Annotated in this window: 56 protein-coding genes and 2 other annotated features (2 of these 58 cut by a window edge); of the genes, 14 read left to right on the plus strand and 42 right to left on the minus strand. The window is 45.2% G+C overall.

Annotated elements, in window-relative coordinates; genetic code table 11:
• On the minus strand, nt 1-1,215 hold the 5' portion of the coding sequence (locus tag K8U60_RS08300; RefSeq protein ID WP_223636961.1) for a heavy metal translocating P-type ATPase. Its footprint begins 855 nt before the window's first position; the window shows 1,215 of its 2,070 coding nt (coding positions 1-1,215); the start codon lies at nt 1,213-1,215; its stop codon lies off the left edge, out of view.
• The gene (locus tag K8U60_RS08305; RefSeq protein WP_223636963.1) at nt 1,208-1,564 is read right to left on the minus strand and encodes an ArsR/SmtB family transcription factor; all 357 of its coding nucleotides are present in this window, start codon (nt 1,562-1,564) and stop codon (nt 1,208-1,210) included. The genes K8U60_RS08300 and K8U60_RS08305 overlap by 8 nt, the downstream gene beginning before the upstream one ends.
• Before the next feature lie 247 nt (nt 1,565-1,811).
• Here K8U60_RS08305 and K8U60_RS08310 point away from each other — a divergent pair, with 247 nt between their 5' ends.
• Together K8U60_RS08310 and K8U60_RS08315 are read left to right on the plus strand one after the other, a co-directional pair.
• Nucleotides 1,812-3,278, plus strand: a complete 1,467-nt coding sequence (locus tag K8U60_RS08310) for a SulP family inorganic anion transporter (protein ID WP_223636966.1) — start codon at nt 1,812-1,814, stop codon at nt 3,276-3,278.
• Nucleotides 3,279-3,289: 11 nt separating this feature from the next.
• Nucleotides 3,290-3,709 (plus strand): universal stress protein, encoded by a 420-nt coding sequence (locus K8U60_RS08315; RefSeq protein ID WP_223636969.1) that lies wholly within the window; start codon nt 3,290-3,292, stop codon nt 3,707-3,709.
• Between the two features lie 210 nt (nt 3,710-3,919).
• Here K8U60_RS08315 and K8U60_RS08320 read toward each other — a convergent pair whose 3' ends face one another.
• The 4 genes from K8U60_RS08320 to K8U60_RS08335 form a co-directional block, all read right to left on the minus strand.
• Nucleotides 3,920-4,252, minus strand: coding sequence for a fluoride efflux transporter FluC (locus tag K8U60_RS08320; protein ID WP_223636972.1), 333 nt, complete (start codon nt 4,250-4,252; stop codon nt 3,920-3,922).
• The gene (locus K8U60_RS08325; RefSeq protein WP_223636975.1) at nt 4,249-4,602 is read right to left on the minus strand and encodes a fluoride efflux transporter FluC; all 354 of its coding nucleotides are present in this window, start codon (nt 4,600-4,602) and stop codon (nt 4,249-4,251) included. The genes K8U60_RS08320 and K8U60_RS08325 overlap by 4 nt, the downstream gene beginning before the upstream one ends.
• Before the next feature lie 62 nt (nt 4,603-4,664).
• Nucleotides 4,665-5,558 (minus strand): alpha/beta hydrolase, encoded by an 894-nt coding sequence (locus K8U60_RS08330; protein ID WP_223636978.1) that lies wholly within the window; start codon nt 5,556-5,558, stop codon nt 4,665-4,667.
• Nucleotides 5,559-6,107: 549 nt separating this feature from the next.
• Nucleotides 6,108-6,626 (minus strand): helix-turn-helix domain-containing protein, encoded by a 519-nt coding sequence (locus tag K8U60_RS08335; RefSeq protein ID WP_223636981.1) that lies wholly within the window; start codon nt 6,624-6,626, stop codon nt 6,108-6,110.
• 215 nt (nt 6,627-6,841) lie between these two features.
• Between K8U60_RS08335 and K8U60_RS08340 the strand changes: the two genes are divergently transcribed.
• From K8U60_RS08340 to K8U60_RS08360, 5 genes are read left to right on the plus strand one after another with little or no spacing between them, the layout of a single operon-like run.
• Nucleotides 6,842-7,093, plus strand: a complete 252-nt coding sequence (locus tag K8U60_RS08340) for a PLDc N-terminal domain-containing protein (protein ID WP_203340134.1) — start codon at nt 6,842-6,844, stop codon at nt 7,091-7,093.
• Nucleotides 7,068-7,958: an ABC transporter ATP-binding protein gene (locus K8U60_RS08345; RefSeq protein WP_223636984.1), complete on the plus strand. Its 891-nt coding sequence runs from the start codon at nt 7,068-7,070 to the stop codon at nt 7,956-7,958. The genes K8U60_RS08340 and K8U60_RS08345 overlap by 26 nt, the downstream gene beginning before the upstream one ends.
• Nucleotides 7,955-8,722 (plus strand): ABC transporter permease, encoded by a 768-nt coding sequence (locus tag K8U60_RS08350; RefSeq protein ID WP_223636986.1) that lies wholly within the window; start codon nt 7,955-7,957, stop codon nt 8,720-8,722. The genes K8U60_RS08345 and K8U60_RS08350 overlap by 4 nt, the downstream gene beginning before the upstream one ends.
• Nucleotides 8,723-8,741: 19 nt before the next feature.
• Nucleotides 8,742-9,455: an ABC transporter ATP-binding protein gene (locus tag K8U60_RS08355; RefSeq protein ID WP_223636989.1), complete on the plus strand. Its 714-nt coding sequence runs from the start codon at nt 8,742-8,744 to the stop codon at nt 9,453-9,455.
• Complete coding sequence (locus K8U60_RS08360) at nt 9,448-11,001, plus strand: hypothetical protein (RefSeq protein WP_223636991.1); 1,554 nt, start codon at nt 9,448-9,450, stop codon at nt 10,999-11,001. The genes K8U60_RS08355 and K8U60_RS08360 overlap by 8 nt, the downstream gene beginning before the upstream one ends.
• 338 nt (nt 11,002-11,339) lie before the next feature.
• Here the strand turns inward: K8U60_RS08360 and K8U60_RS08365 are convergent, their stop codons facing one another.
• On the minus strand, nt 11,340-12,548 hold the full coding sequence (locus tag K8U60_RS08365) for an MFS transporter (protein ID WP_223636993.1): 1,209 nt from the start codon (nt 12,546-12,548) through the stop codon (nt 11,340-11,342).
• A gap of 401 nt (nt 12,549-12,949) precedes the next feature.
• Between K8U60_RS08365 and K8U60_RS08370 the strand changes: the two genes are divergently transcribed.
• A complete protein-coding gene (locus K8U60_RS08370) occupies nt 12,950-14,194 on the plus strand; it encodes an MFS transporter (RefSeq protein ID WP_223636995.1) in 1,245 nt (414 codons plus the stop codon).
• On the opposite strand, the gene K8U60_RS08375 is transcribed toward K8U60_RS08370, so the two are convergent.
• A complete protein-coding gene (locus K8U60_RS08375) occupies nt 14,135-15,082 on the minus strand; it encodes a helix-turn-helix transcriptional regulator (RefSeq protein WP_223636997.1) in 948 nt (315 codons plus the stop codon). The genes K8U60_RS08370 and K8U60_RS08375 overlap by 60 nt on opposite strands.
• On the opposite strand from K8U60_RS08375, the gene K8U60_RS08380 reads away from it, so the two are divergent.
• Nucleotides 15,072-15,578 (plus strand): Rossmann-fold NAD(P)-binding domain-containing protein, encoded by a 507-nt coding sequence (locus tag K8U60_RS08380; protein WP_263298617.1) that lies wholly within the window; start codon nt 15,072-15,074, stop codon nt 15,576-15,578. The genes K8U60_RS08375 and K8U60_RS08380 overlap by 11 nt on opposite strands.
• 362 nt (nt 15,579-15,940) lie before the next feature.
• Here K8U60_RS08380 and K8U60_RS08385 read toward each other — a convergent pair whose 3' ends face one another.
• Nucleotides 15,941-16,711 carry an alpha/beta hydrolase gene (locus K8U60_RS08385; protein ID WP_223637001.1) on the minus strand — a complete coding sequence of 257 codons (771 nt, stop codon included), beginning with the start codon at nt 16,709-16,711 and terminating at the stop codon, nt 15,941-15,943.
• A gap of 665 nt (nt 16,712-17,376) precedes the next feature.
• On the opposite strand from K8U60_RS08385, the gene K8U60_RS08390 reads away from it, so the two are divergent.
• The gene (locus K8U60_RS08390; RefSeq protein WP_223637672.1) at nt 17,377-17,832 is read left to right on the plus strand and encodes a GNAT family N-acetyltransferase; all 456 of its coding nucleotides are present in this window, start codon (nt 17,377-17,379) and stop codon (nt 17,830-17,832) included.
• A 188-nt stretch (nt 17,833-18,020) separates the two neighbouring features.
• Here the strand turns inward: K8U60_RS08390 and K8U60_RS08395 are convergent, their stop codons facing one another.
• From K8U60_RS08395 to murB, 4 genes are all read right to left on the minus strand, one after another.
• Nucleotides 18,021-18,593, minus strand: coding sequence for a nucleotidyltransferase family protein (locus K8U60_RS08395; RefSeq protein WP_223637003.1), 573 nt, complete (start codon nt 18,591-18,593; stop codon nt 18,021-18,023).
• Between the two features lie 102 nt (nt 18,594-18,695).
• Complete coding sequence (locus tag K8U60_RS08400) at nt 18,696-19,919, minus strand: MFS transporter (RefSeq protein WP_223637005.1); 1,224 nt, start codon at nt 19,917-19,919, stop codon at nt 18,696-18,698.
• Nucleotides 19,920-19,979: 60 nt separating this feature from the next.
• Nucleotides 19,980-20,238, minus strand: a binding site (T-box leader).
• 284 nt (nt 20,239-20,522) lie between these two features.
• A complete protein-coding gene (locus K8U60_RS08405; RefSeq protein WP_223637007.1) occupies nt 20,523-22,889 on the minus strand; it encodes a penicillin acylase family protein in 2,367 nt (788 codons plus the stop codon).
• 134 nt (nt 22,890-23,023) lie between these two features.
• Entirely contained in the window at nt 23,024-23,941 is a 918-nt protein-coding gene (murB, locus tag K8U60_RS08410; protein ID WP_223637009.1) for a UDP-N-acetylmuramate dehydrogenase, read from the minus strand.
• Between the two features lie 202 nt (nt 23,942-24,143).
• Between murB and K8U60_RS08415 the strand changes: the two genes are divergently transcribed.
• Nucleotides 24,144-24,665, plus strand: a complete 522-nt coding sequence (locus K8U60_RS08415) for a YceI family protein (protein WP_223637012.1) — start codon at nt 24,144-24,146, stop codon at nt 24,663-24,665.
• A 744-nt stretch (nt 24,666-25,409) separates the two neighbouring features.
• Here K8U60_RS08415 and K8U60_RS08420 read toward each other — a convergent pair.
• The 4 genes from K8U60_RS08420 to K8U60_RS08435 all read right to left on the minus strand — a co-directional run bounded on the left by K8U60_RS08420 (nt 25,410) and on the right by K8U60_RS08435 (nt 30,121).
• Entirely contained in the window at nt 25,410-26,963 is a 1,554-nt protein-coding gene (locus tag K8U60_RS08420; protein ID WP_263298618.1) for an FAD-dependent oxidoreductase, read from the minus strand.
• A 252-nt stretch (nt 26,964-27,215) separates the two neighbouring features.
• The gene (locus K8U60_RS08425) at nt 27,216-27,854 is read right to left on the minus strand and encodes an FMN-dependent NADH-azoreductase (RefSeq protein ID WP_223637015.1); all 639 of its coding nucleotides are present in this window, start codon (nt 27,852-27,854) and stop codon (nt 27,216-27,218) included.
• Between the two features lie 108 nt (nt 27,855-27,962).
• Complete coding sequence (locus K8U60_RS08430; protein ID WP_223637018.1) at nt 27,963-28,673, minus strand: DsbA family oxidoreductase; 711 nt, start codon at nt 28,671-28,673, stop codon at nt 27,963-27,965.
• Nucleotides 28,674-29,194: 521 nt separating this feature from the next.
• Nucleotides 29,195-30,121 (minus strand): manganese-dependent inorganic pyrophosphatase, encoded by a 927-nt coding sequence (locus tag K8U60_RS08435; RefSeq protein WP_223637021.1) that lies wholly within the window; start codon nt 30,119-30,121, stop codon nt 29,195-29,197.
• A gap of 209 nt (nt 30,122-30,330) precedes the next feature.
• Here K8U60_RS08435 and K8U60_RS08440 point away from each other — a divergent pair, with 209 nt between their 5' ends.
• Nucleotides 30,331-31,140 carry a GNAT family N-acetyltransferase gene (locus K8U60_RS08440; protein WP_223637025.1) on the plus strand — a complete coding sequence of 270 codons (810 nt, stop codon included), beginning with the start codon at nt 30,331-30,333 and terminating at the stop codon, nt 31,138-31,140.
• Between the two features lie 73 nt (nt 31,141-31,213).
• Here the strand turns inward: K8U60_RS08440 and K8U60_RS08445 are convergent, their stop codons facing one another.
• The 21 genes from K8U60_RS08445 to K8U60_RS08550 form a co-directional block, all read right to left on the minus strand.
• Nucleotides 31,214-32,509 carry an arsenic transporter gene (locus K8U60_RS08445; RefSeq protein WP_223637028.1) on the minus strand — a complete coding sequence of 432 codons (1,296 nt, stop codon included), beginning with the start codon at nt 32,507-32,509 and terminating at the stop codon, nt 31,214-31,216.
• Nucleotides 32,510-32,534: 25 nt separating this feature from the next.
• Entirely contained in the window at nt 32,535-32,852 is a 318-nt protein-coding gene (locus K8U60_RS08450) for an ArsR/SmtB family transcription factor (RefSeq protein WP_223637032.1), read from the minus strand.
• 164 nt (nt 32,853-33,016) lie between these two features.
• A complete protein-coding gene (locus K8U60_RS08455; RefSeq protein ID WP_298832580.1) occupies nt 33,017-33,538 on the minus strand; it encodes a type 1 glutamine amidotransferase domain-containing protein in 522 nt (173 codons plus the stop codon).
• Nucleotides 33,539-33,607: 69 nt separating this feature from the next.
• A complete protein-coding gene (locus tag K8U60_RS08460; protein WP_223637035.1) occupies nt 33,608-34,198 on the minus strand; it encodes a DNA-3-methyladenine glycosylase in 591 nt (196 codons plus the stop codon).
• A 20-nt stretch (nt 34,199-34,218) separates the two neighbouring features.
• Nucleotides 34,219-34,989 (minus strand): tryptophan synthase subunit alpha, encoded by a 771-nt coding sequence (gene trpA / locus K8U60_RS08465; protein ID WP_223637037.1) that lies wholly within the window; start codon nt 34,987-34,989, stop codon nt 34,219-34,221.
• Nucleotides 34,986-36,782 carry a tryptophan synthase subunit beta gene (gene trpB, locus K8U60_RS08470; RefSeq protein WP_317851919.1) on the minus strand — a complete coding sequence of 599 codons (1,797 nt, stop codon included), beginning with the start codon at nt 36,780-36,782 and terminating at the stop codon, nt 34,986-34,988. The genes trpA and trpB overlap by 4 nt, the downstream gene beginning before the upstream one ends.
• Nucleotides 36,779-37,552: an indole-3-glycerol phosphate synthase TrpC gene (trpC, locus tag K8U60_RS08480; RefSeq protein ID WP_223637039.1), complete on the minus strand. Its 774-nt coding sequence runs from the start codon at nt 37,550-37,552 to the stop codon at nt 36,779-36,781. Before trpC ends, trpB begins: the two co-directional genes overlap by 4 nt.
• Nucleotides 37,549-38,541 (minus strand): anthranilate phosphoribosyltransferase, encoded by a 993-nt coding sequence (trpD, locus tag K8U60_RS08485; protein ID WP_223637041.1) that lies wholly within the window; start codon nt 38,539-38,541, stop codon nt 37,549-37,551. Before trpD ends, trpC begins: the two co-directional genes overlap by 4 nt.
• Nucleotides 38,542-38,603: 62 nt before the next feature.
• Nucleotides 38,604-38,839: a binding site (T-box leader), on the minus strand.
• A gap of 529 nt (nt 38,840-39,368) precedes the next feature.
• On the minus strand, nt 39,369-40,985 hold the full coding sequence (locus tag K8U60_RS08490) for a long-chain fatty acid--CoA ligase (protein ID WP_223637043.1): 1,617 nt from the start codon (nt 40,983-40,985) through the stop codon (nt 39,369-39,371).
• Nucleotides 40,982-41,965, minus strand: coding sequence for a CaiB/BaiF CoA transferase family protein (locus tag K8U60_RS08495; RefSeq protein WP_223637045.1), 984 nt, complete (start codon nt 41,963-41,965; stop codon nt 40,982-40,984). Before K8U60_RS08495 ends, K8U60_RS08490 begins: the two co-directional genes overlap by 4 nt.
• Nucleotides 41,966-43,114, minus strand: a complete 1,149-nt coding sequence (locus tag K8U60_RS08500; protein WP_223637047.1) for an acyl-CoA dehydrogenase family protein — start codon at nt 43,112-43,114, stop codon at nt 41,966-41,968.
• Nucleotides 43,115-43,128: 14 nt separating this feature from the next.
• Nucleotides 43,129-43,899 carry a 3-hydroxyacyl-CoA dehydrogenase gene (locus tag K8U60_RS08505; protein WP_223637050.1) on the minus strand — a complete coding sequence of 257 codons (771 nt, stop codon included), beginning with the start codon at nt 43,897-43,899 and terminating at the stop codon, nt 43,129-43,131.
• Nucleotides 43,900-43,926: 27 nt separating this feature from the next.
• Nucleotides 43,927-45,075, minus strand: coding sequence for a thiolase family protein (locus tag K8U60_RS08510; protein WP_223637053.1), 1,149 nt, complete (start codon nt 45,073-45,075; stop codon nt 43,927-43,929).
• A gap of 353 nt (nt 45,076-45,428) precedes the next feature.
• Nucleotides 45,429-46,331, minus strand: coding sequence for a glycine betaine ABC transporter substrate-binding protein (locus K8U60_RS08515; RefSeq protein WP_223637056.1), 903 nt, complete (start codon nt 46,329-46,331; stop codon nt 45,429-45,431).
• 12 nt (nt 46,332-46,343) lie between these two features.
• Entirely contained in the window at nt 46,344-46,982 is a 639-nt protein-coding gene (locus K8U60_RS08520) for an ABC transporter permease (RefSeq protein ID WP_223637059.1), read from the minus strand.
• Nucleotides 46,979-47,947, minus strand: a complete 969-nt coding sequence (locus K8U60_RS08525; RefSeq protein WP_223637062.1) for an ABC transporter ATP-binding protein — start codon at nt 47,945-47,947, stop codon at nt 46,979-46,981. The genes K8U60_RS08520 and K8U60_RS08525 overlap by 4 nt, the downstream gene beginning before the upstream one ends.
• Before the next feature lie 87 nt (nt 47,948-48,034).
• The gene (locus K8U60_RS08530) at nt 48,035-48,883 is read right to left on the minus strand and encodes a GNAT family N-acetyltransferase (RefSeq protein WP_223637065.1); all 849 of its coding nucleotides are present in this window, start codon (nt 48,881-48,883) and stop codon (nt 48,035-48,037) included.
• Between the two features lie 143 nt (nt 48,884-49,026).
• Nucleotides 49,027-50,244, minus strand: coding sequence for an MFS transporter (locus K8U60_RS08535; RefSeq protein WP_223637068.1), 1,218 nt, complete (start codon nt 50,242-50,244; stop codon nt 49,027-49,029).
• A gap of 149 nt (nt 50,245-50,393) precedes the next feature.
• Nucleotides 50,394-51,341 (minus strand): DUF4003 family protein, encoded by a 948-nt coding sequence (locus K8U60_RS08540; protein ID WP_223637071.1) that lies wholly within the window; start codon nt 51,339-51,341, stop codon nt 50,394-50,396.
• A 53-nt stretch (nt 51,342-51,394) separates the two neighbouring features.
• Complete coding sequence (gene zupT / locus K8U60_RS08545) at nt 51,395-52,204, minus strand: zinc transporter ZupT (protein WP_223637074.1); 810 nt, start codon at nt 52,202-52,204, stop codon at nt 51,395-51,397.
• 100 nt (nt 52,205-52,304) lie between these two features.
• Complete coding sequence (locus tag K8U60_RS08550) at nt 52,305-52,949, minus strand: uracil-DNA glycosylase (RefSeq protein WP_223637077.1); 645 nt, start codon at nt 52,947-52,949, stop codon at nt 52,305-52,307.
• 121 nt (nt 52,950-53,070) lie between these two features.
• Here K8U60_RS08550 and K8U60_RS08555 point away from each other — a divergent pair, with 121 nt between their 5' ends.
• Nucleotides 53,071-53,412 (plus strand): P-II family nitrogen regulator, encoded by a 342-nt coding sequence (locus K8U60_RS08555; RefSeq protein ID WP_223637080.1) that lies wholly within the window; start codon nt 53,071-53,073, stop codon nt 53,410-53,412.
• Between the two features lie 12 nt (nt 53,413-53,424).
• Nucleotides 53,425-54,714: an ammonium transporter gene (locus K8U60_RS08560; protein ID WP_223637083.1), complete on the plus strand. Its 1,290-nt coding sequence runs from the start codon at nt 53,425-53,427 to the stop codon at nt 54,712-54,714.
• Nucleotides 54,715-54,741: 27 nt separating this feature from the next.
• Here K8U60_RS08560 and K8U60_RS08565 read toward each other — a convergent pair whose 3' ends face one another.
• The 4 genes from K8U60_RS08565 to K8U60_RS08580 all read right to left on the minus strand — a co-directional run.
• The gene (locus tag K8U60_RS08565; RefSeq protein ID WP_223637086.1) at nt 54,742-55,380 is read right to left on the minus strand and encodes a phosphatase PAP2 family protein; all 639 of its coding nucleotides are present in this window, start codon (nt 55,378-55,380) and stop codon (nt 54,742-54,744) included.
• Between the two features lie 239 nt (nt 55,381-55,619).
• The gene (locus tag K8U60_RS08570) at nt 55,620-56,579 is read right to left on the minus strand and encodes a siderophore ABC transporter substrate-binding protein (RefSeq protein WP_223637089.1); all 960 of its coding nucleotides are present in this window, start codon (nt 56,577-56,579) and stop codon (nt 55,620-55,622) included.
• A gap of 21 nt (nt 56,580-56,600) precedes the next feature.
• Entirely contained in the window at nt 56,601-57,362 is a 762-nt protein-coding gene (locus tag K8U60_RS08575; protein WP_146558308.1) for an iron ABC transporter ATP-binding protein, read from the minus strand.
• Nucleotides 57,359-57,671, minus strand: the 3' end of a protein-coding gene (locus tag K8U60_RS08580) for an iron chelate uptake ABC transporter family permease subunit (protein WP_223637094.1). It continues 638 nt past the right edge of the window; 313 of the gene's 951 nt are visible here — the last part of the coding sequence; its start codon lies off the right edge, out of view — the gene reads right to left on this strand; its stop codon occupies nt 57,359-57,361. The genes K8U60_RS08575 and K8U60_RS08580 overlap by 4 nt, the downstream gene beginning before the upstream one ends.

A 57,671-nucleotide genomic window follows, 5' to 3' on the forward strand; every position in this document is an offset into this window, starting at 1 on the left:
AACATCTGTCACTTCAGGATATCCTTTGGTCAGTGTGCCCGTTTTGTCAAAAGCCACCGCATTGATGCGGCCGGTTTCTTCCAGGTGAACTCCCCCTTTAATGAGGACTCCTTGACGCGCGGCATTGCCGATGGCCGTGACAATGGCAACCGGAGTCGATACGACGAGTGCACATGGGCAACCTACGACGAGAACGGCCAAGCCCTGGTAAACCCATAGTTCCCAGTTGCCGGTTACAAAGCCCGGTACCAAAGCCACGAAAAAGGCGATGGCGATGATTGCCGGCGTATAGTAGTTGGCGAACTGGTCGATGAATTTCTGGGTCGGCGCTTTTTCAGCCTGCGCTTCTTCAACGAGATGAATGATTTTCGCAATGGTGGTGTCTTCCACACGTTTCGTGACAGTGACTTCCAGTGCTCCTTCATCATTCATCGTACCCGCAAAAACTTCATCTCCAACCGTTTTGACTGCAGGAATCGACTCTCCTGTAATCGCTGCCTGATTGACGGCAGACTGCCCGCGAAGGACTGTGCCGTCCATGGCGATTTTCTGTCCCGGCTTGACGATCAGAACGTCTCCAATCCGGATGTCTTCCGTATCCATTTCGGCTAATTCACCGCCGCGCTGAATCAACGCCCGTGCCGGAGCCAGATCCATCAGGCTGCGGATCGACTGGCGTGCTTTGTTCATGGAGAAGGACTCCAATGCTTCGCTGACAGCGAAAAGGAACACGACTACAGCCCCTTCGCGCCATTCACCGATGATGACAGCCCCGATAATGGCGATGGTCATCAATGTCTTCATGTCGAACTGGAGCGTGCTGAGATTTTTCAACCCGGTCCAGAACATATGATAACCGCCTATTGCCATGGAACCGCCGAACAATGCGATGGACCAGGGATGCGTTTCACCAATTTGGAAGGAAACGATGATTCCCGCTATCAACAGCAGCAGCGAGAGAGCCGTCTCTATCGTCTGGCGTCGCTGATAGAAAGGAACGTGTTTCACTTTTTCTTTTTCAGGATAGACGCGGATATGATCGAAAGCCCCCGCTTTTTCAAGCGCTTCAATCGTCACATTCCCATCAATCGTCAATTTGGAAGCTCCGAAATTCAAATTGACGTTTCTTATATCGGGCAGTTCTCTGACATTCTTCTCAAACTTGGCCGCACAACTGGTGCATGATAGATTTTCAAGACGATAGGTTTTAACCATTTTCCGCACCTTCTTTCGTGTGTTCGTGCGCAATTGTCACCAACTGGCGGACATGATCGTCAGACAAGGAATAATAGATTTGTTTTCCTTTGCGCTCGGACTTCGCCAAAGCCCGCTCCCGAAGGTAACGCAAATGATGGGAAGCCGTTGCTGTGGAAGACCCGATGACTGCGGCAATATCGCAGACACACATCTCTTCTTCTATAGTTAAGGCATATGCGATGTTCAATCTGGTTTCATCCGCCAGCGCTTTAAACAGATTCGCCACCTCGCTCAAATCGGTCATGCTCTTCTGTACACGATCGACCGCTTCCGGATGGACTTTTGTCACTTCACATACTTCTTTCATGCCGGCACCTCTTTCATTCAAATAAAGATTTGATTGTTTTCTCCAGTATATAGGTCTTGGCAATTACAGTCAAACGGATATTTGAATGAAGTGTATTTACACGAATAAAAAAAGGTGATACAGTTTGAAAGTTCTTCCTTGAAAAGCTTCGTGGACGATTTGTCCACTGCGCCGGAAAGAGCAACCGGTTTATGGGATAACCACTAAATAATGCGTGTTCATTTACTATAGAAGGAAGTGGAGTTTTTTGAATACCTTACCTTATAAAGAGCAGTGGTTCGGCAATATCCGCGGGGATATCCTGGCGGGAATTGTGGTGGCACTTGCCCTGATTCCGGAAGCAATCGCTTTCTCCATCATTGCAGGAGTCGATCCGATGGTCGGCCTGTACGCTTCATTTTCCATCGCTGTCGTCATTTCCTTTGTCGGCGGCCGCCCTGCCATGATTTCAGCAGCAACTGGCGCCATGGCACTTGCGATGGTATTGCTGGTCCGTGATCACGGATTGGATTATTTACTCGCGGCAACCGTTCTGACTGGTGTGCTGCAACTCATATTCGGATTGCTGAAAGTCGCCCGCTTTATGAAGTTCATCCCGCGGGCTGTCATGATTGGCTTTGTCAATTCACTGGCTATCCTGATTTTCATGGCACAGGTGCCATTTATCTTTGGCGTCAATGCCATCACTTATGTATTTGTGGGAATCACGTTGGCGATCGTCTACATTTTGCCACGTTTTTTTACGGCTATTCCGGCTCCCTTGATCGCCATCCTAGTCTTGACGGGAGTCGTCATGTACAGCGGAATGGATATGCAGAATGTCGGCAGCCTGGGCACGATTTCACAAACCTTGCCGAGCTTCTTCATTCCGAATGTACCGTTCAACTTTGAAACTCTACAAATCATTTTCCCGACTGCACTGGCTTTGTCCATCATCGGATTGCTGGAATCCTTGTTGACTGCATCGATACTCGATGATGCGACTGAAACAGGCTCCGATAAAAACCAGGAAGCACGCGGTCAGGGAATCGCCAACATCATCACTGGATTTTTCGGCGGCATGGCAGGCTGCGCGATGATCGGCCAGTCCGGCATCAATGTCCGTTCCGGCGGTCGAGGACGTTTGTCCACCTTCACAGCCGGCGTATTCCTGATGTTCCTGATTATTGTCCTCGGCAATTGGGTCGTCCAGATACCGATGCCGGTCTTAGCTGGAATCATGGTCATGGTCTGCATCGGCACCTTTGACTGGGGTTCGTTCAAATACTTGGCGACTGCCCCGAAATCAGATGCGATCGTCATGCTATTGACTGTCGTCGTTGTCGTCTATACCCATGATTTGTCCAAAGGCGTATTCGCCGGCGTCATTTTGAGCACCATCCTGTTTGCTGCGAAGATCTCCAAAGTGGAGGTCCGCAAAGAAGGATTGGAGTCCAATGCGTCGAATAGATATAACATACACGGACAATTGTTTTTCGCATCTTCCCAGGACTTTGTTTCCGCATTCGATAAAGTGGAAGCTTCCGAAGGGATTGTGTTGGACTTTTCAGATGCGACTGTCTGGGACGATTCAGGCGTCGGCGCCATCGACCGGGTCATGAACAAACTGCAGGCGCAGGGCCAGACCGTTGAAATCACCGGGTTGAACGCCTCCAGCCAAAAGCTCGTCGACAAATTAGCGACCTATGGCACTGCAGGCAAGAGCACACATTAAGGGGGATGCTTATGTACGAGAAAATCTTAGTTGCGGCCGACGGCTCTGACCATTCAAAGCGGGCCGCTCACGAAGCGGTCAAAATGGCCAAAGCCAACCCACAAGCTTTCATCACTTTGCTGTATGTCATCGATTATGAAAAAGCGCGAACCGAAATTCTTCACGGCCAAAGCAGTGATGAAGTCCATTTGGAACGCAAAAAGCACTTGATGCCGCTCGAAGAAATCTTCCGTTCTGCCGGCGTTGATTTTGAAACCAAAACGCTGCACGGCGTACCGGGTCCGACCATCGTCAAGCATGCCAATGAAACCGGTTATGATGTCGTATTGATCGGCAGCCGCGGATTGAATGCACTCCAGGAAATGGTGCTCGGCAGCGTCAGCCATAAAGTGGCCAAACGTGTCCAGGCTCCGGTCATCATCGTCAAATAACTCCAGCCGCTCTTCGTGAATCTGCGAAGAGCGGCTGGAGTTTTGTTTTTTTTTCGATTTGTGGGTGTTTGCAAGGATTTGTGGGCGCTTATTTGGATTTGTGAGCGTTCAGCGAGATTTATGGGCGCTTATCCGAATTTGTGGGCGTTCAGCAGGATTTGCGGTCGTTCGCAAAAAAACTCCTGCAGCAGACACAGGAGGTACAGAAATTCAGTGCATCCAGACATAGCCCAGGCTAAATAGGCCGATTCCACTGGCTAAAGTGGCAAAAACGTAAGCGGCACCCTGTAGCCATCTACCATCTTCCAAATCTTTCACCACATCCAAAGCCATCGTCGAAAACGTCGTGAAGGCCCCCAGAAAACCGGTGATCCAGAAAGCCGATAAGCTGCCGCTGCCGATAAACAGGCCAAGCACCAACGACCCGATGCTGTTGACCAGCCAGGTCGCGGCTTTCGGCTGCCACACCCTGCTTTCAATCAACAAGTAAAACAAGTAACGCGTGACCGCTCCTAAAAATCCGCCAACCGCAATGCCAATCATGACTGCACCCCTCTCCGGCCAACCCACAAACCTGCGGCTGCGGCGGCAACACAAGCAACCGTCATGCCGCCCGCAAATGCCATGCCCAGCCAAATGGAGGACTCCAGGTAATGGAACCAGTCAGCAGAGAACGCGGAAAATGTTGTAAACGAGCCCAGCAGCCCCGTTGAAACCAGCAGCCTAAGCTCTGCCAACTTCCGGCTTAACCGGATGGCTGCGAGCCCGATTAAAAAACTGCCGGCTATATTGACGAGCCAGAGTCCAGATCCACCTACAGCCACCATATATATTCCCGCACGCAAAAGCGAACCGATCATTCCGCCAAATCCCACAGCCAGTATCCGTTTCATCCTAAACGCTCCGCATCTGTTTTCTACAGTATAACTTAATGAAAAAAAATCGTGTTTGTTTTTTAGTCTTCTGTTAATTCTTTTAAAGTCGATATGACTAAATCCGGCCGATCCAAATGTATCGAATGTCCTGCACTTTTTGCAAACTTAACTGTGCTTCTTTTCGAAAGCTTTCCTTGTTCGAGTATTAATTGCTGCCACATGTTTTCCAACATCAACAGTTCCGACTCAGGCAAACCTCTGCTTACACCTTCTTGAATTACATAGTTTTTATCGCGGCCGATAGCGACTAGTGGAATATTGCTCAGCATACCTAGTTTTTTTATCATTTTTGCATCTATTTTAAAGTTTACGAATTCAGATATCATTGCTTTGTACAAGTTTGGCTTTTGCCGAAACTGGATTAATTGCCTTTGTATATGTGAAGGCAGTTTTTTCTGGTTTTCGGCTAATTTGGGGTGAATAATTTTTCTGGTTTCTTCTTCGTTCATACTTGCATAGTTTTGAAAATCCTCTAGCCATTTATTATCAGCTGAATTTCCCCTTAAAACAGGAAGTTCAAGCTCATCCAGTCTTTCCAAATCCTCAGATGTAGAATCAATTAAGAGCAATGCTTTTACTTTTTCAGGATAGAGTTTTGAAAAATGCTGCGCGCATAAGCCCCCATAAGAATGTCCGATCAGAATGACCGGATCCACTATTTCCAACTTCTCCATTAGTTGCTTCATCTCTTCAGCATTAGCCGTTGTCGTACGTTTTTCTTCTCCAATTTCACTTTTTCCTGATCCTGGACGGTGGAACATAATAATTTTATTCGTTTTACTCAGAGCTTCTGTCACTTCAAACCATTCCTCAAACGAACAGCCCATTCCCGGCAGAATAAAGATAGGTACTCCATTTCCACCTTTTTGCACTACTTCCATTTTCCGATCATTGATGGTGATAAACTGGTTCATAGTTTTCGCTCCTTATATTGAAGAACACACAATAACCGTTTTCTTCTCACTTGTTTGTATAAATTTTTTTAAAAAATAAATCACCCAAAATCAATGATATTTAAGAGATATATCTCAGAACATTTCATACTTGGTATCTAGGAATGCTAATTTTTTTCTGTACATATCTTTTGCGTTTACATCTTCCTATTTCTATTTATTCATTAATAGCCTTTAAATTATTATAGTAAATTTATATTAAAACCAAAGGAAAGATTTCTCCAGTAAGTAGGAATAATTAGGAATAATATGGAACCGAATTTAAGCATGTTTTCGGTATACTTTGAAGGTGGATTGCCCTTTTAGCTCTCTTTTTTTTGCAGCTATTCATACATTTTTTTAGCACTTAAAAAAAGGAAAACTATTCATAAAAATACACTTTTACCGAAAAAAGAGAAAAAAATCGGCTTTGATTAGCCGCTTCTCTCCCTTGTGTTTAAACAACTTCCGATAATCCCTCATATGTAAACAAATTCAATGAAAGAATAACTTCTCTTCTAAGAAGAGAAATTACGGAATAATCACCATGGAAATCGTCCGATCCTTTCCTTCTTTATCATCTTTTCTATTATAGTACTTTTCCATTAACGTACTTAACTCCGACTGAAAATCTTCGAATAAATCATCTGTTAAGTTCAATTTCACTAAAGAAAATGTCGCTTGATCCTGAGTATCTTCTGTAACTCTGTTCTCATGATAGTCTTTATAGTTCTGAAGAATATACATAAAAAAATAAGTTACAAATTTTATTTTATCGCCGTAAGTGGCAGACTGCCAATCTTCTTCGCTGATCTTATAAGCTTGAGTATTCAGGGCATATAGCTTTTCTTCAACTTTTCCAATACGATTTATGCCAACGACTTTCAATAGATCGTCATCCACCATTGAGTTTACGTGTCTGTATAATGTCGCTTGCGATACTTCTTTCAATAATTTATTCAATTGCATAATCGAGTATCCTTCATCGACATCTATTAATTCCAAAGCTACTTTAAACCTGACCTGGTTTTTAAATAAATCAAATTCCATCTATTTCGATCCCCTTTTTCTTCGTGATCAGATCGCTATTATATAGTCTTTCTTTCGTATTACCAGCTTCTCGTAAACATCCATATTAGGATTTTCTTAAAAATAAATAAAAGAGATGACTCTTTAATTTATTTTAAGTATATATCTAAAATACAGTAGAGTGGTTGACTTTTCAATTATCATTATTGATAATGATAATTGAAGGAGTGATTGAGATGAATACAGATATAAATGCTCTACTGGAAATCGATTGGCCGCAGATCCTTCCTTTTGCCTTGCCGATTATTTTATTCAACTTATTATTGATTGGAGTCGCGCTTTATGATTGGTTCAAAAGAAAAGAACTAATTGTCTCGCCCTATATTTGGCTGGCCGCCATTATATTGCTCCAATTGCTCGGGCCGATACTGTATTTAGTGATTGGAAGGAGAATGATCCGAAATGATTACAGTCGAGAAACTTCATAAGACCATCAAAAAAAGAAAAATCTTGAGCGATGTCACCTTCTCGATTGCAGAAGGTGAATGCGTTGGCTTATTGGGACAAAACGGAGCAGGGAAAACGACGCTCATTAAATGCATGACCGGCATTCTGCAGCATGAGCAGGGGGACATTACATTCCATTCCGCCCCCATCGTGCAACACAAGAAAAATATTGGCTACTTGTCCCAAAATACGGACTTCAAACCGTGGATGACTTGCAAAGAATCTCTTCTTTTCTTCGGAAAATTATCGGGAATGGATAAGGAGTTTTTACAAGAGAATATTTCAGCGGTTTTAGAAGAAGTCGGGCTTAAGGATAAGGGAAATTACAAAGTGGAACAATTATCTGGCGGCATGAAGCAGCGGCTCGGGATTGCCCAGGCCATTTTGCACCAACCGCTGCTGCTGATTTTGGATGAACCGGTTTCTGCGTTGGATCCGATCGGCCGGAATGAAGTGAAAAAATTGATCGCTCGCTTAAAGAAGCGAACGACCATCATTATTTCGACGCATATATTGGACGACGCCAGCGAATTTTGCGACCGGTACATCATCATAAAGAATGGAAGGATTGTCGGAAACATAAACGACGAATTTCAGAAATCAGACCGCAAACAAATTCTGGTTAAGACGGGGAATGTCCCGCAAACAAGTGAAGCATTGAAAAGTTCTGAGGTCGAACGCGTTGAATGGCTATCACCAAACACCTTTCTTTTAACGGGAGCTGAAGAATTGGATTTAAAGAAAGTCATAAACGACTTCGCTGCAAAAGAAATGGATATTACGTCCATTGCGTTTTATGAAAGAGGGATAGAAGAAATTTTCCTGGAGATGGTGTCGGACACATGACAAACTTTTATACATTAACGCGCACTGAACTAGTAGAAGCCGCAAAAGAATTTAAGTTCATCTGGTTAACCCTGTTTTTCGTGATCTTGGGCATTACTCAACCGCTGATCACTAAATACATGGACGTTATCCTCAAAAATGTTGGCGGCGCAGATGGCATCACCATCGATCCGAACCGGCCAGTGCCAAGTTCTGCTGAAATTCTCCTGTCGACCATTTCCGGCCAATTCAATCAAATCGGACTCATCATCTTGATTATTAGCTTCATGGGGCTGATTGCAGCCGACCGCAATAGCGGTATGCAAGATTTCATATTGACCCGCCCTGTTTCGCTGCGCTCCTACCTGTTGTCAAAACTAATGGGAAATTGGGTAATCAGCATGTTCAGCATCTCCATTGGGGCAGCCGTTTCCTATGGTTACACCATTTTCTTATTCGGTTCTTTCTCTTTTTCAAACTTTCTGCTGTTTCTGCTGTTGTACAGTTTATGGATCCTCTTCGTCGTGAGTCTGGCCATCTTGATCAGCACCTTTGTCAAGAGCCCAATCCTAATCGCCGTCACGACAATCGCCGCTTCTATTTTCTTTATTCTGATCAAGGGGTTCAACCACTTCTTGTTCCAGCTGTCCCCAGGCGGCATCTTAAACCTGGCGGAGAACCAGTTGCTGTCGGTCCACGACTTAAACTACTTCAGTATTGCAACTTGTTTGGCATTCATTTTACTTAATCTCTCATGGACCAATAGGAATCTCAAAAAGTCTTGATTGAAGGAGGCTGGTTCAAATGTTATCGATAAACAACTTGACCAAGTTATACAAAGGATCTGAAAAAGGCATTAAGAACTTAACTTTGGATTTAGCGGAAGGCGATATTTGCGCCTTCATCGGCATGAACGGGGCAGGAAAAACGACTTCCATCAAATCCATCGTGGGCATTTATGGCTTTGATCAAGGCGCTATTGAATTAGATGGCGTGAGCATAGAAAAAAACCCACAAGAATTTAAACAGATGGTCGGATACTCGCCCGACACTCCTGTGCTCTATGGGAACATGACGGGGTATTCGTACCTGGAACTCATTGGAAGCATTTATCAGATTGACAACGAGACGATAAACGAGCAATTGAACACCTTGCTGAAAAAGCTCAATTTCGGCAGTGCTATCCATGAGTTGATTTCTACTTATTCACATGGCATGAAACAAAGACTGGTGCTTATTTCCATCCTGATGCACAATCCAAAGCTGATCATATTGGATGAACCCTTCGTCGGATTGGATCCGAACGCCACTTATTTTTTACAGGAAGAAATGAAGAAACGGGCAGCTGAAGGATCCATTGTGTTGTATTCGACCCACGTTTTAGAAGTAGCGGAAAAGCTCTGCAACAAAGTGGTCATGATCCATAACGGCGAAGTGGTCGTCAATGATACGATGATCAACCTATTGTCTGAGAGCAGCTTGGGCGAAAAATTCAGGAGCATCACAGCACATGAGTAAGCTAATCCAATTGCAAAAGTATATCTTGGCAAATGATTTTCAGTTTTCCAGATTGGGATCATCCAATAACCAGGACGACCGAAAGCACGCTGTTCTTACGTTGGGTGGCTATTGTGCCGCTGTTGTCATGGCCATTGGCTATATTGTCTATATCGCCTTTGATTTGTACAGCAACGAAGAATCCATGTTATTTTTTCCGATTCTTTCGTCCATTTTGTTTTGGGCCCTGGGGTTTTGGACCATCTTAAGCGGCATTAAAAAAATGATTGTTTCGTCGGATACTGAACTTATTTTCAGCTTGCCCCTTCCATTGTGGCAAGCCAAGTTCTTTAATGTAATCAGACTATTGATCCTTTATTTACTCATTGCTGCAATAGCTGTTTTTACTGGCACCTTGTTGCATATGTTCATTCTTCCCGACTTCTGGTTCGTTCTATTATCCAGTCTTCTTCTTGTGGTGATCCTCCCTTTACTAGTTATCGCAATAACCTTCATCATTTCATTGGCAGTAAAAATTCTCCTTAATTTCTTAAGAATCCATAATAATGTGATCGAAGCTTTGCTTACAATCTTTTTATTCCTTTCACCTCTTTTGTATATCACGTACACCTCTGCTTCATTGAATTACAAAGACATTTTTTCTAATAGTTCCCCACTCTACTTGTTCGGCATCATTAGCAACTCGACATCAGAGTTCGGATTCTTCGATTTGGTGAGCTTACTCGCAATCACGCTCGCTTTGGTTCTCTTAACCGGATACGTATTTACTAGAAGATACGCTTTCTTAGTTGCAAGCTACTCTCCCTCATCAAAAAGGAAAGCACGTGATTCCAGCACGTTTTCTTCCAATAGTTTATTTAAAAGTCTATTCTCAAAAGAGCTGAAACTATATCTATCCTCTATCACCTATGTCAGCAATACAGTCCTTACACCTGTGCTATTACTAATTGGCAGCCTGGCTTACTTGTTCAATATCTCCCCTCTTTTGTATGACACTACCTTGGAACTGTCCTTTATCACGTTATCAAGCAAGTATATATTCATTCTATTTACGACTGTATGTACTCTTTTGACCACAACCACTTCATCAAGCCTATCTTTTGAAGGCCAAAGCATCTGGATTTTGTTGACGTCTCCCCTCTCTTTGATGGAACTTGCAAAAGCCAAGATCGCGTTAAACATGATGCTTTTTGTGCCAGGATTAGCTTGTGCTATTTTGGTCTATACTCAAATTTTCAGTTCATCGTTATTGGATTCATTGCTCTTCATTTCTTTTACAATCACTAGTTTAATGCTTATTAGCATGGTGGGCTTCTTTGTCAATTTGAAATTCCCTAATTACAACTGGTCCAGTGAGATGGAAGTGATCAAGCAGGGTAAATCCACTATAATCACCGCTATGATCAGTTCATTTCTCATCTCGATCACTGCGATTTTGATCCTACTAGATTTCAATTTCACATTTCATCTTCTCTTATTGGTCAATATCTCCATAATGACCTTTTTAATTTATAAACTAAGAGAATGCACGTTACCTAGGGAATAAAGCAATGAGCTCCGCCAAGTATGAATTAAACAACATCTCTTGAACAGTTGGCACCAGAAGCTTTGGCGTCGTTTTCCTGTTAATGCAGCTCTTGGAAGATGCATTTTGAATTTGTTGTTTCTTCTTTCTTCCCATTAATCGAATGGTTACAGGCATTGGTTACACTCATTGTTGGTGTGCACTAAATAGAAGGGAGACATTCAGAAATCACCAAATGTCTCCCTCTATTTTGCAGCTTCCGATAACCGCATGATATGTAAACCTATCACTTAGCACTCTTTCATAAATGAGATTAATAATGCTTTATCTATTTTTAAAATTTACTTCTATAAAAGCTTTTAAGCTGGGCGCTCTGTGATTTTTTTGAACTTTTCTTGTGTAGCTTGTTTAAGGCATAACAGTGCTCCTAATCCAACCGGAATTAACAATGAAATGTAAACGCTATTAGCACCATATGTAGCAATCCAGCCCAAAATCGGTCCGCTAATTACAACCGATCCTTGATTGCATAGCATTCTATAACTTGCCATACGGCCATGATAGGCTTTGTCTGTGGCCATCTGTTGTATCGACTGTATTAAGACCCTAATCCACGTAGTACCCAAACCGATTAAGAAAACACCGATAAATGCGATGTACAGATTAGTACTGAAACCAACTAAACACAATCCAGCAAATACAACGATCAAGGAATTTGTAGACAAGTAATTTGAACTTTTATTCCACCACCATGCTCCTAAAATTCCTGCAATTACGCCACCTAATGAAAGTGTCGCGTCTAAAAATCCATAGATGGTTACTGTTTGACCAAGGTAGTCTTTCGTATAAACAGACAAAAAAGTTATACTCGAATGAAAAACTAGTTGTCCGACAAACATGGTACCAAATAGACTAAAAAGAAAGGAATTGCTTTTTAAGTAAGTGAAGCCTTCTAGTAAATCCGTTACAACCGATTTTCGTTCCCTGTTTTTTTCTTCTTTTTGAAGAAGTTCAGCCTTTGGAATCAAATAAAGAAAAACAGTAGCCAATATAAAGGAAACGACTACGATACTCATCGTGATAAATTCAGAAAAAACGCCTATAGCTATACCACCTATGGATGCTCCCAACAGTCCGCCCATAATAGCTGCTGATCCGGATTGCGAGTAAACTTTCGGTAATTCAGCTGTGGGAAAAATCTCTGCGATAAAAGCTTGTATGGCTGGCCTAAATAATGAACCCATCAATTGGATAATCATTTGAGCTAAAATAATAACCCATGGAGTGAGTACATCAAACCAGATGGCGAATAAAACCATCAGAATGGTCAAGGTGCTTATTAAATTTGCTACCACTGATAATGCCTTTCTATTTAATCTGTCTACTATCACTCCGAACCATAGATTCATTAGGAGACCCGGTAGAAAACCCAAACTCACTAATAATCCTGTGTAAAATGCATTTTCTGTAAGGTCATATAATATCCAGGTGATTAAAATGAAATACATCGCTCTTCCAAGCTCTGCTAAAAAGAAGGCACTCCAAATATAGTTAAGTTTTCTATTCATTTAATCCTCCCTCTTCAATATCTCTAATCTTCAAAAAATAGAAAGTGTATTTAAAATTAACGTAACAGCAGTATGCTGAAAGCGTACTTTTATTCCTGTCGAACGTAAAATTGTATGAACATTAAAGTATCAAAGTTGATGAAATAAATCGTTGACCTGGCTGCTACTATAGTAAATAAAATCTTCCATATTCCCCATCTTAGTTACAAAACCAGCATATACTTTAAAAAATAATAAGTAAAATCAATTAAAACAATGGATATTCATAAGCTTTAGTTATGAACTTGTAGTTTTGAAATTTAGTTAGTTACTGTCAAAGGTTGAATCTTGCTGGTAATAACAGCAAGATTCATATAGATGCATCCAAAAATACGGCGTAACCTGTACATGAGGTGGTTGCGATGTATCGAAATGTAGTAAAAAACAAAAATGTTCTCTATTACTTGGCAGGCGCTGGTATTTCACAGCTAGGAAATGTCCTCGCAGGATTGGCCTTTCTTTTTATCTCCTATGATTTGACGCAATCGGCTAGCCTGACTACGGTGATTGCTATTTCACAGGCGGTCCCTTATCTGTTGTTCGGACTAATTGGCGGTGCGATTGCGGACCGTGTGCAGAAGAAGAGGTTGCTGTTGTGGATCGACCTTATTCGAGTTCCTATAATTCTCTCACTGGTTGTCTTCTATCAATTCGACATGTTAGCTTTCTGGCATCTGCTGATTGTCAGTTTCGTGATTCAGAGCTTGGGCTGCTTTTACAATCCGGCATACCGGGCCGTTTTGCTCCTCGTCACCCCTGTTGATGACCGTACGACGGTCAATAGTCTGCTGGATACGGTAACAAGAGGCGTTCAGGTACTCACCCCTATTTTCAGTATCGGTCTGTTGAGTGCCGGGCAAACTATTCATTTTTATTCGATTGATGCGCTGACATATGTACTGAGTGCGCTTTTCATCTTGAAAATCCATTGGGTCGAACCGTTAACCGAGGAGCATATATTGGGAAGGAAAAAGGAAGGAATCTTCCAGTCGATTGTTGCGTTCTTTCTATGGGTAAAAGACGAAGGGATCATAAAAAATTTGTTTATGGTGACGTTTTTGATGGTCTTTTTCAATACTTGGGTATGGCAGGTCGGTTTGCTCTTGCTTCTTCTGCAAAACTACCCAAGCCAAGGTGAAGAATTTTACAGTCTCTTATTGGGATGGTATGGCATCGGGGTCATTCTGATCAACGTGATCATTCCGTTTTTCTGGAAAAAGCTGACGTTCACCCTTTATTTGTCTGGCTCTGTTGTCTGGGGAATTGGAATCCTAGTATTGGGGTTCGCCACCCACCTCCCCCTTTACTTTCTGGGTGTACTGATTGCGGCAGCCGGTTTGCCAATCTCCAGTCTTTCCCGTGTTTACTTGATTCAGACATTGGTCCCAGCCCAGAAGTTGGGCCGAGCATTCAGTTTCAATGCAGTCCTTCTCTATGGATCAAATGTCATTTCCTTAATGCTATTTGGCGCACTCGCTTCTTTTATCGAAATCAGCGCTATCTTTGTCTTCTGTGGCAGCATGATGGTCGTTTGTGCTGTCTTTTACTTAATTCGAATGTCGTTGACGGAAAAAGCTCGGCGGAAATCCGTAGAGGCGTTTAAATAATTGATTGTAAACTCCAACGGAAGAAAAGCCGCAGCTATGGGCGATATCCGTTATGGTTCGCTCTGTATGCAAAAGCAGTTCCTGGCTTCGGACTAACCGATAGAGCTGAAGCCAGGAATACGGGGAAACGCCGATCTTTTCTTTAAACAGATGGGCGAATTGAAATTTGCTGACACCCAGCAGCGCCGCCATTTCTTCCAAGCTCCAAGCATGCTGATAATCGTCTTTTAAAGATGCCATCACTTGAACAAGTGCAGGCTGAACCGCGCGAAATGGGTCCGTAATCAAGTCAGAAGTATGTATCCCAATAGCGGACTTAGCCAACAAGAGGCTGAGTTGGGCAAAGCTATGCTCCAAGAACACGTTAGAAGACACGCTTCCAGCTTCACCTTCCAGCAGCATGTATTGCTGAACAAAATGGACCCATTGCTCAACGAGTGGATTTTTTTGCGTAGTTTGCGCAAAGAAAAGGTCTCCCTCAATGCCCGAAATGGCAGCCGTTGCTTCGTTGAGAAAAGCCACATCCAGTTCAACCAAGAATTTATGATCATCCACGGCAAGCTGACGATGCTCGTCATAGGGATTGAACACCATAAATTCATTTTCCGTTAACGAAAAATCATTTCGTCTGCTTTGATAGTTCATGGAACCTTTCAGCGAAAACAGGAATTTATAACAGGGGTCGTTCCGCCAGAGACTTGCCGATTTCTTTTGGTCGGTAGATAACAACAAACAATTAGACGCTTCCAGTAAAGTAGTCATCCATTTCATCCTTTCTGGCAATTCAATAAGAAAATCAAATTCGATACGAGAACACCATTCACTCAGCAAAGGAATGATTGAAATGAAACATGCACTTGTGATAGGCGGCACAGGAATGCTGGCCAACGTGTCCATCTGGTTATCGGAAAATGGCTACCACGTTTCGGTGATCGGCCGGAATCCGGAGAAGATGAAGCGGCTCATGGACCAAAACCCTGCGCAGTTGACGCCGATTTTGGTTGACTACACGAATACGAAAGAATTAGCGGAACAATTACATCATATCCAGCAACAGAATGGCCCTATCCAGTTGGTGGTTGCTTGGATCCATTCCAACGGAACACGAGTGATCCCTTGTTTAATTGAATTTCTTCCCCGACTCCAATCATGGGACCTGTTTCACGTTAATGGCAGCAGTTCAAACCTTGAGGATATCAAAGCCAAAACGGCAGTTCCACCATATGTTGGTTATCATCAAATCCTACTGGGGTTCAAGATCGAAGATGGCCAGTCCCGCTGGTTGACCCATGAAGAGATTTCAAATGGTGTGATAAAAGCCATTCAGGAAAACAAATCAACACAGGTGATTGGAACGATTACCCCTTGGGAGAAACGGCCATAGAAACTGACGATGTTACCAATTCTGCCTACATTATCTTTACTTAATACTACTACTATACGCTTAAATCCAATTAAATCGTTTCATCCATAGGTCTGGTTTTTTATCGACGAGTATTCCCTCTTTAGGAAGAGTTCGCCGATAAAATCATTCAGCTCTTTCCTAAAAGTATACTTTTACAGACAAAAGAGAAAGACGAGTGCTGATCCGTCATTCTCTTTGTTTTGCTATTTCAATTTCTATTACTTCTGATAAGTACTGATATGTAAACAAAAAACGAATTAAATCTAGTTAATAGAGATAATAATTCCACTTATCAATTTCATAGTTAAGTACCTTTCAAACAGATTAAAAAAGGATATCCTCTATTTTTCTGGTACTAAAAAAGATATTATTTTGGGGACTCTTTCTTTAAAGAATGAATAATTATGTTCCGCATCGTTAATAACATCAAACTTTGTATTTGATATTTTCTCTCTTAGAATTTCATAAATGGATTTATTTGAAGCCATAAATTCTTCATTAATTAACTCTTCCCCTGAAGCTTCTCGTGTACCACAATCCAAGTAGAAACCTTCAATTGATGATAAATTGGATCTTACTATTAACTTTTCTAGTTCCTCCTGGTTACGGTAAAAAGCAGAAGAAATAGCACCTACCCTCGTAAAAATATGAGGATATCGACACGCAGCAAAAACGGAAATTAACCCGCCTAATGAAATTCCTGCCATCGTGGTTTGGTCAGTTAAAGTAAGGTATTTATTGTCTATGTATGGTTTTAGTTCATTTACGATAAAATCTATGTATTCTGTCCCTTTGCCGCCTTCAGAGCTTGAATAACCTAATATTTTTTCGCTATATTCTCCGCTTACCCAAGGACAGTATTCATTTTTTCGTTCTTCACTATTTTGGTCTATACCGACAACAATAACTTTCATTTCGGTTTTGTCTAAGTAGTCCTCAAGCCTTAAAGATTTGCCACCAATGGCATCTTTATCACGAAATACATTCTGTCCATCGTGCATATACAATACCGGGTATCTTTTGTTTTCCATGTTGTAATTTTTAGGCAGGTATACTCTAATCAGTCTTTCTTGTTTAAACGGAGTTATATAGATAGGAAATATTTCTAACAAGATGATTCCACCTTTCATTACTGTTATGAAATTTAATATTCAACCATCATCACTATTGAATAGAGAAGCTTTTACTCTCTCAAAAAGAACTAGAAATCTTATTATATTAACATTACCTATAATGCCCTTTTTTGGACAGGGCGACTTGAAAATAAGTTAAATCAATTACATAAAACCGTTTGTAAAAGTAAACTTCTACGAACATAAAATAGAAGAAACTTCAAATGAAGCTCCTTCTCTTGATAATTCTTGAGATGTAAAATATGTACTACATAATTCCGACTCTAAAACCGTATAGAATAGTCTTTTGAATGTATCATTTTTTCTAGCAAGTTCAATTTCGTTTCATCTTCTGATTAAATCAATAGAATGAAAAATCTGAATGTAACTTATTTATAGTTAAGTTACCACACCTGTTGATTGCTATTAAGTTACCTTCAGAATCATCTTTTTTTATTGGTATATTATTCCTTAAATTCCTTGGAAAGGTCAATAAGAAATGCTATAGTCAAAAGGCCTGGAAGTTTCATTAAAAGGGCAATAGCTATTTAAGGAGGCGTTCATTTATGACAAACAAAATCACCGTTACCATCAATGAGTACAAGGGGATAACGCCTAATTAACGTTTCTATTTCGCGTTCCCCGAAATTTGAAAGGGGAAAATGATGAAGACAGAACATGTGGAAATCGTCGAATTAAATGCAGAAAACTGGTATGACTGCTGTGAATTAGAGGTAGCAGAAGAACAAACGCAATATATGGAACCAAATTCCGTATCGATTGCGCAGTCAAAGTTTGAACCTAGCTTAAAACCTTATGCCATTTATACAGGCGATCAAGTAGTTGGCTTTTTGATGTATAACTCTGTCCCAGAAGAACTTGACGGCTATTGGGTATACCGAATCATGGTGGACAAAGCTTTTCAGGGTCAAGGGATCGGGAAAGCTGCAACCAAATTGATGATTGCTGAGATGGCCAACTCATTGAATGCCACGAAAATTGTGGTCGGCTATCATCCAGACAACTTGAATGCCCATAAGTTATATTCAAGTCTGGGGTTTGAGGATCATGGAGATCGGTTTGGCAAAGAAATGGCCGTTGTAAAACAGCTAATCGATTAATGAATTAAAACTGTATTTTAGTGAAAAGGACCTTTTTAAAGGTCCTTTTTCTTCTATAAAAAATCAGTATTCCCTTTATTTTGAATGTAACTTAATTATCAATAAGTCACATTCATAGTCGGAGTGAAAGTTTCTAAAATCAGATGGTTCTTGGCTTGTCCTCTGCGATAATATTTCATTTTCTGAGGTTATTTTTTTATGTGGTGCACCTTAAGTTTACTCCAAATCAATTCCCAATTTTTCTTTGTTACGCGGTCTTCATAAACTTCTGTCCGCTTTTCATTTGCTGCAAAATAGGGAGTTGGCTTAACTTCTAAATTAATCACGTCTTGAATTCCATGAGGAGCCGATAAAATCAAGTTGTCATGGCTGTCCATTTTAATTCCTAACGCTGTTGCAGTCTCTGGAAACTTAGCTATTGCATCAACAGAGGAAGTGTAAGCTGCTACGCTGTTTCTTATATGCATTCTTGCCTCATTCTTTACTGACCATGGTATGTTCGGAATAAGATCTTTGAGTCTGCCTTCTATTTTCTTCTCTTCTTCTTCACAAATATTTTGGTCATCATAATAAATGACATCAATATCCGGAAGAGTGGTCCTCGCTTCGAATCCATGTAACGTATCCCAAACTTTTGAACGAATAAAACCTGCACATATCCACGAATCAGGAAGGTCTAATGATTTTACAGCTTTTAATAGCTCCATCATCCATTCATCTTTTTGTATCAGGCGTATAATATCTAATTCACTTTTTAGCATCGTATTATCTCCTTAATTTTGTCGTGATCAATTTTTAATGAGGAGATCCTTCAAGAATTCTGCACTTAAATTACATTCACTTCCTAGTCTTTGCCCTAAAAGCTAATTGTTTAAGGTCAATCTATCTTCAAAATGTACTTTTCTTCTTTTGGCCGTTACTGTCTTAAATGCCATAATCCCCAGCAATAAGAAAGTAAATGAACCTATTAATCCAACAGGTCGTATTGAAATCAATTCTGCTGCCAAACCAATAATTACAGTTAGAATGATGATAAATACTGCTTCAACTATACTAAATAAGCTGCTAAACCTCCCCATCATTTTCACTGGTACATTGTTCTGATAAAACGTTAAATAACCCGTGTTGGCAAAAGTGATCGCAAACCCAATCATAAAAGTTCCAATGGCAGCACTGATAAAACCTTGTGAACTGTAGAGAGCGATATAGCCTGCAGCAGTCAAAATAGATCCAGCCCCTATTAGTAAATTGACCGCTAGTTGTTTGGAAAAAATGGTGTTTATAAGTGAACCCAAAATAATTCCCGTTCCAAATATGCTTAATAAGAACCCATAGCTGGTGTCGGACATCCCAATAACTTCTTTAGCAAAGGCTGCTTCCAATGAATCCAGGGCAGTCATAAATATCGTCATTCCCACAAAAAGAAGATAAACTTTTAAAATAAACGTATGAGTATGACTGAACTTGTAGACTACTTGAAAGTCATCTTTTATCATCTTCCAAGAAAGCTTTTCAGTTTCGGATGAAACTGTTTGCGAATCGACATTAGGCAATAACAGGATGATGAAAGCTGACAAAATCAAAGCCACTGAGTTTACATAGATAGCTGTGTAAGGTGTTCCCATCCAAAACAATAGACCAGCTATTGCAGGGCCGATTAATGTTCCGCAAGAATTTATAAAGCTTCTTAATGCATTAAATCTTTGACGATCCTTCTCTGGTATTAGTTTTGTCATATACACCATTGACGTGGGCTCAAACATGGCACTTCCGATATTGATGAGAAATACGATGACATACACATAGAACAGTGAAGGCAGCACAGGGATCAATGCAATACATAATGCACGTGAAATATTTAATCCAATCATAAATTTCCTCGTATTAATGCGATCTATCAGGCTCCCTACCCATGAGTTAGAGCAAATAGTCGCGATCGGTCCTAAAATGTAGAGCAACGCAATTGCTAGAGGAGAACCTGTTTCATTCAGGATAATCAGATTCAAGGCAATCAGGTAAACCCAGGCCCCTATATTTGAAATACCGATACCACCCAGCAATAATAAAAAATACTTCCAATTTTTCATCGTAATCTCTCCCCACTGCATTTTAGCCAAACAAAAAAATCCCACCCCCAAGACAATTGTCTTGGGGACGAGATTACTAAAATCGTGGTGCCACCCCTGTTTGCTAATACGTCACCGTATTAACCTCATTCAGTACAGCCGTGAAAAAAGACGAATACCTTAGCTCTGTAACGGGAGCTCCCGTCCCAACATCCCCATGATCAGGTTCCGTCGTGATGCTCAGAGGCTTGTTTCGATAACGTACTCCTACTCCTTTCCACCAACCGGAGCTCTCTAGAAAAAGTCTTTAGCTATCTACTATTCTCTTCAACGCTTTTCATTTTTATAATTCCCGTAATATTACCACAACTTCATCAAACTAGTAAATACCAATTTTATGACAAACAACGATATCAATAAATGGATATGTTTAAAACGAACTTCACCTCAGCAATTAAAGAAAGCCAATTAATTCTGAAATAAAACCGTTCGTAAAAGTACACATTTACGAACGCTTCAAAAAACAACTAAAAAACACAAAAAGAACGTTCGTAAAAGTATCAAAACACTTTACGAACGTTCGCGAGTTTACATAGACGTTTACAAACGATTTTTGAATCTATCTTATTGAGCCTTCAGCGTTAATGTTGATCCTTCCACTTCCTCTTCAATTTCTGTTTCGTGGAAATCGCCTTCTGCCCAATCGTCCACTTGGTTATGGAAGTAATCCGATTTCAAATGTCCGCTCAAACCAGGGCCGACAATGTGATAGGCACTCGATAAATCAGCGAGGTCCGCCACAAACCTCCAGGATGCCCCGTGATTCACATTGCCTTCTGATGTAGACGCGGCTGCTTGTACTGTAATATTGGAGCCTCCGATCGGTACAGGATCCGGGTTCAAGAATTCGGCAAAGATCGGGGACGCTCCTGCAAGTGGATGCGGGAAGGTCAATTGATGATGTTCGCCCCATGTCCAGTCGGCCAGGTCGTTTCCTTGCTCATCATCAATTTCGGCGACCGCTGCCTCGAGAGCATCCACAAGCCATTTTTCCACGCCACCGTATTCCGTTACCCACACACCTTCTTCACCAGCGAAAGCACCCCGCATCATTTCATCGGTAATGTGGTTCTTGCCTGACAGCATGTCAAAGACATCCTCCGGAAATTCCTCTGCCAATAACGTCTCAGGCAATTGTTTTATCCATTTATGGAATACCAAAGGTGCGGCCTGTTCTTGGCTGTCGACCTGATCCCACTTCTCCAGCATCGTGAGCACTTCATCATGTTCGTCAGTTTCACTGCGCACAGCTGCAATCATTTCGTCCAAAAATTCCGCTGCATACAAATTCTTCTGATCCATCTGCAAGTCCATCATATCCTGTGCCGTCAACTCGTCCGATGCTTCCAAAACTTCGGCAATCCGTTCGTAGCGATATGGCTGCGCCCAGAAATCTGTGATGTGATACGGATAGGAATCATCGATGACTTCATTGTTCGCAGTGGCAATGAACCCGCTTTCCGGATTGACTGACCGCGGCAATTCATCAAAAGGCACATAGCCCTCCCACCCATATTCCGCCGAATCTCCCGGAACCGGCAGCTGGCCATCTCCGGATTTGCGGATTGGGATGCGGCCATTGGCTTTATAGGCGATGGTTCCATCAGTGGAGGCAAAGACAAAGTTCTGTGCAGGCGCCTGGAAGTCCTCCAGCGCCAATTCGAATTCTTTCCAATTGGATGCTTTATTGAAATTTAGAACCGCCTGCAGCTCTAAAGTCGGCTCGAGAGCCGTCCATTGCATCGAAAACACGGCTCCCGGCTCTTCTTCATCGTATAAGACGTTCGAAACGACAGGGCCATGCCTCGTCACCAGTACTTCAAAGTCTTCCGTTTCTCCGTCCTTGACCTTGATCGGCTCTTCTCTTACCTCTGCCTGTTCCCATTCACCTTCATACCGGAATTGTGTCGGATCTTCCGGATTTGGGGTTTCGATATAGAGATCCTGAACGTCTGGCCCCACATTGGTGACGCCCCACGCGATTTCTTCGTTATGGCCCAGGATAATTCCTGGAATGCCGGCAAAAATGACGCCGCTGACATTTTGTTCAGGGGATTCCAAATGCATCTGATACCAGATGGACGGTGTACTGAGCCCGAGATGCGGATCGTCCGCAAGCAGCGGTTTGCCGCTCGCCGTTTTGTCTCCTGCCACCACCCAGTTGTTGCTGCCATTAAATTCAGGCGGAATGACAGAAGCATCAAACTCACCGGCCACTTGGACGGGCTGCTTTTTGTTCGCCGCCAAAATCGCCGGTGCCGTTTCCGGATATTCGATAAACAGTTCACGGGCCTTGTCTTCAGGAAATTCATTTAATGCCCAGTGGCGAACGGCAAGTGTATTCCAATGCCCCCCAAGGTCATAAGCCATAAACTTTCCGATCGTCAAAGAGTCGACAGACGTCCATTCGGTAGGCTCGTATCCGAGCAAAGCGAATTCGAAGCTGAGGCCGCCATTTTCTTTCGCTTCTTCCATATAGGCATTGACGCCTTCTGCGTACCATTCCAGAACTTGCTTGGCTTCCGCGTCATAGCCATCCCACGACTTTTCAGCAGCATTCCGCAAACTGAAGGTCCGGAAAAACTTATCGGTATCGAGCGCATCCGCTCCAATCACTTCCGCCAATTGCCCGCTGGCCTGCCTACGGGATAAATCCATTTGGAACATGCGATCCTGCGCCTGTACATATCCTTGTGCCCGGTAAAGGTCGGCATCTGTGTCCGCCTGTATATGCGGAACCCCGATGTCGTCACGGATGACGGTAACATCGCTGTCCAGTATCGCAACTGCCGCTTCTCCTTCAATGAGCGGTTTGGACTTCCCTATGTAAACGTTTACAAAAATCAACCCAGCAACCGCAACTGTGACAAGAACACCCAGTACAGCCAGAAGCCATTTCAACCACCTTTTATTTTTCACTTTTCCCCTCATGGTCTTGCCCCCTTTTTCCTAATGATGTTTATTCGACTGGCGAAGGATAAATCCCTTTTTTGAGAATAAAATAATCCCTCTGCCGCTTCCATCCGCATAAAAAAAGATGCCCCAGAGCTGGGACATCTTTCTGATTAAACTTGGTCTTCTCCTACAATCTTTACTTCAAGCTCTAAATCAATTCCGAACTTCTCCTGGACCGCCGCTTTGACCATCTCGATTGTCTGGATATAATCATTCGCGGATGCATTGTTTTTATTGACGATAAATCCAGCGTGTTTAGTGGAGACTTCCGCTCCGCCAAATCCGCGTCCCTGCAAACCGCTGTCCTGAATCAATTTACCGGCGAAATTACCAGGCGGACGTTTGAAGACACTTCCTGCAGAAGGAAATTCCAAAGGCTGTTTCGTTTCACGCTGATAAGTCAGTTCACTCATTTTCGCATCAATGACTGTTTGTTTGCCGACCTCCAACTCAAACTCTGCCGACAAGACGTAGAAGCCTTTTTTGGTGATGACGCTCTTGCGATAGCCGAGCTCCAAATCTTCTTTGGATAAAATCAGTTTCTCTCCTTCTTTCGAAAGAACTGTCGCTTGTATAATGATGTCTTTGATTTCTCCGCCATAAGCGCCAGCATTCATCGCCATGGCTCCACCGATGGAACCTGGGATTCCACAAGCGAACTCAAATCCGGTCAGTTGTTTCGCTGCAACAGTTTTCGAGACTTTCTTGATGTTCGCCCCGCCTTGCGCATAAACTCTCGTTCCTTCTATTTGAATCGCCTGCAAACTCTTCAAAGTCAGGACAATCCCACGGAATCCTCCGTCACGAACGACCATATTCGAACCATTCCCGAGAAGCAGCAAGGGTATATTGTTTTCATATGCGTATTTAACTGTATATGCAGTTTCATCTTCAGTAGTCGGTGTCACAAAAATATCAGCTGGCCCACCCATTTTAGTTAATGTATGAAGGTGTAGCGGTTCATCCATTTTGACGTGATCATCGGTTAAAAAACCGCGCAAATCCGTCAGCCATTGTTCTTTCGTCATCTAAAGCAAATCCCTTCTAAACTTTTAACTTCTACTAGTATCCGATTTTCATCCCGATTTGACAAGCAATATAACGTTCTTCGGTACAAAAGTCCAATAAAATATTATCTCGAATTCGAGAATTATTAATTAATAACTATTGACATCGAGATTTAATCTTGTTATATTAGGTGCAGAACAACATATCTAGGAGGAATTTAACATGAAAAAATGGACAGTAGACACAGCACACTCGGAAGTCGGATTCTCAGTAAAACACATGATGATTTCAAAAGTAAAAGGTTCTTTCTCATCATACGAAGCAACCGTTGAAGCAAATGAAGAAGATCTGCAAGGCGCATTGATCGACTTCAAAATCGACGTAGCAAGCATCAATACAAATAACACAGACCGCGACAACCACCTTCGCTCTGCTGATTTCTTTGACGCTGAGCAATTCCCATACATCACATTCAAAGCGAACGACATCGTTAAAAAAGGCGACGAGTACGAATTGACTGGCGACCTGACGATGAAAGGCGTTACCCGTCCTACTACATTTGAAGTGGAATACGGCGGCAAAGCAACAAACCCATGGGGCGTTGAAGTCGTTGCATTCAATGTAGAAGGCAAAGTAAACCGTAAAGATTTCGGCCTTACATGGAACCAGGCACTTGAAACAGGCGGCGTAATGGTCGGCGAAGACATCAAAATCACTTTGGAATTAGAAGGCAACCCAGCTTAATCAAGAAAAGTGGAAATGGCTGTACTATCAGCCAACAAGAAAGTCAAAAAAGCAGTGCGAGGGAAAATCCTCGCACTGCTTTTTTCAGTATTATGAAAGCTTAATTTCTGCGCCTTTATTGTCCAGCTCCAGCTGCCAGATTCTAGGGTCATAAGTCGCTCCAGGTGTCTAGTTCAGTGCCTAGCTCTTCGGGATGTAAGCCGATCCGGCTGTGCGGCTGAAAACATGCCGCTTCGCCAGCTCATCTTACACCTGTCAGAGCTGAACAGGCACTTCTACTGTTCTTATTGTCCAGCTTCAGCTGCCAGATTCTAGGCTCATAAGTCACTCCAGGTGTCTAGTTCAGTGCCTAGCTCTTCGGGATGTAAGCCGATCCGGCTGTGCGGCTGAAAACATGCCGCTTCGCCAGCTCATCTTACACCTGTCAGAGCTGAACAGGCACTTCTACTTTTCTTATTGTCCAGCTTCAGCTGCCAGATTCTAGGCTCATAAGTCACTCCAGGTGTCTCGTTCAGTGCCTAGCTCTTCGGGATGTAAGCCGATCCGGTTGTGCGGCTGAAAACATGCCGTTTCGCCAGCTCATCTTACACCTGTCAGAGCTGAACAGGCACTTCTACTTATCTTATTGTCCAGCTTCAGCTGCCAGATTCTAGGCTCATAAGTCACTCCAGCTATGCGGTTGAGGAAACACCGCTTCGCCGGAGCGTCTTATGCCCGTCAAATCTAAACGGCAGCTTCCGCATTTCAGTATTCCTGTTCTATCTTCTTCAACGGTTTAACAGCCGGACCATTCAACACTTCTCCGGTATGGGAGAAACGGGAACCATGGCATGGACAGTCCCAGGAACGCTCCGCGTCATTCCAGTTAACTTCGCATCCCATGTGGGTGCAGGTCGTATCGACCAGATGCACCTGTCCATATTCATCGCGATAACCGCCAGCTTTCTTCTTGCCGACTTTGACCAATGAACCTTCGTCTTTGCCAAGATCATCGACTGTTTTGGAAGCCCTTTTCAGTTTTCCTTTGACCAATTCCTTGGCAACCGATGCGTTGTCTTTTGCAAAACTTGCGGCGTCTACCGCCTTCATTTTCGAACGGGTCGGACTGAAGACTGGTGCATAGCGGTTTTCCTTGCCCAAAATCTGATCTGTCAGCATCATGCCGGCTAATGCCCCATTCGACATTCCCCATTTATGGAAACCGGTAGCCACCAGGATATTGTCATATCCTGCAGTGATGGTCCCGATGTAAGGGATTTGATCGAGCGTCGTCATGTCCTGTGCAGACCAGCGATACGGAATTTCCTGAATGCCGAAATGCTCGTCTCCAAATTTCTCGAGGTTGTGGTAATGTTCCATGGTTTCGCTGGAACTTTTGCCTGTCGCATGGCCATCGCCGCCGATCAGCAGCAGCTTTTCTCCGTTTTCATCTGTTGCATAGCGCAAGGAACGGGAAGGCATATCCCCACTGATGTACATATCATTCGGAATCTTGCTGTTCACTTTGGCCGCAATGATATACGAACGGGTGACAGAGAGACGGGAAAAGTACATCCCGTCAAAATCATTGAATGGATAATGCGTCGCCACAATGACTTTATTGCACGATAAATGCGAAAGATTTTCAGTTTGGATAACCGGATCATTTTTACTGAGGATTTTCATCGCACGGGTTTTTTCATAAATCGTACCGCCCAATCGCTCAATCTCCTTTACCAGCCCTGCCAGGAATTTCACCGGATGAAACTGCGCCTGGTTGCGCATGACCACCGCTTCTTTCACCTGGAACGGCAATTCGACTTCATCTTTCGCCAACTCGCCGTCAATGCCCAGTTGCTGATAGGTCTCCGCCTCTTTTTCCACCAACTTCGCCCCTACCACAGTATTCGCATAGACAAATGCATTATGATGCGAAAAGTCACAATCGATGCCAAGCTCTTCGGCAGTTTCTTCAATGAACTTTAAGCCATCCATATTCGCCTGGTAATACAGCTTCGCCTGCTCTTCTCCCACAAGCTTGACCAGCGGATAATAAAACAACCCGTGTTGCGCCGTAATTTTGGCAGTCGTATAGCCTGTCACCCCATCCACTAATTTTCCGGCATCAATCAAGGTTACTTTTTTTCCGGCTTTGGCCAATAGGTAGGCACTGATGATCCCAACCATCCCTCCACCAACAACCGCAATATCTGTCGACTCATTTGCCTGTAAAGCGGGATAACTTGGAATATCTTTGTATTCTCTCCAATATGACTTCTGCACTTCTGGAACCCGACTCACGTTATCACTCTGCACCATGCCGTTCCTCCTCATAGAAAGCTTTTAGTAAATGTCTACCCCCATAGAAAAATCCTAATCAATATAATGGATTACCAGCGAAATTTTCCAGTTATTTGGACATACAGTCCAAAATGGCTGAAATACTGTCCAAATCCCAGAAATACTGTCCAATCCAGGTAGTTTACTTTCCAATCCGGCACATTTTCTGTCGAAACGCCTTTTAAAGCAAAAAAAGGACCGCCCTTTAAGGGGCAGTCCTCTGTGAGAAACTTATGCGTATACTTTTACTAATGAATTTGCAGATTGCTCGACGCGTTTCATGCCATCAGCAATGATTTCTTCAGCGCGATCAGGGTACATATTATGTCCTTCGATGATAACTTCTTCAATATCAGTAATACCGAAGAAGTCCATGATCAACCGGATATAGTTGACGCTCATTTCAGCAGGAGCCATTTCAGGTGTTGAGTAAACTCCGCCGCGCGCGTTCAAGATGATGACTTTTTTCTCAGGAACAAGACCGACTGGGCCTTCAGCTGTATATTTGAACGTAACGCCTGCACGGTAAACGTAATCGATGAACGTCTGTAACGGTGCAGGAATTGTTTTATTCCATAATGGGAAGGCGAATACAACAACGTCAGCATCCATAAATGCATCCATAGCTTTGTTGGCAGCAGTCAAAATGCGTTGTTCCAACTCAGTCATTTCTTCAGCCTGCGCTGATTTTTGCATAGCATCAAAGAAATCCTGGCCGAAATACGGCATATCTTCTTTGAATACATCGAAAGTGTTGACGTTAAGCTCTGTACCCATGCCGATTGAATCCATGAATACTTCGTACATCTTGCTTGAAACCCCTTCAGATGCAGGGCGGTTATTTGCTTTTACTACTAAAACGTTAGTCATTAGGTTAAAACTCCTTCTTCAATTATATTAAAATTATTTATCTCAAATTAAAAGCACTTTCTTATCATAAGAAAAGGCAGAGTATAAGTCAATTACTCTGCCTCGGACTTATACTCCGTCACAGGAATCCCCTGTGCAATAACTGGTTTTCTTCTTCCCCATCGGCTTAAGCTTTGGGCGGATGCCTTCTTCTTCAGCAATCTGCTCCAATGCTTCCACAAATGCATCCAACGGCTGTGCACCGGAAAGCGCATATTTGCGGTTGACTACAAAAAACGGTACACCTTGTACGCCAATTTGGCCGGCTTCAGCGATATCAACCTGGACCTGTGCCATAAATTGATCCGATTCCAATACTTGCTTCGCTTCATCGCGAGGCAAACCGACCGCTTCTGCAATGGTCAATAAAATATCATGACTGCCAACATTTTTCGCTTCTACAAAATACTGGTGCATAAGCTGTTCAGTCAGTTCTGCATCCTTGTTTTTAGTTTCAGCCCATTTCACCAAACGATGAGCAGCCAAGGTATTGGCTTCCACCATGTTATCGAAATCATATTCCAAACCAACCGAGCGGGCATGCTGCGCCACTCCCTTAGTCATCTCTTTCGCCTGTTCCACTGTTTGCCCCAATTTCTTCGCTAAACTTTCATAGGTCGGGACAGTAGAATCAATGGGCGTATTCGGATCCAGTTGATAGGCCTTAAACGAAATCTCCGCCTGGCTTTCAAAACCTGATTGAACCAATGCCTGTTCCAAAGTTCGCTTGCCTATATAACAGAATGGGCACACATAATCTGACCAAACTTCAATTTTCATATTATCCACCTCGCCATTAACTATAGCAACGAAAACAACAGCGCTCAATTTTTTTGCCTGTAGAAGGAAAAGCGGAGGCGCCCGTGTAGCTATGCCGGGCATAAGACAGACCAGCAGTGTGGCGCTTTTTGCCACGCAGCTGGGTTGGCTTATGACCCAAAGAGCTGGGCGCCGGAGTCTAGACAAAGAAAAGCGGAAGCAGCCCAACAGCAGAAGCTAACCTAAGAGCGCGATATCGTGTCGCACCGGTTAGCTGACCCGCATCCTGCAGGCCTCCGACAAGCGCTGGAAGCCTTGCCGGTAATGGCGTTCTTCAGCTGCATTGTCGAAGGGACTTATGACTCGAAGAGCTAGGCACTTGCAACTGGACAACAAGAAAAGCGCAGGCGCCTGTCCTGAATCGACGGGCTTAAGGCCGATCGTCGAAGCGGCGCTTTTTGCCGCATAGACGGAATGACTTAAGACCCCGAGATTCAAGGGACCGAAGCTGGACACAAAAAAAACTGACTCCCAAGAGGGAATCAGCTTAATGCTTCTGTAATGACTGGTACAATCTGCTTTTTGCGTGATACGACGCCCGGCAACAGGACACGGTTATCAACTACGCTTGATTTAAAGGCGCTTTCGATGATGCCGGCTCTTTGGCCAAGAACGATGGCGACTGAATTATTGTTGAGGATATCGGTAACAGCAAATACGAAAAGATCGAGTTTTTTAGCAGAGATGGTATCAGCCATCAATACTTCAAGTTCTTTTTGGCGAATCATGACTTCCTCTACATCGATCGCATTGACTTGCGCAACTTCAAATCGGTGCTCGCCTGCTTCGAACTCTTTCGAATCCAATGAAATCAGGTCTTCCAATGTTTTATTGCTCAAATCGGCTCCGGCTTTCAATAGATCAAGGCCATAGCTTTGCGCATCCACATCCGCGATTTCCGCCAATTCAGCAGCAGCTTTCACATCTTGGTCTGTGCAGGTCGGTGATTTGAAAAGAAGTGAATCCGAAATAATAGCAGAAAGCATCAAACCTGCAATGTTCGGTGGTACTTCTATGCCGTTTTCTTTAAACAGCTTTAAGATGATGGTCGTCGTGCACCCAACCGGTTCCGCACGGAAGTATAACGGATCGGTCGTTTCAAAGTTGGCGATACGGTGATGGTCCACCACTTCAATCACTTGGACCTCGTTGATGTCTTCAGCACTTTGCTGGCGTTCGTTGTGATCCACCAGAATCACTTGTTCGGCTTCTTTGGCAACATGCGTCACCAATCTTGGCTGGTCGAATTTGAAAGTCTCTAAAGCGAATATGGTTTCGTTGTTCACTTCACCTAAGCGGATCGGTTCAGCAACCATGCCCATTTCATTTTTTAAATAGGCATATGAAATGGCCGAACAAATTGAATCGGTGTCCGGATTTTTGTGACCCAATACTAAAACATTTGACATGAATGATAGCCTCCTGGATAACTTAGTTTCTGTGCTTATTCTATCACAAGTACCCCAATTGAAAAAACCAAACTCCAAGAACCAAATAAATAAAACTAAAGATGGGTAAGTTTATAGAATTATCAGTATTTTTAAAATTCATTGTGTACTTTAGCATATGCGAATGGTATAATATGACTAACTAATTCAAAGTTAGGTGGAAGGAAGAGATGTCTGTGACTATTTTACTGGAAAAGAAATACATTCCTCTGGCTGATTATTTCTCCGGAGCGACGAATTCTTCAATAAAGTTAACATTTTCCGAAATTGAACAAATCATGGGACAGAATTTGCCTAATGCTGCCTACTTAAACAAAAGTTGGTGGAAAAAGACAAAAGCGCCGGCCAAACATTTTCACGCGTGGGTGGATGCCGGTTATTTCGTCAGCGATGTTGAACCAGATCGCTTTGTTGTCTTCGAGAGAGCGGATCTTTCAAATGGAAAAGGTTCGGCTAACGATGACGAAGACCAGGATATTTTATTGATCCGAACTGCAGAGCATGGGGACGCACGCTCCCTGGCCGCTTTACAGAAAACAGTGGAATCCGAATCTGACTTTATGCTATACGCTAAAGATGAACGGACCCAATCCACACAGAAAGTCCGAAAGCAAATCATCGAATGGAAACAAAGTGGCCATTCGACCATCATCATCGCCATCCTCAATGGCCAGCATGTCGGTTATTTGATGATTATGGGCAATGCAGCCAAACGGGCCGCTCACCGTGCCTCGATTGACCTCGGTCTCCAAAAGGATGCACAAGGCAAAGGAATCGCAAAATCCCTGCTCCAAAAAGCAGAGGAATGGTCCAAGGAAAAGGGCATCACCCGACTGGAATTGACGGTCGTCGAAGAAAATGAACCTGCCCGCAAATTATATGAAAAAGCCGGGTTCGAATCTGAAGGCATCCGACAAAAGTCCATGATGATTAACGACGAACCCCATAACGAAATTTACTTGGCCAAGTTTCTGGATTAGAAAAGCACATCACACATTTTCATAACCCAGACAAAAAAGGAGCATACCACTGGCATGCTCCTTTTTTGTCGATTTAATTTAAAATTGTCAGCCATAAGTACAAGCCGGTCAAGGTGATGAACAAAGTCGGAACCGTCAGGATGATACCGATTTTGAAATAATAACCCCATGTAATTTCTACGCCTTTCACCTTCAGTACGTGCAGCCACAATAAAGTCGCCAGTGAACCGATCGGCGTGATTTTCGGCCCTAAATCTGAACCAATCACATTTGCATAGATTAACGCCTCCCTCACGACTCCAGTCGTCTCGGTTTCCGCGATAGCCAAAGCATCAATCATGACAGTCGGCATATTGTTCATAACAGACGACAGAATCGCTGCGATGAAGCCCATTCCAATGGTCGCTGCATATAACCCATGGCTTGCTGTCCATTCAATTGCTGTTGCCAGCACCGATGTCAGCCCCACATTTCTCAAACCATACACCACGACATACATGCCGATGGAGAAAAAGACGATGGCCCAAGGCGCCCCTCTTAAAACAGTCATTGTTTCAACTGATTTACTTCTTCGTGCAATCGCCAGGAAGATGATGGCGACCGATCCAGCGATAAAGGAAACTGGAATATTCAATGCTTCGCTGCTGAAATAACCAATCAGCAAAATCACCAGTACTGCCCACGACAAACGAAAAATCTTGATATCTTTTATTGCCGATGCCGGCGTTTTCAAGACACTGTCATCAAAATGTTTCGGAATATCTTTCCGGAAATACAGGTACAATACCAGCATACTTGCCGCGATGCTGAACAGGTTCGGTATCGCCATGCGGATCGCGTATTCGGTAAAGCCGATGCCAAAGAAATCTGCAGAGACAATATTGACCAGGTTACTGACTACAAAAGGCAGTGACGCCGTATCAGCGATAAATCCACAAGCCATGATAAAGGGTAAAATCATTGCGTCTTTGAATTTCAGTGCCCGGACCATCGCCAAAACAATCGGCGTCAGGATCAATGCCGCCCCGTCATTCGCAAACAACGCCGCTACGACTGCCCCCAGCATGATGACCAGGAAGAACATCCGCAATCCGCTGCCTTTGGCAAAACGCGCCATATGTAAAGCTGCCCATTCGAAAAAGCCGATTTCATCCAAAATCAATGAAATGATGATCAATGCAACAAATGTCAATGTCGCGTTCCAGACAATGCCGGTCACGTCCCAGACATCACCGAAATCAACAACGCCAAACAGCAACGCAACAACTGCCCCCGCAATGGCGGACCAGCCGATCGACAAGCCTCTCGGCTGCCAAATAACAAATATCAATGTGACGATAAAAATAAAACTCGCTAAAAATACATCCACGTTCATCCAACTCCCTATTCACAATTCACTTTTTTCCTTCCGCAATCAAGCGGCCAATTGAGCGGCGAGGTTCCGGCAATAGATCCAATAAATGAATCAACACCGGGTACTGCATATGCTGCGTGTTCAAGGACCAAATCGTCCAACGTCCGCGCTTTTCTTCCCAAACCAGTCCAGCATGTTTCAATTTGCGCATATGCTGGCTGATGGCCGGCTGCGTCATTTCCAGAAGATCTGTGAATTCACAGATGCGTAAAGCCTCTTTGGCCAGGAATTTTAAAATCAGCAATCTTTTCTGATCACCAATTGCTTTTAAATACGTCTCCATTTGATCATATTCCATATCTTTACCTTCTTTTACAGCACTTCACCCATTATATAAGCAACCACTTATGTATTCAAGAGAGAATGTGAAAACCTCGAACTATTGCTCCTCAAAACCTTCATCCGTAATTTCTCACACAAAAAAACCCGAACCAGCAATGCTGATTCGGGTTCTGCTCTTTATTACGCGAGTTGCTCAAGGACACGCAATGATTCACGGTTAAACGCCGGGATATCATCCGGCTGGCGGCTGGTGACCAATTGGTCCTGGCACACGGCCACTTCTTCGTCCACTACAGTGGCGCCAGCATATTCCATATCGACTTGAATCGACTTATAGCCTGTGGCTTTGCGGCCTTCCAATGCTTTCGCCGTAATCAATAATTGAGGTCCATGACAAATGGCAAAGACAGGTTTTTTCGCATCCATGAAAGCTTTTGTAAACTCTACAAAACGATCATCGGCACGCAATTGATCCGGAGAAAATCCTCCCGGCAGGAACAAAGCATCATAATCATCGGCGCTGACTTCGTCAATACCTTTATCGATGGTGACAACCGCTTCTCCCTGTTTGCCGGTAACTTCTTTGCCTGCTTCTTTTTCGATAGTGAAAACTTCGTGACCTGCATCATTAAATGCTTTCGACGGATCAGTATATTCCACATCTTCGAACATGTCTGTAATCAACGTTGCAATTTTTGCCACTATCTTCCACTCCTTCTGTTTAATCATTCCCTTTCAGTATTCCACAAAAAGATGGGATTAAACACCGAACTAGCGAAATTTCGAGACAAATGGATTTTCCGACTCCCAAAAACGATAAGGATAATGAACCGCTTCGAGTGAATTTCCGATCCCTACCCGCGGTCCGACCGATACGGCATGGACGGGGTCTCCCTCGGCGATATAAAGCGGTTTTTCCGTAAAATGATGGCCATAATGATCCATCGTGATGGCCATCGCCTTGGTCAGCTTCCCTGGTCCACTGGTCCACTGTTTAATCGGCATATGCTTACCGCGCAGTTCAGCCATCAGGTCTATGCCTTCCACCGGTTCGACTGCACGGATTAAAATCGCCCGCGGGGTGTCTTCCGGCCCGCTGACGACATTGATCAATGTGTGGGTATGCATTTGATAAGTATAAACGAGTCCGGGTTTTCCGAACATGATTTCTGTACGCTTCGTGCGCCGATTGCCAAAGCTGTGGGCAGCGCGATCTTCCGCACCCATATAGGCTTCCGTTTCTACGATGCGCCCCGCAACGATGCCGTCCGGCAATTCATGGACCAGGATCTGGCCCAGCAGACTGCGGGACAGTTCCAGTGTCGGAGCATCGAAAAAATCAGCAGAGACTGGTGTAAACATAAAATCCCCTCCTACCTCTATTATATCGAATGGGAGGCAGTCACTGCATGGATAAGCGGTTCGATTTCCTGAATTCTGTCGTCGTTGAAAGCTTCGACGATCGCACTTCCCACAATAAATCCATCCACATCATCCCGCAGCATCTCGACGTGGCTGCTCTTCGAAATTCCGAAGCCGGCATAAACCGGAACCGGGCTTTTCTCCCGGACTTTGCGCATGAACGCTTTGACTTCTTCCGACATTTCATCACGTGAACCGGTTATGCCTTTGACGGTTACAGCGTAAACGAAGCCTTCCGCTTCGCTTAAAATATCGTTCAGCCGGGCGTCAGTCGTCGTCAACGTCACCAACTGGATCAACTTGATGCCTTCCTTATCGACATAAGGCTGTACAAGCTGCTTGTGTTCAAAAGGAAGATCCGGGATGATGACGCCTGAAACGCCAGCTTTGCCGCATTCAGTAGCAAAACGTTCCACACCGAATTTCAGCACCGGATTCAAATACGTCATCACCAGCAAAGGAATCTCAACCTGAAAAGTCCAACTCTGCAGTTCTTCCAATACTTTCTGAAGAGTGACGCCCTGCTTCAACGCACGGTTGCCCGCTGCTTCGATTGTCGGGCCATCCGCCACCGGATCCGAAAAAGGGATACCGATTTCAATGGCCGTTACACCCGCTGTCTGCAGGTACTGCACTTGTTCTTTCAAGCGGTCAAGACCGCCGTCTCCCGCCATGATGTAAGCGACAAACGCTTTGTTTCCTGTACTTTTCAGTTGCTCCAGTCGATTCATGACAGTCCCTCCAGTTTCTCGGCATATGTTGCCATGTCTTTATCGCCACGGCCTGACACGCAAATGACCAAAATCTGATCGGCAGTCATCGTTTTTGCCTGCTTTTCAGCTTCCGCAATGGCATGAGCGGACTCCAGTGCCGGAATGATCCCTTCAAGACGGGACATGCTGATGACCGCAGCCAAGGCTTCCTCGTCCGTAATCGACCGGTATTCAACGCGGCCGATATCCGCCAAATAGGCATGCTCCGGCCCAATCCCCGGATAATCAAGGCCTGCAGAAATCGAATGCGCTTCCTGCACCTGACCTGCATCGTCCTGCAATAATTTCATCAACGCCCCATGAAGGACACCTTCAGTTCCCTTGGTTAAGGTTGCAGCATGCTTGTCCGTATCGACACCTTCACCGGCTGCTTCAACACCGATCAACTGAACATCTTTGTCTTTAATAAATGGATAGAACATGCCGATGGCGTTGCTGCCGCCGCCCACACATGCCAATATGGCATCAGGCAAGCGACCTTCTTTATCAAGAATCTGGCGTTTCGTTTCTTCCCCGATGACGCTTTGGAAATCGCGGACCATCGTCGGGAATGGATGCGGTCCTAAAGCCGAGCCGATCAGGTAATGCGTATCTTCCACATTGGACACCCAGTAGCGCAGTGCTTCATTGACGGCATCTTTTAACGTTGCACTGCCTTTGGTGACACTTTCCACACGCGCCCCGAGAAGCTTCATGCGGAAAACGTTCAATTGCTGGCGTTTAATGTCTTCTTCGCCCATGAAAATAACACATTCCAAATCGAAAAGCGCACAGATTGTCGCTGTCGCAACCCCATGCTGTCCCGCTCCGGTTTCCGCTACGATTTTACGTTTGCCCATACGCATGGCAAGCAGCGCCTGGCCGATCGCATTATTCACTTTATGGGCACCGGTATGATTCAAGTCTTCCCGTTTTAAATAGATTTTCGGACCGCCCAATGCTTCCGTCATCCGTTTTGCGAATGTCAGCGGCTGTTCACGCCCTACATATTCGGATAAATAATGATGATATTCTTTATGGAATTCAGGATCTTCTTTTACTGCCTCATAGGCATCTTCCAATTCTTTGACGGCTTTCATCAAGGTTTCCGGCACAAATTGTCCACCGTACTTGCCGAAAAATCCTGTTTTCTCTATTGTCTGTTCCATGGAATCATCCTTTACCTGTTTTATGAACTCCTGTATTTTCGCTGTATCTTTACGTCCATCCGTTTCAACTCCGCTGGAAACGTCTACCATATAAGGAGCAGTCTGACCGATTGCCGCATGGACATTTCCAGGATTCAAGCCGCCCGCCACAATCAGACGGGATGGATCGATATCGGCTCCATCGAGTAAAGACCAATCGAATACATTGCCGCTGCCCCCGCGGTATTCAGTACCCGGGGCATCCACTAATATGTAATCAGCCTGCGACTTCTTCAATTTCCCTACATCTTCTTTCGTGCGGATTGAAAAAGCTTGGATTACGGGAACTTGGATTGCCTGCACCAGTTCGTCCGGCTCATCCCCATGCAGCTGAACCATCGTTAATGGAACGCCCGCGATAGTGTCTTCAATTTCCTTCAAGGAAGCATTGACAAAAACGCCGATTTTATCTGTATCTGCGGGAATGTGTTTAGCCAACTCAGCTGCCTGCTCAATCGTCACCTGACGCTTGCTCGGAGCAAAGACAAATCCAATGGCATCTGCCCGCTTCGCCGCTTTGACATGTTGTTCTTCCTTCAAACCACAGATCTTCACTTTGGTCATTGGATTGCCTCCTCACTCGTCGCCTGTCGAATCCAGCTCCCCGGATCTTCTGAGCGCATTAACGCTTCCCCCACTAAAATACCGGAAGCTCCGTTTGCATAAGCGAATTTCGCATCTTCCTTTGTATGCATTCCACTTTCGCTGATGAGCACCCGCTCGCCATCAAATGGAAATTTCTCAGCCAATTGCGCGGTTCGTTCAATCGATACATCGAAGGTCTTCAAATCCCGATTATTGACGCCGATCAGTTTTGCATCCAATTGGAGTGCCGCCTGCAATTCCTCTTCGTCGTGGACTTCCACCAAAACTTCCAGCCCTTTAGAAAGGGCATACTGATAAAGGCTCTCCAGCTGCTGTTTTTCAAGTGCTGCGACAATCAACAGAATGATGGTGCCGCCTGCATTTTGCGCACGGTCAATCTGAATTTCACTGACCATGAAATCTTTACATAGCACTGGAATTGAAACAGCTTGCGCCACTTTCCGCAGGTCGTCGATCGATCCCTTAAAATAGGTTTCATCCGTCAGCACCGAAATTGCGGCAGCTCCCGCTTCTTCATACTTTTTGGCTTGCCCCACAATATCCACTTCGGTCTGGATATCACCTTTCGACGGAGACGCCCGCTTAATCTCTGAAATGACACCATTCTTTTCCTGCAGATGTGGAAGCAGCTTTGATTTTTCAGGAAAAGCGTTATTTTCGGGCTGTACCGGTTTATAGGTTTTTATTTCTTCATATTTTGTCGCAATGATTTTATCCAATATCGTCATGCAAATACCCCCGCTGCTAACCGGTGCAAGTCAAAGACGCGCGCGGTTTCGCCAGATTTGAGTGATGCTTTCGCCTGCTGCACCCCTTCTTTCACTGTTTTCGCTTTGCCGCTGATATACAATACAGTACCTGCGTTCAAAGCAATCGTGTCCAGATAAGGGCTGTCGGCTCCAGATAATACATCCATAAAAATTTCTGCATTGCGTTCAGGGTCTCCTCCACGAATCGCTTCGATTGGGGCGACCTCTAAACCGACTTCGTTCGGGTGAATGGTCATTTCCCGCTTGCCCAGTTCATCAAAAACGATCAGTTCATTGGTGCCGGCAAGCGATAATTCGTCTAATCCGCCTGCTCCGTGGACCAAAGCTCCTTTTTTCCGACCCAGCCGGATCAAGGCATCTGCCATCGGCTCCAGCATGTCACGGCGGTAAACCCCGGTCATCTGAACCGTAATCGGAAGAGGATTCGCCAAAGGTCCAACTAAATTGAAGATCGTCGGCGTACCGATGTCTTTACGAATCTGGCGCAGGCCCCCAAGTGCAGGATGGATGGCTGGTGCAAAGAGTAGCGCAATTCCCGTCTGGTCCAGCATTGTCGGAATCGCTGCAACGTCCGTTTCCGTTGAAATACCCAGTGCTTCCAAAACATCTGAACTACCAGTTTTGCTGGAAACACTGCGGTTGCCGTGCTTTGCAACCGTTAAGCCGCAGCCTGCCAGCACAAAAGCCGTCAATGTGCTGATGTTGAAGCTGTATGAACGATCCCCGCCGGTTCCGCAAACATCGACCAGTTCCCCTTCCACTGCTGGAAGTTTCACGGCTTTTTCACGCATCGCCTTGACCAGCCCCACCAGTTCATCTGTGGTCTCGCCTTTTTCATGCAATCCGGATAAAAAGTTTTTTACCTGTTGTTCATCTATTGTGCCGTTCAAAATCTCCAATGATCTTTCATACATCGTTTGTTCGTTCATATTCTCTACTCTGCTCATCTCAATCTCTCCTCGTCTCGTTTTTGAATACAAAAATCCCCGCAACCAGATAGTTATCTGATTGCGGGGACGGGTTGAAACCGCGGTACCACCACGCATTAATGCAATGAATTTCTGCACTCACTTAAACAGGCTCTTCGCCTTTCCCTTTAACGCAGGGCTTACGTCTCCCTTACTCGCTTCCGCTTTCAGGCCAGCTCTCCTAAGTCCATTCGCGCAGTTCATCCAATCAGCTTGCACCAGCCGCTGACTCTCTAAATGGAGCTCCCTGCCTACTCGTCTCAATCCTCGATTTATACACTCTTCTATTCTCGTCTTCACTGGGCTCTTCTCTCAAAAGGACTTGCTTCTCGTACAACAAGTTGACCCTTATCTTAAAAGGTTTTGTTTATTCTGTCAAGTAAAAGAAAAGCGGAAGTAGCCGTCTAGCCTCGACAAGCGCTGGAAGTCCTGCTGGTAATGGCGCTCTTTGCCATTGCTGGCAGGACTGAAGCGACTCGAGAGGCTGGCTGCTGGAGCTGGACAAAGAAAAGCGGGAATGGCCATGTAGGTCCGACGGCATAAGACAGACCGGCAAAGCGACATCTTTTCAGTCGCAAAGCCGGGTTGGCTTATGACCCTAGGACCTGGCCGTTGGAGTCTGGACAATAAGAAAAGCGGAGGCGCCCATGTAGATTCGACGGTCATAAGACGAACCAGCAGAGTGGCGCTCTATACCACGCCGCTGGGTCGGCTTAAGAAAAGCAGAAGCAGCCATCTAGCCTCGACAATGAAAAAAACGCAAACAGCCAGAGTCTCCCCGCCGCTTGCGCTCCGTTAAATAATAATCACTGATAGTAACCATCCAATTCTTTTCGCAAAGCCGCTTTCAGGAATTTCCCGACCGAGGTCTTCGGCACTTCTTTCAAAAAGACCACATCGTCCGGCACCCACCATTTGGCAAATTGACTTTCCAGATAAGTCAGCAATTCGGATTTCGTCGCCTCGTCTTCCGTATAGCCTTCTTTCAGGACCACACAGGCGAGCGGCCGCTCCATCCACTTTTCATGTGGAATTGCGACAACTGCCGCTTCAAAAACCGCATCATGGGTCATCAATGAATTTTCCAGGTCGACGGATGAAATCCATTCGCCGCCACTCTTAATCAGGTCTTTCGTCCGATCTGTCAGTTTAATGTAGCCATCCGGTTCGATGACGGCGATGTCGCCCGTATAAAGCCAGCCGTCCCTAAAGGCATCTGCGGTCCGTTCGTCTTTATAATATTCATCGGCGATCCATGCACCTTTAACATTCAGTTCACCCATCGTTTCGCCATCCCATGGGGCTTCGCCGTTTTCATTGACGATCCGCACTTCCAATCCCGGCATCGGCAAGCCCGCCATAGACCGGCGCTCAATGCGCTCATCCATCGTCATATCAGCCATCGCCGAAGTAGTGATGGCCAAACTGACAAGCGGAGCCGTTTCTGTCATCCCGTAGCCAGTCACAAACGGCACATGATATTTTTCTTCAAACGCCCGGATCAAGCCCTTCGGTGAAGCCGATCCACCACAGATGATCATTCGAAGGGTTTCGATATTGCGCGGGTTCGCTTCCAATTCTTTCAGTACGCCCATCCAAATGGTCGGAACGCCAGCAGTCAGTGTAACTTTTTCTGATTCAATCAAATCCAGCAGCATGCCTGGAGCAAAGCCCGGCCCCGGCAGCACTTGCGTAGTGCCGAACAAGACGCAGGCAAATGGCAAGCCCCATGCGTTGGCATGAAACATTGGAACAATCGACAAAGCAATGTCACGTTCCGACAAGCCCATGGCATCGGCCATGCCCAGCGCATAGCTGTGGAGCACCAGGCCGCGGTGTGTATAGACGACACCTTTCGGGTTGCCGGTTGTCGCCGATGTGTAGCACATGCCGGCCGGCGTGTTTTCGTCCAGATCTTCCGGAAATTCAAAACTGCCATCTTCAGCAACCAGCAGTTCTTCATAGGAGTAAACATTTTCAAGCGTGGTTTCGGGTAAATCCGTTCCATCTTTCATGATGACGAAATGCTTGACCGATTTCAGCATGGGCGCGAGTTTTTCGATTAGCGGGAACAAATCGTGATCAACCAACAGAATTTCATCTTCGGCATGATTGATGACATAGGCGATATGTTCCGGAGACAGGCGGATATTGATCATGTGCAGAATGGCACCGGCACCCGGCACACCAAAATACAGTTCCAGGTGGCGATGATGATTCCAGGCAAAACTTCCGACTTTCGTTCCCCGCTCCATACCGATTTTCGTCAAAGCAGCAGCCAATTTGCGGGTTCTTACCGCAAACTCTTTATAGGGAATGCGGTGGACCATGTTTTCACCAGTCCGCGAAATGATCAATTTTTCAGGAAAATAACGCTCTGCTCTTTTTACAAAAGAAGATAATAATAACGGCGATTCCATCATGTGACATCCGACTCCTTTTTCGCTCTATTTTTTTCAATGAAAAACGGGTGCTCGTGCCGTTCATACGCTTTTAAGACAGGCGCCAGGCAGGCATCCACCTGCAAGGAAATTTGGTACCACTCCTGCCAATCCTTCGAGTAGAAAAAATCAGCGACTTGCTGATGCTCCGGACCCCCCACCGACTTTTCTCCCCATTCCAGCCACTGGGGCTGTCCGGCAAATTCACAAAACGCCCGCCAAAATTTCTCTTCCAGCGCTCCTAAAGTCATATAACGTCCGTCTTTTGTTTCATAGATGGCGTAGCTGATCCGCGCGCCCCCGATTTCCGGGACCCCTCTTTCCGACACACCCGCCGCATGGTAGACATCATGATTTCCGAGAAATTCCGCCATCACTTCAACCAGAGCAATATCCAGGTATTCCCCTTGCCCCGTACGGAATTTTTTAAATAAAGCGGCTATCAGCTGTTCAGATGCCAACAGTCCACCCGTAAAATCAGCAAATGTATTTGTCGGATGGACCGGCCGGCCCGATGCATCCCTCAATTGGTCCAAAGCACCCGACAAAGCCATATAGTTCAAATCATGGCTTCCCAATCCAGCCATTTCACCCCTTTGTCCATAACCCGACAGGGAACAATAAACCAGGTCCGGCTTTACCTGCTTCAAGCTGTCATAATCCAACCCTAACTTTTTCATGACACCGGGCCGGAATGTTTCTATAAGTGCATCAGCACTCTTCACCAATTCCAGCATTTCCAGGTGGCCTTCAGGTGATTTCAAGTCGATATGGACAATTTTTTTACTCCGGTTATTCGCCTCGTGGACATGCCCTCCGCTCATATAGCGCGCCGGATCGCCGGCCGGCGGTTCAACTTTGATGACTTCCGCACCCAGTTCAGCAAGCCGCATGCCCGCATACGGTCCCGGCACGTAATAAGTGACATCCAATATGCGCACGCCTTTCAACGCATCTTTCATCTATAGGCCCATCCGCTTGGCAATGATGGTCTTCATGATTTCGTTGGAACCGGCGTAAATCGCTGCCACTGGAATATCGCGGTACCGGCGTGCAATTTTATATTCTTCCATATAGCCGTACCCTCCGTGCAATTGCATGCATTCACCGGAAATCTTTTTGGCCGTATCGGTCAACCAAAACTTCGCCATCGACACTTTGGACACAATGTCTTTTCCAGCCATATGGTCTTCAATGAGCGATTCCAAAAATGAATGGCCCAATTCGATTTCCGTCGCCATCTCCACCAATTTAAATTGGGAATTCTGGAACGAACCGATCGGCTTGCCAAAAGCCTTTCTTGACTTCACATATTCCAAGGTCATTTCCAGCATATCCTCTGAAGCCACTTGTGCAGCCATTGCGACCACCAGGCGTTCCTGCTGCAGTTTTTCCATCAAATAAGTAAAGCCTTTGTTTTCTTCGCCGATTAAATTGGCGGCTGGGACAACGCAATCCTCGAAGTACAATTCCGAAGTATCTTGTGCATGAAGGCCAACTTTATCGAGCTTGCGCCCTTTCTCAAAGCCCGGCGTTCCTTCTTCCACCATCAATAAGGAAATCCCCCGGTGCTTCGGTTCCGCTTTCGGGTCGGTTTTTACCACCACCAGCACCAATGTTGAATTGATGCCGTTGGTGATGAAGGTCTTCTGGCCATTGACTATGTAATTATCGCCATTCCGAACGGCAGTGGTTGATATATTGGCAAGGTCAGACCCTGCTCCCGGCTCTGTCATAGCGATCGCTGTAATATGATCGCCAGAAACGCAGCCTGGCAGCCAGCGCTGTTTCTGCTCTTCGTTTCCGTAGGCTTCAATATAAGGTACGGTAATGTCATTATGCAGACCCACCCCTGTCAAACTGGCACCGACACGTTCCATTTCTTCCCCAATAACAACTGCGTATCGGAAATCAAGACCGAGACCGCCGTATTGTTCTTCAACTTGAGGGCTTAAAAAACCCATATCCCCAAGTTTTTTCCAGAATGATTTCGGAATGAGGCGATCTTTTTCCCATTGGTCATAATTCGGTACTGCTTCCTTCTCCAAAAACTTCCGTAACGATTTACGGAACATCACCTGTTCTTCTTCTTCAAAACGATATTTCCCCATCCTCTTCGTCCCCCTTATTTCGGCTGCATGCGGATTGCTCCGTCAAGTCGGATCGTTTCCCCATTCAACATCGGATTTGCCGTTATACTTTCCACTAATTGCGCATATTCAGCAGGCTTCCCGAGACGCGCCGGAAATGGTACAGCTGCCGACAATGAAGCAATGGCTGCATCCGGCAGCCCTTCCACCATCGGCGTCTCCATTAATCCAGGTGCAATTGCCATGATGCGGATTCCGTCTCTTGCCAGTTCCCGCGCTATCGGCAGCGTCATCGATACCACCCCGCCTTTTGATGCACTATAGGCCGCCTGCCCAATTTGCCCTTCATATGCGGCTACTGATGCTGTTGAAATAATGACTCCGCGCTCCCCTTCTTCATTCGGTTCATTTTTCTGCATAGCTGCCGCGGCAACCCGGATTACATTGAAACTGCCGATCAAGTTCACTTTGATGACTTTTTCGAATTGATCCAATGCTATCGGTGTGCCTTTGGATAACACTTTCCCCGGTGTACCAATCCCTGCGCAATTGACGACCAAATCAATGCTGCCGAACTGTTCGAGTGTTTCGCTTATATTCTGTTCAACCTGCGCCGCGTTCGTCACATCGGTTTCTTTGTAGATGACCGATTCTTCCCCCAGTTCCTCAATCAACTTTTTCGCGCGTTCCGCATTCAAATCAAAAATAGCAGCTTTTCCGCCACTTTCTGCAATGCGGCGCACCGTCGCTTCCCCAAGCCCGGAAGCTCCCCCCGTAATTACTGCACTAACCTTTGAAAATTCCATTGTCATCCCCCTTAGTTTTCAAAAAATCTATAGTTTCTCAATGATTGTGGCATTTGCCATTCCCATGCCTTCACAAATTGCCAGCAGACCATAACGCCCATTCGTTCGCTCCAGTTCATGCAGCAGCGATACCAGTAATTTGGTTCCAGTTGCCCCAAGCGGGTGGCCAAGCGCAATCGCGCCACCGTTGACATTCAATTTTTCAGGGTCTCCACCGATATCATTCAGCCAAGCAAGCGGAACTGGCGCAAACGCTTCATTGACTTCATAACGATCCATATCGCCAATTTCGAGCCCTGCTTTTTTAAGGACTTTCTTCGTTGCCGCAATCGGCCCCGTCAACATCAAAGTTGGATCGGAACCGACCACAACACGCGCCAATATCCGGGCTTTCGGCTTTAAGCCAAGTTCACGCGCTTTCTCTGCTGACATCAATAGAACCGCAGAAGCACCATCACTCATTTGGCTGGCGTTGCCTGCAGTAATTACGCCATTCTCATCAAAGGCCGTTTTTAACCCTCCGAGAACTTCCTGGGTCGTTCCAGGACGCGGCCCTTCATCAACTGCAACGGTTTGTTTTTCCCCGTCTGGCCCCTGTGTTTCAATCGGCACAATTTCACGCTCGTAATGTCCTTCACGAATGGCCTTTTGCGCCCGTTCATGGCTTTGCACTGCATAAGCATCAAGCTGATCTCGGGTGAATCCCCATTTTTCAGCAATTCGTTCTGCCGACAATCCCTGATGGATGATTTCATATTGATCGGTCAACTTTTCGCTTAGCTCCGACCCCTGCATATTGGAAAACATCGGTACGCGCGTCATGCTTTCCACTCCGCCCGCAATGACGATATCCATATCTCCCGCTAAAATCGCCTGCGCTCCGAAATGCACTGCCTGCTGGCTCGAGCCACATTGGCGATCGATAGTCACTCCAGGCACATAGTCTGGAAAACCGGCAATTAGCGCCGCAGTTCGCGCAATATTGCCGCCTTGTTCTCCCGCTTGGGAAACACAGCCTAGAATGATATCTTCTACTTCACTTTTTTCTACACCTGCACGCTTCACCAACTCTTCCAGCACTAAAGCTGCCAATTCATCCGGACGTTGATTGGCAAACTGTCCTTTTCTCCGCCCTACCGGCGAACGCACCCCTTCTACAATGACAACTTCTCTCATACTCTTCACCCCATCACAATTATTGAAATCGCTTTCATTTAGCAGAATTGAATGACTATTCACTCATTAAATCTATTGTACAAGAACCTTTTCCCAAATGCTACAAGAAAAGCGGAAGCACCCGTGTAGTCCCGACAAGAGCTGGAAGGCTTACCGGTGATGGCGGTCTTTGCCATCGCGGATAAGCCTGAAGCGACTCGAGGGGCTGGGTGCTGGAGTCTGGACAATAAGAAAAGCGCAGGCAGCCGTTTAGCTCTGCCGGGCATAAGGCAGACCAGTAGTGTGGCGTTCTTTGCCTGATAACTCTCGTTGGAAAACAAAAAAATCCACTGCCTAAGCAGCGGATTTTTCATTTACTCTTCGATCAATCCTTTTTCAATCAGGAACTCACGGGCGACATCACTCGCAGCCTCTTGGTCTACATCAATGCGTGAATTCATGGCCAGCATCTCTTCTTCACTGATTTGCCCAGCCAGTCCGCCTAATACTTCTTCAAGTTCCGGGTACTCTTCAAGTGTTTCCATCCGCACAACAGGAACTGCATCGTATTTCGGGAAAAACGACAGGTCATCTTCTGTTGTTTCAAGATCGAATAATTCGATTCGGCTATCTGTTGTGAAAGCTGGAATGACATCTACCTCTCCACTTTGGACAGCCTCATACATGATGGCCGGATCAAAACTTTCCGTTGCAGAAAACTCAAATGGATAGATCGCGACCAAGTCGTCGTAACCATCTCCCTGACGTTCATAGAACGGATGGGGTGCACCGAAACGCATGCCTTCCGATTGTGAGATCTCCGCTAAATCCGAATAGGTTTCAGCCTCATAGCCACTGTCTTTTGAATAAGCTAAAGTATAGCCGTTTTCAAAACCCAGCGGTTCAAGCCAGGTTGCCCCCAGTTCTTCTTCATAGCCAGCTCTGACAATCTCCAACACTTCTTCTGAAGATTGGCCAGGCACTGATTCTTCCTTCAGAACGTCCTTCAACCCCGTACCCGTATATTCTACGTACATATCGATATCTCCCTGTTCCAAGGCAGGCGTTAAAATTGATACTTCACCGAGACCATCTTCGTACTCTACGGTGTATTCCGAGTTCGCTTCAATATACTGCCCAAGAATATGAGGTAGAATATATTGTTCTGTCCATGGCTTACCGCCGATCACAAGTGGATCCGATGCATCTCCACCTGATCCGCAACCCGCAATCACTGTGGTTCCAGCCAATAAAATACCAAATGCTATTTTTTTCATGCTCATTTCCTCCTATGTTTTTAAGCCTTTTGGCGTTGCTCTCTTTTCGATCCACTTCAATATCTGGTCAAACCCGATGGCAAGCAGCGCAACTGGAAGGGCTCCTGCAAGAACCAACGCGTTATTATACGATTGCAGGCCGCGGTAGATGATATCCCCCAAACCGCCAGCCCCGACGAATGTCGCAAGTGTAGCGATCCCGACAGTCAGGACGGTCGCCGTTCGTATCCCCGCCATGATAAAGGGCAATGCGAGCGGTAATTCGATCTGCCGCAATATCTGTGTCCGGGTCATGCCCATCCCCCGCCCCGCTTCAATCGTGGAACCGTCGACACCTACAATTCCGGCATAGGTATTCCGCAGAATCGGGAGCAAGGCATAGATGATGAGTGCAATTAAAGCCGTTGGTGAACCGATTCCCAATATAGGAACCAAAAAGCCGAACAGCGCAAGACTTGGGATGGTTTGGAAAACAGCCGTCACACCAATAATCGGTTCAGCGTATCGCCGGTAGCGTGTGATGACAATTCCAAGCGGCAGTGCAATCGCAATGCCGATTGCAACCGCTACGAATGATAGATAAATATGTTCCAGAAGCGCGCTGATGATCATATCCTGCCGATTGATGAGTGTATCGAAAAAATTCCTCATACCAATACCCCCGATTCCTTAACAAGAGCAGCCTTCAATAAATCACGGTCATTGGCATAAGCCACGACCTTTTCATCTTCGATGATTGCCAAATAGTCCTGATTGCTGTTATCCAGTTGAGTGAAAGCCGCTTCAATTGTGGAGTCAGCAGAAATATTCTCGGCATCGCCTGCCCAGTCCCTTGTAAATAGATTCAGAAACTCCATCAATCTCTTTTCCCCGAATGTCCGCTTCTGATTGATGCGTTCTACACCGATAAAATTACGGACAAACTCATTTGCGGGATCGTCGATCAATTGCTGGGGCGTTCCTGTCTGTTCGACTTGGCCGTCACGCATTACGATGATGGAATCTGCGATTTTCAGTGCTTCATCCATGTCATGTGTAACGAAAACAATGGTTTTGTTGATGGTTTGTTGAAGATTTCGGAGTTCGTCCTGCAATTGTTCCCGGCTGATGGGATCAAGTGCTGAAAACGGTTCATCCATTAAGACGATGTTTGGGTCTCCAGCCAAAGCACGCACTACTCCTACGCGCTGCTGCTGTCCTCCACTCAACTCGAGGGGATAGCGGTCCATATAGATTTCGGGATCCAAGCCGACCAACTGGAGCAACTCGCGTACCCGCTCTTCTTTTTTAGCTTTTGGCCATTCCAGCAGTTTCGGAACCAGCGCCACATTGTCCGAGATGGTCATATGAGGAAACAGTCCAATACGCTGAATAACATAGCCGATTGAACGGCGCAGTTGAACTTCATCCATTCCATTAATGGGCTTTTCATCGATATAGATACTCCCATCAGTCGGTTTTTCCAGTTTATTGATCATTTTCATCAAAGTGGTTTTCCCGCAGCCGCTGGGGCCGATGATGGCAGTCAATTCATGAGTGGGAAGTACGAGTGAAATGTCTTTTAATGCTTCCGTTCCATCCGGAAAACGCTTTGTGACATTTTCAAATCGAATCATAGCCTCCGCTCCCTTCTGTTTCTTTCAGCCTAGCTTTTTTATACCCTCTGGCAACTCTTTATACTCCCTAAAATTTTCAGGTTCAAATTACTGTTCTTCAAAAACAAGGTGAACCGGATTGGCGATCTGCTCATAGCCGATTTCCTTGTAGATTTTATTGGCCGTGGTGTTATCAAGGTCCGTATAAAGCATGACAAAATCGTACTCCAACAACAGCTCATCTGTGACTTCAGCGACCAACGACCGTGCGTATCCCCTGCCCCGCTGACCCTTTGGAGTAAATACAAATGAGACCGTTATGCCTTTTTTTGAAGGACGTGATTTCTTCATGCAGGAGACGGCCACTCCATCGACTTCCCACACATAGACTTCTTTCCTTTCCAGAAAGTCAGCAATCCGACGCGTAGCTTCCGCTTGAGTAGAATGACGGCCTATTCCCGTTTCCTGTTCGAAAAGCCGGTACCATTCCTCCAAAATTTCCGCATCTTTTTTACTGGCGACCCGCCATGTCCCTTCACTTTTCTGGAGTCCTTTAGTGACCGCATCAATCCGGTACAGGCCTTGGTTCATCAACACCTTTATCTGCTCTCCCGTATGGCGGGTCCACGCTTCCGCAAAGAGACGGGACGTTTCCTGTTCCCCGACAATCCCACTGACTTCAACCCCAAGATTCTGCAAGTGGCCGGCTATCTCTTGTTCAATTTCAGGGAAATGCCGAAAAACAACCAATTGCAAGGCATGCGGGGGCGTCATCAGGCAAGCCGCTACAATTTCGCCTTCCTTTTTTGCGAGCGCCAGGAAATAATCTTCGTATTGATTTGCTTGAATTTGTCCAAGCACGCCCAAGAACAAACTATGAATGTCTTCGTTCCGGTACAGCAGCGGTGACACTTTTTCCGAAAAAACTGCTGAATCCGAATAGATAAGCAATTCCATTTCCCCACGTCCATTTCTGTTGTAATTCCTATTCATAAGGTATTAGCTATATTATGGAAAATCTCCTGCATATATCCGCTATTTCTTTATTTAAAAAACAACGTACTCCGAAAGTGTATCGGCTACGTTGTTTTTAAGCTGTGCTATTCCAATTCCATCTGTTTTGTTTCAGTTCCAAGAAATGCGACGGCCATCGCTCCGATGAGGATGGAGACACAGAAAATCCCGAAAATTATATTGATGCCGATTCCAGCTGTCAGCATCGAACCGACCAATAGCGGTCCGAGCACTCCGCCAACCCGTCCAAAAGATGCAGCCATGCCTGTACCGGTACCTCGGATGACTGTTGGGTACTGTTCCGGGGAATACGCATACAACGCCCCCCAAGCTCCCAGGTTGAAAAAGGACAGGAAAGCCCCCGCAACGATCAATAAGGTGATCGTATCCGCATTACCGAACGCCAAGGCACTGGCAGCTGTTCCGATTAAATACGTAACCAACACGAATTTCCGCCCCACACGCTCGATAAGCCAAGCAGCTGAAAAGTAGCCGGGCAATTGAGCCAGGGTCATGATCAAGACATATTGGAAGCTTTGAATGAGCGTAAACCCTTTAAGCACCATTACACTCGGCAGCCACAGGAACATTCCATAATACGAAAAGACGACTGTAAACCAGACGATCCACAACATTAAAGTAGGGCGCCTGTATTTTTTGGACCAGACGTCTTTAATATTGGTGGAAATCGACCGCAATACATCCTTTTTAGCGGAAAACTGGGGTGAATCCGGCAAATTGATGCGCAGGTAAAGTGCATAAAGCGCCGGCAACGCCGTCAGCAGCAGCGCAATACGCCAGCCGAAAGACGGAATGATGAAGTATGAAATAACTGCCGCAACCAGCCAGCCAGCTGCCCAAAAACTTTCCAGCAGGACGACGACACGCCCGCGCTCTCTTGCTGGCACACTTTCTGATACCAGCGTAGAAGCCACCGGCAGTTCTCCGCCCAGTCCCATTCCGACAAAAAACCGCAGAATCATAAACGCTGCGAGCGTCGTAGTAAAGGCGGAAAGTCCGCTCGCTATGGAAAACAGCAGTAAAGTAATGATGAATATCTTCTTCCTGCCAACGCGGTCTGCATAGATGCCGAAGACGAACGCCCCAACCGCCATCCCGATTGAATTGACGCTGCCAATCCAACCCATTTGACTGGAGGTCAGTCCCCAGTCCTCGTGCAATGCTGCAATTACGAAAGATAGAATCCCGACATCCATCGCATCAAAGAGCCAGCCCAATCCGGCGACCCATAGTAGTTTGTTTCTTGAAATAGAACCTGAATTTTTCTCAGCTACAGTCGACATTGCCATTCTCCTTGTCTTTACACATGTACAGTGGTGTCTTTACACAACTATACGCTGAAGGCCGTTTGGTGACAAGCCGCGAATGAAAATCTGTTTTTTCCAAAAATTCAAGGTCAGATGGCACGAAGCAATCAAATCATCCCTGCAGTTTAACTGGAAGAATTATTTGTCGACGATATAATCGCTGCGTTCATGCTGACCATCATCGCAGCTTGTTGGGCTTGCATCAAGGTCTCCAACGAGGTCGAAAAAGTCATCGCAGCTATGTCCTGGGCATCGATACTGTCAGTCATCGCCTGTTGGACAGCCGTAGAAAAAGCCATATCCTTATACCATCGGAAAATTTTATGTTTTTCCAACTCACGTGTATTTGATGCAATCCCACTTAGCGCTTCACCGTCCACTCGCGTTACCGCTAAAAAACCAAGAATGGGGTATTGGGCAGTACGGATTTTTATTTTTTCCTCTTTGAAGAATTGATGGATTGCTAAAACCCGCCCCACCATTTCCGGATCATAGGTCGGGGAATCGAAAGTCATGATTTGAGATAGCCATTGAAGATCGTTGCCCATCGTGAAGCCCTGTTCGCGAAGGTCGCGGTAATACATATTCATGGTTGTTGCCCGTTCTTCAAGATCCCCTTCCCTGCTCGCCAATAAAGCTGCATAAGGAATGTCTTCGTTTGATGTCAGAAACTTATGATGCTTCTTCATCTCTTCGTATAATTTTCTTGTCCGTTCCGCTTCTTCCGGCTGCTTCATCAACAGCGCTGCCAGATACGTGTAGGAAGTTTTCCAAAATCCAGCGTTGTTAAGCTCTTTCTGATTTTGGTTGACCAACTTCAACGAATTTCCCACATCTTCTTCTTTGATCACCATGAAAGCTGCCGCGATATGGAGCAAGTGTGAGCGGAGAGGCGAAGTCCAGCCCTCATTCTTTTTGATGGTTTCGACCGCTCCCTCGTGTGCCTTGCCGTCAAAAATTCGGTCGCGGGATAAGTAAACATTTGTGACAGCCAATACAATCCGCTTGTCTACTGCCCAGCCGGCTATTTTCGATACCTCCGAGAAAGTCTGTTCAATGCGTTTGATGTCCATAGAAAAAGCCTCCTTTCTCTTTACTACGAGAACAGGAGGCAAAAGTTTCATGATTAAACGATCAGCACCAGACTGACAGCCATCACTGCCATGCCGGCCACCAATCCGTAGATGGACAGATGCGCTTCGTCATAGCGTTTCGCTGCTGGCAATAATTCATCAAGTGAGATGAAGACCATGATGCCAGCTACGCCGGCAAATATGATTCCGAACAATGTGTCGCTGAGAAAAGGCATCAGGAACAACCAGGCAGCAATTGCTCCGATCGGCTCTGAAATCCCGGAGAGAAAGCTGTATTGAAAAGCTTTTATCCGGCTGCCGGTTGCATAGTAAATCGGTACTGATACGGCGATGCCCTCCGGAATGTTATGAATGGCTACGGCGATTGCAATAGCTACCCCAAGTGCAGGATCCTGTATAGCCGACATGAATGTGGCAATCCCTTCCGGAAAGTTGTGGATACCGATTGCTAAAGCAGTAAAGATCCCCATTTTCCGAAGCCTGGCATACTCGTCATTGGTGGGTCCTTCATCCATATCTTCCACTGTTTTGACTTCATGCGGATTTCCCAGTTGAGGCAGAATCCGATCCAACGCCGCCATGAAAATCATTCCGCCGAAAAACCCAGCGAGAGTCAGCCAGTAGCCCACCGTCTCACCATGGGCATTCGTCAAGGAATCTTTTGCTTTAAAGAAGATTTCGATCATAGAGACATAAATCATGACGCCAGCTGAAAATCCTAAAGAAATCGACAGGAATTTTGTATTGGTACGGGATGCAAAAAATGCAATTAAACTGCCAATCCCTGTGGCCAGTCCAGCAAAAAGAGTTAGTCCAAGTGCGAATAAGACTGTACTATCCATAGTCATGCCTTCTTTCCAATTCTAGTGAATATGGTTATTGTACAGCGAAAGTTTCCTTAGCGCAACTTTTTTTAACTAAGAAAGATTTCCCATTATTCGTTCACTTCATTTCACCAAGCAAACTTTTCAATTTTTGCCAATCAGCATCCTTTAACGTTCGAACAGGCGGATTATAAAATACGCTGGCTGGATGAAAGGTAGGGAAAATGTGGTAAATTTCAGCCGTTTCTTTGAAATGGCCATCTTCGTCATCCCAATATAGAATCGGCGTCTCCATCAGCACTCCATGAAGTTCCATGACTTTCGCTTTGGGACCGATCAATCTCTGCAATCCGACATTCCCTAAAGTTACAATCAGCGGCGGACGGACGTCTTGAATCTCGGTATCCAAAATAGGCGCATGGGCGATTATTTCTTTTTTGGTCGGTGGCCGGTTGTACTTTCTTTCGATGATTTCTCCGTTGCGCTTTTTTTTGGTTCCCCATTTATAAGGTCTGCTTCTTACCGCACTGGTGATATAAACATCCTCTCTTGCCAAACCAACACTTTGCAGAGAAGCCATCAATTCTTTTCCTGCTCGCCCTGTAAATGGGATGCCGGTTTCCACTTCATTTTCTCCCGGCGCTTCCCCTACGAGCATAATCGCCGGATTTTTCGGTCCGCTCCCCCATACAAAGCCATCAACCGGATATCCCTCAATCCGTTTTTTTCCCATTGCAGCTACTTCTTCTGAAATTCTATACATTCAAATTCACCTCTATTTTTATTTTATGTTAGAAAACCTAACATTAATTCAAAAAAACTCTTGCATTATCAGAAAATATAAACTAATATGTTAACAAACCTAACATCAAGGAGGAGATAACATGAAAAAGATTGAAACGATTATTCGGCCATCCGTTTTCGCAGACGTTCGCCAAGCTTTGGCACTTGAAGGAATAGACGGTTTGAGTGTAACGGAAATTGCCGGAATCGGAAAGCAGGAAGGCCGAGTCGGATTGTTCCGCGGGAATGTCTACACAATGGAGTTTTCTCCGAAATTGAAACTGGAGATGGTGGTGGAGGACCACAAAGTCGAAGATATTATTCAAGCTTTGTTGGACTACGCTTCAACCGGCCAGGTTGGGGATGGGAAAATTTTTATTTTACCGGTAGAGGAAGCAATACGGATCAGAACAAAAGAACGCGGCACAGTCGCAATTGGATAAGGGGGAGATTGGATGGAAGCAGTTCAAAGTTCAGTAGATATGATATGGGTGATGCTCGGGGCTATGCTGGTATTTTTCATGCATGCAGGATTCGCAATGGTGGAGTCAGGATTTACACGTTCTAAAAACACCTTGAATATTTTAATGAAGAACATGATCACCGTTTCACTTGGCTCGATTCTCTTCTTTATTGTGGGATACGCTCTAATGTTCGGTCCTTCTTCTTTCGGATTGATCGGCACTGAAGGATTTGCTCTTTCAGGGGTCGAAGATATTGGATTCTTTGTTTTCCAGGCAGTTTTCGCCGCCACTTGTGCAACAATCATTTCCGGGGCGGTTGCTGAACGGATGAACTTATCCGCATACATTTTGCTGACCATCGCTATGACCGCCATCATCTATCCAATTGTCGGACATTGGGTATGGGGAGGCGGCTGGCTGTCACAGATCGGCTTCATCGATTTCGCAGGATCTACTGTAGTGCATTTAACGGGTGCAGTCGCCGCATTTGTAGCAGCTTGGAAAATCGGGCCACGCCTTGGCAAGTACAGCGGAAAATCCGTCAATACAATTCCGGGCCACAGTCTTCCACTTGGCGCATTAGGTGTTTTCATCCTTTGGCTGGGATGGTTCGGATTTAATGGAGGCAGCACCTTGGCAGCCGATCCTGCCCTCGTGCCTCCGGTAATCGCCAATACCTTATTGGCAGCTTCTGCCGGGGTTATCGCTACCGCTGGATATACACGGTTGCGCTACGGCCGCATCGATGCTTCCCTGACCATGAACGGCGCACTTGCCGGCCTCGTTGGCATTACCGCAGGGGCAGCGAATGTCTCTCTTGTCGGCGCTCTTGCTATCGGGTTGATAGCCGGGGTTGTCATGACCGAAGCTATCCGCTTGCTTGACTCTAAAATTCGTGTCGATGATCCGGTCGGAGCTATTTCCGTTCACGGTATTGCAGGTATCTGGGGGACACTTGCAATCGGCTTATTTGATACCACGGGTGGACTCCTTTACGGAGGCGGAGCAGAAATTCTCGGCATCCAGACAGTCGGCGTTCTCGCCGTAATTGCATGGGCTTCGGTTTCAACAGGCTTGGTGCTCTTCGCCGTTGGCAGCATCGTGCCGCTAAGGGTCACAGCAGAAGACGAAGAAGCAGGCCTGGACTTTTCAGAGCACGGCTCACAAGCATATTCGATGCAGGATGTTCTGCAGGGTTCACCGACTGGACGCAACGATTCGTTTGCCCACCGGTTGAATCAATTGGGAGAGACACCTTCTTCCCAGAAATCGATCTCCTGAACAAAGCAAAAGAAGAGGAATTCCTGTCTAGTCCAGGAATTCCTCTTCTTTTTCAATACTTGTCTTTTTACGAAACAGCCGCTCACGGAGTTCATACCAGACAGCCACTCCAACAAACCACGCATATCCAGCAAACAGCCCGGCAATTACATCAGAAAAATAATGTTCTCCACCTGCCACTCTTGATAAGGCGACAGTCACGGACAACACGACAGCCACCAGCCAGACCACTGCCTTCGATGTCCGGGAAGCACTCCCTTCAGAAACAAAATAAGCCAACGTAAAGAGATACAGCAAACCGACCATCGCATGGTTCGACGGGAAACTGAAGGACTCCAAAGCATCCGGTAATTCCGGTCGCGGACGCTCGAACCAGCCCTTCATTAACTGATTCAGAACATTCCCCACACCTACCGCAAAAAAGACAAACAACATTGCCCGATAGTTTTTTTGGAACAACCAAAGATAGACGAGCAATAAGAGGCTGACAGAAATGATCATCCAAGGATCTCCTAAAAATGACATGCTGCTAAGCAGCGTCCTGCCACCGAGTAACTCTCCTGCAGACCGATCGATCCGAATAATGGACTCACTTGAGTAATTTACGAGTATGGCAAAAAAGCCAAGCAATGCCGCTACTGCCAACGGATAAAAAAGACGCTTCAAGACATCCACCCTCTTTCATCAATACCTATATTTTAACATATGCAAAACGAAAAGCCCGCCTGCCCTATCGGCAAACGGACTCGATGCCCTTCCACTCACTGCAGCTCAAGCACACCATCAACCATTTTAAAAAGTTCAGAACATCTTCATTTGTCAGAACCAAGGGCTGCCCATCGTCGAAGCATACAAACAGAAAATCAGCGGGAATCCTCTGGATTCCCGCTGATTTTTATTGTTTTTTATTCAAATGCAGATTCTATGTCTGTTACCATTTGAGCGACAGACTGCAATCCGCCACCTGACAAGTACCAGAAATCCGGATCCAAGTAGATGATTTTATCGTTTTTGTAAGCATTCGTTTTTTCAACCAATTCGTTTTCAAGAGATTCTGCAGCACTTGTGCCGCTATCAACTACAGCGTTGCGGTCAACCACGAACATGATGTCCGGGTTTGTTTCCAAAATGTATTCAAATGAAACGCTTTGGCCGTGAGTTGAAGCTTCGATGCCTTCGTCAGCTTGTTTGACACCGAACACATCATGGATGATGCCGAAACGTGAAGCTGCGCCATATGCGCTTACTTTGCCTTCATTGGCAAGAGTGATCAATGCTTTTTCATCAGATTCGCTTACTGTTGCTTTTACAGATTCGATTTGTTCATCAATTGCTGCCAACTCTTCAACGATTTGATCTTCTTTACCGAAGATTTCACCCAGAGTGGTCATGTTTGATTTGAACGATCCCATGTAATCAGTAGTATCTACAGCCATATGGATAGTTGGGGCGATGTCAGAAAACTCTTCGTACATTTCAGCCTGGCGCCCAGAGATGATGATCAAGTCCGGCTCCATAGCATTGATCGCTTCAAAGTCCGCTTCTTTCAACGTACCGACGTTTTCGTACTTCTCAGCGTCACCATATTTTTCAAGGTAAGCCGGCAAAGATTCCTGTGGAACTCCAGCAACAGCTTCAACACCTAATTTGTCGATTGAATCAAGAACACCAAAATCGAATACGACTACCTTTTCAGGGTTCTTGTCAAAAGTCGTTTCACCAAGTTCGTGTGTAACTGTCATTTCTTCTTTTTCTTCCGCCTCAGCAGTTGCTGTATCGGATTCCGTCGTTTCTTCAGTGGATCCACAAGCTGCAAGGAAAGCCACCATCATAAGGGTAAATGCCACCAATAACCATTTCTTCATATCGTTTCGAGCTCCTCTTTTTTAAGAATTGAAGTATACGCAAATCCGGCAATTGTTCATCTGCTGAATCGGGATATCCATATCGTAAATTTCTTTTAATGCAGCACTTTGGATAATTTCTTCTGTCGTACCGTCTTTGACCACCCGGCCATTTTTCAAGGCTACGATGCGGTCGGAATAGACAGATGCGAAGTTGATGTCATGAAGGACAATGACCACGGTTTTGCCGAGATCGTCGACCAAACGGCGCAGAATCTTCATGATTTGAACAGAGTGTTTCATATCCAGGTTATTCAAAGGCTCGTCCAATAAAATATAATCGGTGTCCTGTGCAATGACCATCGCGATGAATGCGCGTTGGCGCTGACCACCTGAAAGTTCATCCAGATAGGAGTTCTCCATTTCCTTCAAATCCATGTAATCGATTGACTGGTCCACCATTTTTTCATCTTCATCATTCAGACGGCCTTTTGAATAAGGAAAGCGGCCAAAAGAGACAAGCTCGCGAATTGTCAAACGGACATTCATATAGTTGGACTGCTTTAAGATCGATACACGTTTTGAGAACTCATTGGATTTCAACTTTTTGGTATTGGTTGAATCAATGAGGACTTCTCCGGTATCGGCATCCAAAAGACGGCTGACCATAGAAAGCAACGTGGATTTCCCAGCACCGTTCGGTCCGATAAAGGACGTAATCTGGCCGCGTTGGATATCAACAGAGACATTTTCCACAACTTGTTTTTTGCCGTATAGCTTTGTCAATTCACGAACTTGGATCATTTAGATCGACTCTCCTTTAATAGTAGATAGATGAAGTAGACTCCACCGATGAAATTGATGATAACGCTCAATGTCGTATTGAAAGTGAAGAGCCGCTCCACTACCCACTGGCCACCGATTAAGGCGACTACACTGATGACAATAGATCCTGTCAATAAGACCGAATGTTTATATGACGTGAAGAATTGATAGGATAAGTTTGCGACGATCAAACCGAAAAACGTAATCGGTCCGACCAGCGCCGTGGCAATCGCAATCAAGACAGCCGACAGAACCAGCATCTGTTTTACCAATGCGTCGTAGTTTACA

The sequence above is a fragment of the Planococcus circulans genome (assembly GCF_020023385.1).
Taxonomy (GTDB): Bacteria; Bacillota; Bacilli; order Bacillales_A; family Planococcaceae; genus Planococcus.

Bases quoted from the DNA above. Each gene is read 5' to 3' on its own strand.
- K8U60_RS08305 (WP_223636963.1), bottom strand. From the start codon at position 1,564: ATGAAAGAAGTATGTGAAGTGACAAAAGTCCATCCGGAAGCGGTCGAT.
- K8U60_RS08315 (WP_223636969.1), top strand. From the start codon at position 3,290: ATGTACGAGAAAATCTTAGTTGCGGCCGACGGCTCTGACCATTCAAAG.
- K8U60_RS08320 (WP_223636972.1), bottom strand. From the start codon at position 4,252: ATGATTGGCATTGCGGTTGGCGGATTTTTAGGAGCGGTCACGCGTTAC.
- K8U60_RS08325 (WP_223636975.1), bottom strand. From the start codon at position 4,602: ATGAAACGGATACTGGCTGTGGGATTTGGCGGAATGATCGGTTCGCTT.
- K8U60_RS08330 (WP_223636978.1), bottom strand. From the start codon at position 5,558: ATGAACCAGTTTATCACCATCAATGATCGGAAAATGGAAGTAGTGCAA.
- K8U60_RS08335 (WP_223636981.1), bottom strand. From the start codon at position 6,626: ATGGAATTTGATTTATTTAAAAACCAGGTCAGGTTTAAAGTAGCTTTG.
- K8U60_RS08340 (WP_203340134.1), top strand. From the start codon at position 6,842: ATGAATACAGATATAAATGCTCTACTGGAAATCGATTGGCCGCAGATC.
- K8U60_RS08345 (WP_223636984.1), top strand. From the start codon at position 7,068: ATGATTACAGTCGAGAAACTTCATAAGACCATCAAAAAAAGAAAAATC.
- K8U60_RS08350 (WP_223636986.1), top strand. From the start codon at position 7,955: ATGACAAACTTTTATACATTAACGCGCACTGAACTAGTAGAAGCCGCA.
- K8U60_RS08355 (WP_223636989.1), top strand. From the start codon at position 8,742: ATGTTATCGATAAACAACTTGACCAAGTTATACAAAGGATCTGAAAAA.
- K8U60_RS08360 (WP_223636991.1), top strand. From the start codon at position 9,448: ATGAGTAAGCTAATCCAATTGCAAAAGTATATCTTGGCAAATGATTTT.
- K8U60_RS08365 (WP_223636993.1), bottom strand. From the start codon at position 12,548: ATGAATAGAAAACTTAACTATATTTGGAGTGCCTTCTTTTTAGCAGAG.
- K8U60_RS08370 (WP_223636995.1), top strand. From the start codon at position 12,950: ATGTATCGAAATGTAGTAAAAAACAAAAATGTTCTCTATTACTTGGCA.
- K8U60_RS08380 (WP_263298617.1), top strand. From the start codon at position 15,072: ATGCTGGCCAACGTGTCCATCTGGTTATCGGAAAATGGCTACCACGTT.
- K8U60_RS08390 (WP_223637672.1), top strand. From the start codon at position 17,377: ATGAAGACAGAACATGTGGAAATCGTCGAATTAAATGCAGAAAACTGG.
- K8U60_RS08395 (WP_223637003.1), bottom strand. From the start codon at position 18,593: ATGCTAAAAAGTGAATTAGATATTATACGCCTGATACAAAAAGATGAA.
- K8U60_RS08400 (WP_223637005.1), bottom strand. From the start codon at position 19,919: ATGAAAAATTGGAAGTATTTTTTATTATTGCTGGGTGGTATCGGTATT.
- K8U60_RS08405 (WP_223637007.1), bottom strand. From the start codon at position 22,889: ATGAGGGGAAAAGTGAAAAATAAAAGGTGGTTGAAATGGCTTCTGGCT.
- murB (WP_223637009.1), bottom strand. From the start codon at position 23,941: ATGACGAAAGAACAATGGCTGACGGATTTGCGCGGTTTTTTAACCGAT.
- K8U60_RS08415 (WP_223637012.1), top strand. From the start codon at position 24,144: ATGAAAAAATGGACAGTAGACACAGCACACTCGGAAGTCGGATTCTCA.
- K8U60_RS08420 (WP_263298618.1), bottom strand. From the start codon at position 26,963: ATGGTGCAGAGTGATAACGTGAGTCGGGTTCCAGAAGTGCAGAAGTCA.
- K8U60_RS08425 (WP_223637015.1), bottom strand. From the start codon at position 27,854: ATGACTAACGTTTTAGTAGTAAAAGCAAATAACCGCCCTGCATCTGAA.
- K8U60_RS08430 (WP_223637018.1), bottom strand. From the start codon at position 28,673: ATGAAAATTGAAGTTTGGTCAGATTATGTGTGCCCATTCTGTTATATA.
- K8U60_RS08435 (WP_223637021.1), bottom strand. From the start codon at position 30,121: ATGTCAAATGTTTTAGTATTGGGTCACAAAAATCCGGACACCGATTCA.
- K8U60_RS08440 (WP_223637025.1), top strand. From the start codon at position 30,331: ATGTCTGTGACTATTTTACTGGAAAAGAAATACATTCCTCTGGCTGAT.
- K8U60_RS08450 (WP_223637032.1), bottom strand. From the start codon at position 32,852: ATGGAATATGATCAAATGGAGACGTATTTAAAAGCAATTGGTGATCAG.
- K8U60_RS08460 (WP_223637035.1), bottom strand. From the start codon at position 34,198: ATGTTTACACCAGTCTCTGCTGATTTTTTCGATGCTCCGACACTGGAA.
- trpA (WP_223637037.1), bottom strand. From the start codon at position 34,989: ATGAATCGACTGGAGCAACTGAAAAGTACAGGAAACAAAGCGTTTGTC.
- trpB (WP_317851919.1), bottom strand. From the start codon at position 36,782: ATGACCAAAGTGAAGATCTGTGGTTTGAAGGAAGAACAACATGTCAAA.
- trpC (WP_223637039.1), bottom strand. From the start codon at position 37,552: ATGACGATATTGGATAAAATCATTGCGACAAAATATGAAGAAATAAAA.
- trpD (WP_223637041.1), bottom strand. From the start codon at position 38,541: ATGAGCAGAGTAGAGAATATGAACGAACAAACGATGTATGAAAGATCA.
- K8U60_RS08490 (WP_223637043.1), bottom strand. From the start codon at position 40,985: ATGATGGAATCGCCGTTATTATTATCTTCTTTTGTAAAAAGAGCAGAG.
- K8U60_RS08495 (WP_223637045.1), bottom strand. From the start codon at position 41,965: ATGAAAGATGCGTTGAAAGGCGTGCGCATATTGGATGTCACTTATTAC.
- K8U60_RS08500 (WP_223637047.1), bottom strand. From the start codon at position 43,114: ATGGGGAAATATCGTTTTGAAGAAGAAGAACAGGTGATGTTCCGTAAA.
- K8U60_RS08505 (WP_223637050.1), bottom strand. From the start codon at position 43,899: ATGGAATTTTCAAAGGTTAGTGCAGTAATTACGGGGGGAGCTTCCGGG.
- K8U60_RS08510 (WP_223637053.1), bottom strand. From the start codon at position 45,075: ATGAGAGAAGTTGTCATTGTAGAAGGGGTGCGTTCGCCGGTAGGGCGG.
- K8U60_RS08515 (WP_223637056.1), bottom strand. From the start codon at position 46,331: ATGAAAAAAATAGCATTTGGTATTTTATTGGCTGGAACCACAGTGATT.
- K8U60_RS08520 (WP_223637059.1), bottom strand. From the start codon at position 46,982: ATGAGGAATTTTTTCGATACACTCATCAATCGGCAGGATATGATCATC.
- K8U60_RS08525 (WP_223637062.1), bottom strand. From the start codon at position 47,947: ATGATTCGATTTGAAAATGTCACAAAGCGTTTTCCGGATGGAACGGAA.
- K8U60_RS08530 (WP_223637065.1), bottom strand. From the start codon at position 48,883: ATGGAATTGCTTATCTATTCGGATTCAGCAGTTTTTTCGGAAAAAGTG.
- K8U60_RS08535 (WP_223637068.1), bottom strand. From the start codon at position 50,244: ATGTCGACTGTAGCTGAGAAAAATTCAGGTTCTATTTCAAGAAACAAA.
- K8U60_RS08540 (WP_223637071.1), bottom strand. From the start codon at position 51,341: ATGGACATCAAACGCATTGAACAGACTTTCTCGGAGGTATCGAAAATA.
- zupT (WP_223637074.1), bottom strand. From the start codon at position 52,204: ATGGATAGTACAGTCTTATTCGCACTTGGACTAACTCTTTTTGCTGGA.
- K8U60_RS08550 (WP_223637077.1), bottom strand. From the start codon at position 52,949: ATGTATAGAATTTCAGAAGAAGTAGCTGCAATGGGAAAAAAACGGATT.
- K8U60_RS08555 (WP_223637080.1), top strand. From the start codon at position 53,071: ATGAAAAAGATTGAAACGATTATTCGGCCATCCGTTTTCGCAGACGTT.
- K8U60_RS08560 (WP_223637083.1), top strand. From the start codon at position 53,425: ATGGAAGCAGTTCAAAGTTCAGTAGATATGATATGGGTGATGCTCGGG.
- K8U60_RS08570 (WP_223637089.1), bottom strand. From the start codon at position 56,579: ATGAAGAAATGGTTATTGGTGGCATTTACCCTTATGATGGTGGCTTTC.
- K8U60_RS08575 (WP_146558308.1), bottom strand. From the start codon at position 57,362: ATGATCCAAGTTCGTGAATTGACAAAGCTATACGGCAAAAAACAAGTT.